The sequence below is a fragment of the Myxococcales bacterium genome (assembly GCA_022563535.1).
GTDB lineage: Bacteria > Myxococcota_A > UBA9160 > UBA9160 > UBA4427 > DUBZ01.
Map to the genome: position 1 here is coordinate 23,964 of JADFNE010000001.1, position 57,671 is coordinate 81,634.

General features: G+C 60.6%; 42 protein-coding genes (1 of these 42 only partly in view). 17 read left to right on the forward strand and 25 right to left on the reverse strand.

Features of this window, described 5'->3' with window-relative positions:
- The 6 genes from IH881_00085 to IH881_00110 all read right to left on the reverse strand — a co-directional run.
- Positions 1-4,188, reverse strand: a 4,188-nt coding sequence (locus IH881_00085) for a DUF4347 domain-containing protein (GenBank protein MCH7866063.1), incomplete at its 3' end; no start/stop codon positions are given.
- 154 nt (positions 4,189-4,342) lie between these two features.
- A complete protein-coding gene (locus tag IH881_00090; GenBank protein MCH7866064.1) occupies positions 4,343-5,803 on the reverse strand; it encodes a diguanylate cyclase in 1,461 nt (486 codons plus the stop codon).
- Positions 5,804-5,854: 51 nt separating this feature from the next.
- Positions 5,855-6,907, reverse strand: coding sequence for an efflux RND transporter periplasmic adaptor subunit (locus IH881_00095; GenBank protein ID MCH7866065.1), 1,053 nt, complete (start codon positions 6,905-6,907; stop codon positions 5,855-5,857).
- 42 nt (positions 6,908-6,949) lie between these two features.
- On the reverse strand, positions 6,950-8,938 hold the full coding sequence (locus tag IH881_00100) for a preprotein translocase subunit SecA (GenBank protein ID MCH7866066.1): 1,989 nt from the start codon (positions 8,936-8,938) through the stop codon (positions 6,950-6,952).
- The gene (locus IH881_00105; GenBank protein MCH7866067.1) at positions 8,931-11,078 is read right to left on the reverse strand and encodes a peptidase M50; all 2,148 of its coding nucleotides are present in this window, start codon (positions 11,076-11,078) and stop codon (positions 8,931-8,933) included. Before IH881_00105 ends, IH881_00100 begins: the two co-directional genes overlap by 8 nt.
- 10 nt (positions 11,079-11,088) lie before the next feature.
- Positions 11,089-12,840 carry an HlyD family efflux transporter periplasmic adaptor subunit gene (locus IH881_00110; protein ID MCH7866068.1) on the reverse strand — a complete coding sequence of 584 codons (1,752 nt, stop codon included), beginning with the start codon at positions 12,838-12,840 and terminating at the stop codon, positions 11,089-11,091.
- A gap of 241 nt (positions 12,841-13,081) precedes the next feature.
- Here IH881_00110 and IH881_00115 point away from each other — a divergent pair, with 241 nt between their 5' ends.
- The 3 genes from IH881_00115 to IH881_00125 are packed head-to-tail and all read left to right on the forward strand — an operon-like array spanning position 13,082 to position 19,735.
- Positions 13,082-15,988, forward strand: a complete 2,907-nt coding sequence (locus tag IH881_00115) for a response regulator (GenBank protein MCH7866069.1) — start codon at positions 13,082-13,084, stop codon at positions 15,986-15,988.
- Entirely contained in the window at positions 15,981-18,143 is a 2,163-nt protein-coding gene (locus tag IH881_00120; protein ID MCH7866070.1) for an EAL domain-containing protein, read from the forward strand. The genes IH881_00115 and IH881_00120 overlap by 8 nt, the downstream gene beginning before the upstream one ends.
- 20 nt (positions 18,144-18,163) lie before the next feature.
- Positions 18,164-19,735, forward strand: a complete 1,572-nt coding sequence (locus IH881_00125; protein MCH7866071.1) for a BamA/TamA family outer membrane protein — start codon at positions 18,164-18,166, stop codon at positions 19,733-19,735.
- An 18-nt stretch (positions 19,736-19,753) separates the two neighbouring features.
- Here IH881_00125 and IH881_00130 read toward each other — a convergent pair whose 3' ends face one another.
- A complete protein-coding gene (locus IH881_00130) occupies positions 19,754-20,944 on the reverse strand; it encodes an amidohydrolase (protein ID MCH7866072.1) in 1,191 nt (396 codons plus the stop codon).
- 78 nt (positions 20,945-21,022) lie between these two features.
- On the opposite strand from IH881_00130, the gene IH881_00135 reads away from it, so the two are divergent.
- The 6 genes from IH881_00135 to IH881_00160 all read left to right on the forward strand — a co-directional run bounded on the left by IH881_00135 (position 21,023) and on the right by IH881_00160 (position 30,393).
- Positions 21,023-21,166, forward strand: a complete 144-nt coding sequence (locus tag IH881_00135; GenBank protein ID MCH7866073.1) for a hypothetical protein — start codon at positions 21,023-21,025, stop codon at positions 21,164-21,166.
- A gap of 35 nt (positions 21,167-21,201) precedes the next feature.
- On the forward strand, positions 21,202-24,018 hold the full coding sequence (locus IH881_00140; protein ID MCH7866074.1) for a HEAT repeat domain-containing protein: 2,817 nt from the start codon (positions 21,202-21,204) through the stop codon (positions 24,016-24,018).
- Entirely contained in the window at positions 24,011-24,940 is a 930-nt protein-coding gene (locus tag IH881_00145) for a cyclic nucleotide-binding domain-containing protein (protein ID MCH7866075.1), read from the forward strand. The genes IH881_00140 and IH881_00145 overlap by 8 nt, the downstream gene beginning before the upstream one ends.
- 150 nt (positions 24,941-25,090) lie before the next feature.
- Positions 25,091-26,467 (forward strand): hypothetical protein, encoded by a 1,377-nt coding sequence (locus IH881_00150; GenBank protein MCH7866076.1) that lies wholly within the window; start codon positions 25,091-25,093, stop codon positions 26,465-26,467.
- Positions 26,468-26,504: 37 nt separating this feature from the next.
- Complete coding sequence (locus tag IH881_00155; protein ID MCH7866077.1) at positions 26,505-29,168, forward strand: hypothetical protein; 2,664 nt, start codon at positions 26,505-26,507, stop codon at positions 29,166-29,168.
- Positions 29,169-29,199: 31 nt separating this feature from the next.
- Positions 29,200-30,393 carry an NADH:flavin oxidoreductase gene (locus IH881_00160; GenBank protein ID MCH7866078.1) on the forward strand — a complete coding sequence of 398 codons (1,194 nt, stop codon included), beginning with the start codon at positions 29,200-29,202 and terminating at the stop codon, positions 30,391-30,393.
- A gap of 251 nt (positions 30,394-30,644) precedes the next feature.
- Here the strand turns inward: IH881_00160 and IH881_00165 are convergent, their stop codons facing one another.
- From IH881_00165 to IH881_00215, 11 genes are all read right to left on the reverse strand, one after another.
- A complete protein-coding gene (locus IH881_00165; GenBank protein ID MCH7866079.1) occupies positions 30,645-30,980 on the reverse strand; it encodes a hypothetical protein in 336 nt (111 codons plus the stop codon).
- 89 nt (positions 30,981-31,069) lie between these two features.
- A complete protein-coding gene (locus IH881_00170; protein MCH7866080.1) occupies positions 31,070-31,948 on the reverse strand; it encodes a transporter in 879 nt (292 codons plus the stop codon).
- Entirely contained in the window at positions 31,941-32,504 is a 564-nt protein-coding gene (locus IH881_00175; GenBank protein ID MCH7866081.1) for a heavy-metal-associated domain-containing protein, read from the reverse strand. The genes IH881_00170 and IH881_00175 overlap by 8 nt, the downstream gene beginning before the upstream one ends.
- A 19-nt stretch (positions 32,505-32,523) precedes the next feature.
- Entirely contained in the window at positions 32,524-33,774 is a 1,251-nt protein-coding gene (locus IH881_00180) for a copper oxidase (GenBank protein ID MCH7866082.1), read from the reverse strand.
- Between the two features lie 33 nt (positions 33,775-33,807).
- Positions 33,808-35,313 (reverse strand): TolC family protein, encoded by a 1,506-nt coding sequence (locus IH881_00185; protein ID MCH7866083.1) that lies wholly within the window; start codon positions 35,311-35,313, stop codon positions 33,808-33,810.
- Positions 35,303-36,019, reverse strand: coding sequence for a hypothetical protein (locus tag IH881_00190; protein ID MCH7866084.1), 717 nt, complete (start codon positions 36,017-36,019; stop codon positions 35,303-35,305). Before IH881_00190 ends, IH881_00185 begins: the two co-directional genes overlap by 11 nt.
- 150 nt (positions 36,020-36,169) lie before the next feature.
- Positions 36,170-36,547, reverse strand: a complete 378-nt coding sequence (locus tag IH881_00195) for a hypothetical protein (GenBank protein MCH7866085.1) — start codon at positions 36,545-36,547, stop codon at positions 36,170-36,172.
- 181 nt (positions 36,548-36,728) lie between these two features.
- A complete protein-coding gene (locus tag IH881_00200; GenBank protein ID MCH7866086.1) occupies positions 36,729-37,652 on the reverse strand; it encodes a DUF3445 domain-containing protein in 924 nt (307 codons plus the stop codon).
- A complete protein-coding gene (locus IH881_00205; GenBank protein MCH7866087.1) occupies positions 37,649-39,073 on the reverse strand; it encodes a carotenoid oxygenase family protein in 1,425 nt (474 codons plus the stop codon). The genes IH881_00200 and IH881_00205 overlap by 4 nt, the downstream gene beginning before the upstream one ends.
- A gap of 97 nt (positions 39,074-39,170) precedes the next feature.
- The gene (bioA, locus tag IH881_00210) at positions 39,171-40,463 is read right to left on the reverse strand and encodes an adenosylmethionine--8-amino-7-oxononanoate transaminase (protein ID MCH7866088.1); all 1,293 of its coding nucleotides are present in this window, start codon (positions 40,461-40,463) and stop codon (positions 39,171-39,173) included.
- 11 nt (positions 40,464-40,474) lie between these two features.
- Complete coding sequence (locus tag IH881_00215) at positions 40,475-40,861, reverse strand: carboxymuconolactone decarboxylase family protein (protein ID MCH7866089.1); 387 nt, start codon at positions 40,859-40,861, stop codon at positions 40,475-40,477.
- Positions 40,862-41,117: 256 nt separating this feature from the next.
- On the opposite strand from IH881_00215, the gene IH881_00220 reads away from it, so the two are divergent.
- Positions 41,118-42,410: an FAD-binding oxidoreductase gene (locus IH881_00220; protein ID MCH7866090.1), complete on the forward strand. Its 1,293-nt coding sequence runs from the start codon at positions 41,118-41,120 to the stop codon at positions 42,408-42,410.
- 14 nt (positions 42,411-42,424) lie between these two features.
- Here the strand turns inward: IH881_00220 and IH881_00225 are convergent, their stop codons facing one another.
- A complete protein-coding gene (locus tag IH881_00225; GenBank protein MCH7866091.1) occupies positions 42,425-43,069 on the reverse strand; it encodes a TetR/AcrR family transcriptional regulator in 645 nt (214 codons plus the stop codon).
- Between the two features lie 137 nt (positions 43,070-43,206).
- On the opposite strand from IH881_00225, the gene IH881_00230 reads away from it, so the two are divergent.
- The 7 genes from IH881_00230 (at position 43,207) to IH881_00260 (ending at position 52,115) form a co-directional block, all read left to right on the forward strand.
- Positions 43,207-44,517: an aromatic ring-hydroxylating dioxygenase subunit alpha gene (locus IH881_00230; GenBank protein ID MCH7866092.1), complete on the forward strand. Its 1,311-nt coding sequence runs from the start codon at positions 43,207-43,209 to the stop codon at positions 44,515-44,517.
- A gap of 54 nt (positions 44,518-44,571) precedes the next feature.
- Positions 44,572-45,786, forward strand: a complete 1,215-nt coding sequence (locus tag IH881_00235; protein ID MCH7866093.1) for an aminomethyl transferase family protein — start codon at positions 44,572-44,574, stop codon at positions 45,784-45,786.
- Complete coding sequence (locus IH881_00240) at positions 45,783-47,381, forward strand: NAD(P)/FAD-dependent oxidoreductase (GenBank protein ID MCH7866094.1); 1,599 nt, start codon at positions 45,783-45,785, stop codon at positions 47,379-47,381. The genes IH881_00235 and IH881_00240 overlap by 4 nt, the downstream gene beginning before the upstream one ends.
- A 58-nt stretch (positions 47,382-47,439) precedes the next feature.
- Positions 47,440-49,029, forward strand: coding sequence for an NAD(P)/FAD-dependent oxidoreductase (locus IH881_00245; protein MCH7866095.1), 1,590 nt, complete (start codon positions 47,440-47,442; stop codon positions 49,027-49,029).
- 258 nt (positions 49,030-49,287) lie between these two features.
- On the forward strand, positions 49,288-50,046 hold the full coding sequence (locus IH881_00250) for a hypothetical protein (protein MCH7866096.1): 759 nt from the start codon (positions 49,288-49,290) through the stop codon (positions 50,044-50,046).
- A 175-nt stretch (positions 50,047-50,221) separates the two neighbouring features.
- Positions 50,222-51,646 carry an amidase gene (locus tag IH881_00255; protein ID MCH7866097.1) on the forward strand — a complete coding sequence of 475 codons (1,425 nt, stop codon included), beginning with the start codon at positions 50,222-50,224 and terminating at the stop codon, positions 51,644-51,646.
- A 13-nt stretch (positions 51,647-51,659) separates the two neighbouring features.
- The gene (locus tag IH881_00260) at positions 51,660-52,115 is read left to right on the forward strand and encodes a pyridoxamine 5'-phosphate oxidase family protein (protein ID MCH7866098.1); all 456 of its coding nucleotides are present in this window, start codon (positions 51,660-51,662) and stop codon (positions 52,113-52,115) included.
- A gap of 47 nt (positions 52,116-52,162) precedes the next feature.
- Here the strand turns inward: IH881_00260 and IH881_00265 are convergent, their stop codons facing one another.
- The 6 genes from IH881_00265 to IH881_00290 all read right to left on the reverse strand — a co-directional run.
- The gene (locus tag IH881_00265; GenBank protein MCH7866099.1) at positions 52,163-52,804 is read right to left on the reverse strand and encodes a glutathione S-transferase family protein; all 642 of its coding nucleotides are present in this window, start codon (positions 52,802-52,804) and stop codon (positions 52,163-52,165) included.
- A 111-nt stretch (positions 52,805-52,915) separates the two neighbouring features.
- Positions 52,916-54,622, reverse strand: a complete 1,707-nt coding sequence (locus tag IH881_00270; protein MCH7866100.1) for a DUF3556 domain-containing protein — start codon at positions 54,620-54,622, stop codon at positions 52,916-52,918.
- A gap of 1 nt (position 54,623) precedes the next feature.
- Positions 54,624-55,769: a DUF1214 domain-containing protein gene (locus tag IH881_00275; protein ID MCH7866101.1), complete on the reverse strand. Its 1,146-nt coding sequence runs from the start codon at positions 55,767-55,769 to the stop codon at positions 54,624-54,626.
- A gap of 32 nt (positions 55,770-55,801) precedes the next feature.
- The gene (locus tag IH881_00280) at positions 55,802-56,236 is read right to left on the reverse strand and encodes a nuclear transport factor 2 family protein (protein ID MCH7866102.1); all 435 of its coding nucleotides are present in this window, start codon (positions 56,234-56,236) and stop codon (positions 55,802-55,804) included.
- A 74-nt stretch (positions 56,237-56,310) separates the two neighbouring features.
- Positions 56,311-57,570, reverse strand: coding sequence for a sulfotransferase (locus IH881_00285; GenBank protein MCH7866103.1), 1,260 nt, complete (start codon positions 57,568-57,570; stop codon positions 56,311-56,313).
- An 18-nt stretch (positions 57,571-57,588) separates the two neighbouring features.
- Positions 57,589-57,671 carry the final stretch of an alpha/beta hydrolase gene (locus tag IH881_00290; protein MCH7866104.1) on the reverse strand. It continues 835 nt past the right edge of the window, so 83 of the gene's 918 nt are visible here — the last part of the coding sequence; its start codon lies beyond the right edge, outside the window; the stop codon is at positions 57,589-57,591.

The window sequence follows — 57,671 nt, forward strand, 5'->3', positions numbered from 1 at the left end:
GAACTGGCCGCCGGTGATGCCGGAGACCGTGAACTGGAGCAAACCGGCGGCCGTCTCGACATCCGTGGCCGAGAAGTTGGCGCCGCCGAGGATGACGCTGCCACCCTCGCTGATGATGAGTGCGTTGGCGCCCAATACCGGCGCCTCATTGACGTTATTGACGTCGATCGTGATCGTCGCCGTGTCGGAGAGCGTGGGGGCCCCGCTGTCCGTCACCTCTACGGTCAAGACATATTGAGTGGTGATCTCGAAATTCAGCTGGGAACCGTCGGCAACGGTAATTTCACCAGTCGTCGCATTGATCGCGAACGCGCCGCTCGCGTTGCCCGTTGTAATCGCATAGGAAAGTGTCTGCGCCGTGTCGGCATCGCTGGCCGCGACCGTGCCCACACTGGTGCTGTTGGCGGAATTCTCATCGATGTTGAAGGTGGCATCCGTAGCCACCGGCGCGAACTCGTTCACGTCGGTGACCGTGATGACCAGCGTCTGGTCGAAGCTGAGTGCCGTGTCGTCGGTGGTACGCACGATGACCGAGTAGCTTGCCTGGGTCTCGTAATCCAAAATCCCGTCGGTGAGAATCAGCTCGTCGGAGCCCGCCCCGCCGATGCTGAACACAGCGGCATCGGCGCCGCCCACGATCGTGTAGGTGAACGGCGCAGCGGAATCGATGTCCGTCGTGGTGAGTGCGCCCAGATTGTAGCCACTGGTGGTATCGGTATTCTCGCTGACCAGGCTGCTGGCGATGCTGACAGCTGTCGGGGCATCAGGGGCGGCGATCAGATTGATGGTTTGCGTCGCCGAATTACTGACGTTGCCATCCGGATCGGTGAGCGCGAACTGGACGATCCGGCTTGTGGTATCCGGAGCGTCGGAAGTGTTTGAATAGGCGATCTGTCGCATGACCTGCTGAATGGCTGCCGGGTCCGACTTGTTATTCCACGTGATCACGTAGGGGTTTGTCCCGCTGCCACCTGAGTAGTTGCCGACTTTCGTGACACCGACCTTGGCTGCGCCGCCCACGAACGTGACGCCACCACCGCTCAGCCCGCTAATGCTGTCGTTGCTCGTATTGCCGCTGATGATCGAAACCGTCAGTGTGCCGCCATTGTAATTGGAGTTGTCCGTGTCGGAGACCGTCGCACCGCCGTCGATGATCGTGGCTGGGTCATTCTCGGTATAGGTAATCGCGGCTCCCGGCAAGGTGACGACCGCTCGGGATTGAACATTGATGGTGATCGTGGCTGTATCACTCAGGTTGCCGGTCCCGTCATCGGTCACCTGCACGGTGAGTATGTAAGCCGGTGTAGCCACGGCATCGAGCTGGGTGGCATCATTGACGCTGAGCTTGCCGGTAGCGGGATCGATGACGAAGGCGTTGTTGGTATTGCCGCCGGTGATGCTGTACGTCAGGGTATCGCTGGCATCGATATCCGAGGCCACCACGAACCCCAGCACTGAACCATTGCTGAGATCATCGGTAATGTTGTATCCATCGTCGCCGGCTATCGGAGAATCGTTTGTGGCGTTGACGTTGACCGTCTGGGTGGCGAGGTTGGAGGTGCCTCCGTCGCCATCGGTGAGCAGGAACTCGACGCTGCGCGCTGTAGTAGACGGATCTTCCGAGGGGTTGGCGTAACCGATCTGGCGCATCACGGTCTGCACGTCGGCGGCGGTGGCGCTCAGGCCGAATGTGATCACGAGCGGTGAACCCGCGCTGCCGCCGGTGTAGGAGCCAACAATAGAACCAGCAACCTTCACGTTGGTGACAGTGAGGGTGACCCCGTTGGCTTCGATGATCGAGAGCACATCGCCCGTGTCGGCACCCGTAGTGATGCTGACGGTGAGCTGCCCGTCTTTAAAGTTTGCGGAGTCGGGATCGCTCACCGTCGCGGTGGCATCGATCACCGTGGCCGGGTCGTTCTCGGTGTAGCTGAGGGCCGCACCCGGGGTGCTGATGACCGAGTCGAGGTTACTCGGGTTGGCCACGGTGAGGCTCACGCTGGCCGTGTCGCTGCCGCCGTTACCGTCCACGATCGTGTAGCTGAAGCTGTCGGCGCCGAAATAGTTGAAGTCGGGCGTGTAGGTCCAGGTGCCGTCGAGGTTATCCACCAGCGTGCCGTTGAGAGGCTGGGTGAAGCTGGACACCGTCAGCGTATCGCCCTCAAGATCGCTGTCGCTGGCCAGCAGGTCACTGGCCAGCGTGATCAGCAGGGGCACGTTGGCGTCGGTCGTCAGGCTGTCGTCCCCGGCCACCGGCGGATCGTTGATGGCGGTGACGTTGACGGTCTGGATGGCGAGGTTGGAGGTGCCGCCGTCGCCATCGGTGAGCAGGAACTCGACGCTGCGCGCTGTAGTAGACGGATCTTCCGAGGTGCTGGCGTATCCGATCTGGCGCATCACGGTCTGCACGTCGGCGGCGCTGGCGCTCTGAGTGAATGTGATCACCAGCGGTGAACCCGCGCTGCCGCCGGTGTAGGAGCCAGCCGTACTCCCAGCAACCTTCAAGACGCCGTTCGTAAGGGTGACCCCGTTGGCTTCGATGATGCTCAGCACATCGCCCGTGTCGGCGCCCGTGGTGAGGCTGACCGTGAGCTGCCCGTTGTTAAAGTCTGCGGAGTCCGGATCGCTCACCGTCGCCGTGGCATCAATCACCGTGGCCGGGTCGTTCTCGGTGTAGCTGAGGGCCGCACCCGGGGTGCTGATGACCGAGTCGAGGTTGCCCGGGTTGGCCACCGTGAGGCTCACGCTGGCCGTGTCAATGCCACCGTTGCCGTCATCGATGGTGTAGCTGAAGCTCTCGACGCCGAAGTAGTTAAAGTCCGGCGTGTAGGTCCAGGTGCCGTCCAGGTTGTCCACCAGCGTGCCGTTGAGCGGTTGGGTGAAGCTGGTCACAGTCAGCGTATCGCTCTCGGCGTCCATGTCGTTGCCCAGCAGGTCGCTGGCCAGTGTGATCAGCAGGGGCACGTTGGCGTCGGTGGAAAGGCTGTCGTCGCCGGCCACCGGCACATCGTTAATGGCGGTGACGTTGACGGTCTGGATGGCGAGGTTGGAGGTGCCGCCGTCGCCATCGGTGAGCAGGAACTCGACGCTGCGCGCTGTAGTAGACGGATCTTCCGAGGTGCTGGCGTATCCGATCTGGCGCATCACGGTCTGCACGTCGGTGGTGGTGGCGCTCTGGCTGAATGTGATCACCAGCGGTGAACCCGCGCTGCCGCCGGTGTAGGAGCCAACCGTACCGCCAGTCACTTTCACGTTGGAATTGGTGAGGGTGACCCCGTTGGCTTCGATGATCGAGAGCACATCGTTCGCGTCGGCACCTGTAGTGAGGCTGACCGTGAGCTGCCCGCCGTTAAAGTCTGCGGAGTCGGGATCGCTCACCGTCGCGGTGGCATCGATCACCGTGGCCGGGTCGTTCTCGGTGTAGCTGATGGCCGCGCCCGGGGTGCTCAGTGTCGGCGCGATGTTTACCGGAAGCATCCCTTCCCAGCTCTGCTGTGCCTGCGCGCTAAACGCGACCGAAGTCTCGATGTCGCCCGTAACCGATTCGAGTTCCCAGTCCCCACCGAGTACTGCCGCCCCGGTAGCGTCGATGCTCGCCGCGACATCGGCACCAGTGAGTTCGGCGAGGGAGTCGACAAAGGCCGCTCCATCCGCGCCCCCGGCCAGGTCGCAGCCGTAGAGTAGAAGGTCCGCGTCGGCGCTGAGGGCGTTGCTCCAGGAAGCCAGTGCGTTGGTGTAGAGATCGAGTGTGTCGGAAGAAAGCGAGACGTTGCCGAGCTGCAGCGCACCCTCGCTGCCGTGGGAGACGATGTGGATGGCGTCGAGTTCCTGGTAGCGGGCCAGGGTCTCGGTGATCTGGGCGACGCCGTCGCGGTCGGAATCGAGCAGTACGATTTCGAGCTTTCGGCCCTCGGTTGCCCCGGCCTCAAGGTCGTTCACCAAGTGTTCGTAGCCCTCGACACCCCGATCGACAAAGACGAGTTCGCTGCGAACGATCGCAGCAACCTCGCCCGCGTCCGCTTCGCTCTGCAGCAGGTCCAGCTGCGCAGCGGGATCCTCGAGACGCTGCTCGAGCGCTTGGTTGGGATCCACCAGCACCGCCTCCACGTCCGCGGACATGAGGACGCGCTGCTCCATCTCCTCGATGATCGGGCGTAGTGACAGGCGACCGGGCGAACGTGTTTTCATCCGAACTTCCTGTGTAGAGGTATAACCCCTACACTTATCGTCCAAATCGCCATCGGACTGAAGCATGCGAGTGTTTGAAGACGCTGATTTTTTGACTGATTTGGCGGAAATTGAGAGTTACGCCGCCAGAGATAGAGTTGCCGGTTTGTGACGCTCAGCCGGAGATGTCTTCCCAGGCCGTCACACGGTCACGGCCTGCGTCCTTCGAGGCGTAGAGGGCCCGGTCGGCCTGCTCGAGCAACTCCGCGACCGAATCGGCGCCGGTGCGAATCGAGGCCGTGCCAAAGCTCACCGAAATGGGAACCCGCGCGAACCCAGGCGAGCGCGCGTTGCGGCACAACCGATCCGCTACATCGAACGCCGTCTTCTTGGAGGCCCCCGGCAGCACGATGCAAAACTCTTCACCGCCGTAGCGGCAAACGGCGTCCGAATTCCGAACCGCAGTCGACAGCAGTTCCGACACCCGGCGGATCACCTCGTCTCCGGCCGCGTGGCCGTGGTTGTCGTTGACGAGTTTGAAGTGGTCGATGTCGCACATGATGCACTGGAGATCCAGCCCCTCGCGGCGCGAGTGTTCGAACTGCAACTCGAACCACTCCATGAACGACCGCCGATTCGCGAGGCCGGTCAACGGATCCTTTTTCGCCAGCATCTCGAGTTCCTGGTTCTGGAGACGGATCTCGTCTTGCGTCTTTTCCAGTTCAGCCATGGCCTTCTCGAGCGCGGCCTTCTGCTGTTCGAGCTCGGTGACGTCGTCAAAGGTCGCGATTGCTCCCTTTGGTTTTTCCCAGCCATCGAGGACGGGGGAGACGTTCACGACGAAAATGCGGACGTCTCCGGGCGTCGGCTCGATGCATAGGGTGGTTCCGGTCGTTGTGAGTCCATCGCGGATGGCCTCCCACCAAGGGAGATCAGGTTCCCGAGTGGAGGAGGTCGTCGACCGCCAGCCCAGTGTCGACAGCTGAACGCCCAGCAGGGATTCTGCGGTCCGGTCCAAGTGCGCCGCGAAGGCAGCATTGGCGAGCACGATGCGCCCGCTCGGATCGAGCAGCAGCACGCCTTCGGACATCACATCGAGCGCCGCCTGGACCCGGGTCGGAATGACCGCCGAGGGGTCGAGATGACGGAGCGTCCGTTTCATGTAGATCCAGTAGCTGATGAACCCCAGCGCGCCAACGAGCACCAGCAGACGAATTAGCGTCCTCTCCCAAAGGGACTTCAACAACCCGGTGGGCCCTGCGTCCGCCGCTCCTATGAACCGAACTTCCAAGGTCGCCCATCGCCTACCGTCCCGGTTGATCGGAACCTGTACTTGGGTGGCTTGCGACAGAGCTTCGGCGTCGGGATTCCACAGCTGACGGTGCTCGGGGGTCGAGATCAACAGATGGCCGCGGGAGGCCCGGAGCCCTGCGGACAACACGTTGTCGTTGCGGCGCATGGCGACGGACAGCGCCTCGCGAATTGATCCGAAGTCGTCCCTCTCGACCGCGGGAATCGTCTGCATGGCCAGGCTCTCGACAATCTGGATACGCGACTCGAGTTCCTCGTTCCGGGGTTCGGGCAGTACGCCCATAAAATCCAGGAACACGAGGATTGAGCAGGTAAGCACCGCCAAGCCCAAGCTTATTCGAAACACCGGTGTCATACGTCCCACAAAATTGCCTCGCTATTCGGTGAGGAATCGCACCTGGCAATGGAGCCCAACCGGGATGTTGTGCTCGGGATTCGGGAGTTCCAGCCGCACGCCGAAGGTTCCACTGGCCGCGTCGATCACGCGGTCCACGATCGTCACCGGTGCCACGTGCACGGTGTCACTGGGAAACTCCGGCACTACGGCCGCGCGCATCCCGACCGTGATGTTGCCGAAGGCCGAGGCGGGAAGGATGACCTCGACCCGCAGCGGGTCGATCTGGGCGACCGTGAGAATGGGCTTGTTTTCGACGCGCTCTCCGGGGGACATCATGCGCTTGACCACGACGCCGTTAAGGGGGCTGCGAATGGTTCGCCGCGTCAAGTGTGCGACTGCCTGCTCGAGTTGGAGCGCCGCGAGTTTCTTGTCCGCGTATGCTTGCGCGAGCTGAATCTGTGCAACCTTGGCCTCGGTCTCGGCTTCTTCGCGCAGGTCGAGCGACAACGTGTCCTGCTCGTAGAGTTCATTAAGACGGGCGCGCCGGCGTTCGATGAGAGACGCTCTCGCCTCTCGGGACTCGATCTCGTTGTTCATCTCGGCCTGGGCACGGGCCAGTCGTACCGCGGCACGTTCGGCTCCCGACTCCAGTTCCACCAGCACCTGGCCGGCCTCGACGAAGTCGCTCCACTCGACGTGGATCTTCTCGATCAGTCCGGTCACGGGGCTACCGATCTCGACGCTGTGGAACGGCTCGATGATGCAAGCCAGTTCCTCTACTTCGATCTGGTTCCGGTGCACGCGTTCGCCCGACGACCATGTGTCACCGATGGCGCGGACGCTTCCGCCGCCGCTGGCTTCGGGTGCCGCGTATCCGGCAGCACCACCGAGTTCTGCGCCAACGAATTCGGAGTCGCCGGGGTTCGCTTCGTCGGCGGCATCCCACGACGGATCGACCGCGGCAACCACCGTTGGGGTCGCGCCGCCGTCCGCCAGCTGAATGATTCCCGGCAGCAATAGCACCAGGCACAGTCCCGCAAGTACGGAAGCCGCTCCCGCTATGAGTGCGCCTCGCACCCGCGGACTATTCAATAGTTTTCCCAGTCGCATGGGCTTCCTGTCGCCCTTCAGAGTCTACTCGCCAGCTCCCGAGAACGCGAGGAGTTGTCCCAGGTACTCCTCCATCGCCATCAGACTCTGCCGAACTCTTGCGTGCCTCTTCTCTTCGGCCCGCTGGGGCATCCGGGAGAGGAGTTTTACCCAGTGGGCCGACGCAGTTGAGGCGGTACAGCGGTTCACCAAAATGTGTTGCAGCCCCGCGGGAAAGAATCCGGCCAACGAATCGTCTTCGAGCGAGAGGATCTCCTCGTAACTCCCCGGATCCCCCTGGCGTCCGCAACGGCCAAAGAGCTGCCGGTCGATGCGTCGCGCCTCGCTGCGCTGGGTGGCAATCACGTGGAGACCGCCGCTCTCGACCACGCCCGGGCCCAGCTGGATGTCGGTTCCCCGGCCCGCCATGTTCGTCGCCACCGTGATGCGACCGCGCCGGCCAGCCTCGGCCACGATCACAGCCTCCTGATCGTCCTGGCGAGCGTTGAGAATCCGGTGGGGCAGGCCCCGTTCGGCCAGCAGAGAGCCCAGGTGTTCGGAGGCCTCAACCGAACAGGTGCCGATCAAAACCGGCCGACCGACCTCTTGGAATTCTCGCACCCGCTCGGCCACGGCATTCCACCTGGCGTCGGAGCTGGCGAAGATTCGCGTTCCAAGTGAGCGCCGCTGTATCGGAAGCCGAGTCGGGATGGTCATGAGATTGAGCCGGTAGACCGACCAGAGTTCGCTCGCGACTTCCCGGCCAGTTCCCGTCATGCCCGACAGCCGGAGATAGCGGCGGAAGAACTGCTGATAGCTGATGCGCGCCAACGTCTCGCGTTCCGGTGACAGTTCGCAACCTTCCTTGATCTCGATCATCTGGTGGAGACCTCGCTCCCAGGAACGGTCCGGCGCCGCTCGGCCTGTCGGTTGATCGATAATTTCCACTCTGCCACGACGAACCAGGTAGTGGCGGTCGCGCAGGAACAAGTGCACCGCCCGCAGCGCCTTCTCGACCCATTCTTCGCGTCGGTTGGGTCCGCTCCAGAGACCTCCGAGGGGTGCAGCGAGTTCTTCCAGACGCTGCCGCCCGTGATCCGTGAACTCGAGCGCCTGCATACGCTTCTGCAGTCGGAAGTCTCGGCCCTCTTCAAGTTTGCTGGCGAGATCCATGGCCTGCTGGTAAGTCTCGCCCCAATCGCTGGGGCCCGCGGGACCGGAGAGGATCAGCGGCGTCCGGGCTTCGTCGATCAACACGCTGTCCGCCTCGTCGACCACCGCGAAGCAGAGCCCGCGCAGCAGCAGTTGTCGCCGCGGGGGTTCGCCCTGCAAGCGGGCGATGTGTCCTGCCATGCGGCTCTTTTGCTGCCGCCGTTGCATACCATCTTTCAAGTAGTCAAAAGCAACCTGCTTTCCCGTCACGTAAGTGATGTCGCAGGCGTAGGCGGCCCGCCGCTCTGCGGGTTGTGTCATCTTCTCGGTCACTGTTCCGACGGAGAGCCCGAGCGCCTGGTAGAGGGGCCGCATGGCGTCCGCGTCGCGCTTCACGAGATAATCGTTGACGGAAATTACGTGGACGGGAATGCCAGCCAGCGCGGCAGTCGCTGCGGGCAGGGTGGCGGAGAGGGTTTTTCCTTCGCCCGTTTCCATCTCGGCAAGTCTTCCGTTGATCATGGCCCAGCCGGCCTGGAGTTGGACGTCATAGTGGGCGACGCCGAGAGTTCGCCGGGAAATTTCGCGGATCGCGGCGAAGGTCGGGGCCACGACCTTGTCGACAAGACCGTCGCGAGCCAGTGCGCGGCACAGCAGTTGGATTCGCTGGTTGAGCTCTGCTTCCGACATGCCCTCGAGCTTGGGGCCATACGCGTGCACGGTGTTGGTAAAGCGTTGCCGGCGACTTCGAAAGCGCAGCCGGAAGCGGGCAAGGGCGCCCAACTGGCGATCCACGGCGCGATCCAACCAGCCTTCCATCTGCTCGGCCCGCTCCGGATAGAAGCCCTGGGCGATTCCCGGACGCAGCGAAGCGCTAGACACCGAGCTGTCTCAAGAAGAGCCGTCGAAGACCCCGGTAAGCCTGCGCGGCCAACGGTTCCGTGCCGTGATCGAGCCGCACGTGGGCTCGGCCTCCGATCTCTCGAATGGACCGGCTCTCGACGAGGGTCAGATCGAGCTGAAACACCGGCTCCAGGGTCTCGAGGCCTTCGGGATCCGCGGGATTGACCGCAATCCGACCCCCGCCTCCGCTGCCGAGTGCGCGACTCGGGAGACGGTTCGTCGCCCCGGGAATCTCCCGGCGGATGCGCGCGGCAAGTACCTCGTCGACGCGGCTCTGAAGACGTACCTCGACATTTTCTGTGCGGCCTCGAACCAGCGCCGCGTCCGCCTGCGGCAGCACGACCCGCACCGAGTCGATCTTCTCCCCCAGTACATATCCGATCAGCTCTCCCTTGCGCACGAAGCGTCCGGGTAGATCGATGGGTTGGGAAATCACGAAGACACCGGCAGCCGGACTTCTTACGACCATCTCGCCGACACGCTCCCGGGCGTACTCGAGTTCCGCGGCAATCGTTTCGACTTCCTCGGCCGTGATCCGAGCCTTGACGCGTTCGCGACCGCGCTCCGATTGATGGCGGGCCCGAACCTCCCGCAGCTTCGCCTCGAGCACGGCGACGTGCGCCTCGAGCGATGGATCCCGGGTGAGGATCAGCGGCTGGCCCGGCTCCAGCAGTTCGTCGGGTTCGGCGAGAACCCGGAGCACGAACCCGTCCGCGCGGGCGCGAACCTCGGCTCCTTCCGGTGGCCAGACGACGCCCTCGGCTCGCGTTCGGGAGGGAAGCGGCAGCAACAGAGCCAGCACCGCCAGTACCAGCGCGATGCCTCCGGTGATGGCCAGCGCCTGGGGTCGCTTTTCTCCCAGCCGCGGATTCGTCAACAGGAAGGCGATCTGTCGCAGCAGCGGCACCACGATCTGCATCGTGACGGCGAACAACGCGAGGACGACCCCCACGACGAAGAATCGGCCCGCTACAAAAATGGCAATTCCAAAAAGGATCACGAACCGGTAGATGAAGGACGCTACCCCGTAACAGAGGAACCATGCAGTCTCTCCGCGCGCCGTCACAGGGCTTCGCACCCTTTCCATCCGGCACACGTAGCGCAGCGCCAGGCTCGACAAATACTGGCGTGAGCGGGTGGCGAGGTTGGGGATCTCGATCAGGTCCGAGAGGACGTAGTAGCCATCGAAGCGCAGCAGGGGGTTTCCGTTGAAGAGGAGAGTGGAGACGCCTGCGATCCAGATCACGTGCCATGCGATCGACCGAACCAGCCCCGGCTCGACATTCGCCCAGACCAAAAGTGCCACCGCGGTCACGAAGAGCTCGACCAGGATGCCCGCCGCGCCCACGAGCGCACGCCGCCATTTGCTGGGGAAGACGGACGCGGAAGACGCATCGACATAGGGGATGGGCATGAGTACGAGGACCATGATTCCGGTCTCGCGGACCTCACCGCCCCAAAGTTTGGTCGCGTAGGCGTGGCCGAGTTCGTGCACGATTTTCACGGCCGGATAGAGAATGGCAAAGAGCATCACGCTGCGCGGATCGAGCATCTCGCTGTTGATGCCCTCGGTCAGTTCACTCCAGCGGGAGCCGGCGACCGCGATCGCCCATCCTACGAGCAGTAGCCAGATGGTTGCCGCCGGCCAGCTGAATAGAGGTCTCACCAGGTGAAGGGTGCGGGCCAGGAATTCGTCGGGATCGAAGAGTGGGAACTTCAAGGAGAGGGGGTTCGTAAACCGGCGCCACCACTCGCCCTCGGAGCGGCGCTGCTGGCGGCGAAACAGCTCGACGGTGTCGGGCGGCACATCGCAGCGAAGCACGTCCGCGAAGTGCAGCAGACCGAGGAGGCGGATGGCCTCATCCTGTGTGGGACCGTCTTCGCCCAGGCGCTCGTAGCTGAGTTCCCAGATTTCCTGGATCGTCCGTTCCCCGTCCATCAGGCCAACGAGCTGGTAGGCGGATGGCGTCAGCCGGTGGCATCGCCCGTTGGATCGATCCTGGAGCACGTACCACAGGTCGCCCCGATAGAGGTGCCGATGGAAGTGCGCATGCTCCCGAATTTGCGGCTTGAGGATGGCGACCCGGTACCACGAAACACTGAAAAGGTTTTCGCTCATCGCAGATGTCTCATGGCATCCATGTCCAGAGCCACAAACGCAGCCAATCGAACAGGCTGTGGGTCCAGATCCAAAATAGACTCCGTTCTCCGACCTGGATCTTGGCCACACCTTCCATTCCCGGGCGCAGGCCGCGAGTCGGTTTTTCGAGTCGGGCGTCGACCCTGAAGAAGTTGCGGCCGTCTTCGGCAGTCGCCACGGGCGTGATGCGCTCGACGAGCATCGACAGTGGCTTGCCGGGCAGCGCGGATAGCGTGAGCTGACCGCTCTGGCCTACCGAGACGTAAGCGATGTCTCGCTCGTCGACTTCGAGGATGATGCGGAACCCTTCGACTGGCGCGAGTTCAAAGAGCACATCTCCCCGCTCGACCGGTGATCCCATCGATTGGCTGAGATCTCCCCGGACAATGATGCCACCGAAGGGAGCGACGAGGCGGGTGCGAAGCAGGTTTTCCTCCAAGAGCTCGAGTTGGGCCCCGGCCTGGGAAATTTTGGCGCTGATGATGTTCACCTGTGCCCGGTCGCGCACCGCCAACGCCTCGCGATACTCTTTTTTGAGTTGGTCCTTCCTTCCCGTCCACTTCCTGCGCTCCAGCAGCAGATCGCGGTCGTCGAGTCTTGCCAACACTTGCCCCTCTCTCACCACGTCGCCGGCGCGGACATTGGCCTCCGCGATGTATCCGTCCAGGCCCGCCACAATGGCGCGCTGAACCCGGCCTTCCAGTGTCGCCTCGGCGGTCAACCGGTAGTCTCCGCGCGCAAAGACGAGGAACCCCAGCGCGATTAACAGCAAAGCGCCAGCTAGCTTCGGCGTCGCGCGTCCGGGCTGCGAGAGTTCGGCTCGGCGCTCGGCGAAGAAGATCCTGCACCGCTCGAGTGCACTCGCGCCCGCTTTCTGCTGGAGCACGAGCGCCGGCCCGAGGAGTGCTGCAACGTCCTCGCAAAGCTGGAACGTGGACGCATTGAACGGCTGTCCGGTCGAACTGCGCTCGAAGGTAATCGCTCCAATGATCTTGCCATCGCTGGCCATCGGTACCGTGATCACGGTGCTCGTGCCGTGCTGTTGCATGAGCGCTACGTGCTCGCGGGTGATGCGTGTCGCTGCTTCGGGCAATGGCGGGCAGACGATTGCGGTGTCCTGGTCCGCAGCTTCGTCCATCGCGGCAGCCAGACTCTGGGCGAGTTGCATTCGCGCATCGAAGTCTGCACTGTGGGACAGCGCCTCGACGCGGATGCCAGCCCTGCGCATCATGCCGATGCTTACTCGTTCACAGTCGAGTCGTGTTGCGAGCTCGGTCGCGACCGCGGTGGCGCCAGCTTGAAAACGTCCCTGCTCGAGGGCGATTTCGACCAGTTCGAGCGCCGTCACCAACTGCGTCGATGCAGCTTCGCGCTCCAACAGCGCCTCGAGCCAGCACGTCCCCAGTCGCAGCAGATCGGCTACGGGCTCGAGCTCGGACGCCTTCGCGTCTTCGACCTCGACCGCAATGGCACCGGTTCGCGTGCGGAGCGAGATCGGAATCGCAATCTGGCAGCGCCCGTTGGGGAAACCCTTGCTGGGGGGACGGACCTCGGTGACGACCTCTCGCCCGGTCAAGGCGGAGTTGGCCGTCGCATCGAGTGCCGCGGAGTCGATATCGCCAGTAGGCCATCGCGCTAGCGAGGCGGCCCCTGATTGCTCGGCGAGAACCAGGACACCCTGGGTTACGCCTCGGATCAGTTGACACTGCCGTTTCAGCCAGGTCTGGGCCGCCGATTCCATGATCAACCGAATCCTTGAATGTCCTACGAATCTTCGGGGGCATTTCCGCGCCCCAGAAGGGAAATTTGGCGTCCGTCGCCAGCTCACCTTCGGCGTTTCGGCGACTTCTCATGAGAGGTCGTGGGGCATCGCTTTCTTAAAGTTTGAAGCTGCGGATCTCCGATAAGCGGAGCAATGAAGCTCCTGCGGCTCCGGGGCGACCGGTGCGGCCAGATGGCTTCGGCCCATGGATATACGACCAATGCAACTCAGTCTTGCAAGCAAGATCAACATGGCGATCGGAGCGCTCACAGCGCTCACGACAATCGTCCTGGGCGTCCTGTTGTTCAACGTAATGAGCGAGGACAAAGAGCGCGCGCTGGTAAACCGCGGCGCCGAGATCGCGGAGATCATCGGCGATTCCAGCCGTCGCGCGTCCTACACCGGGAACCGTGAAGAGGCACAGAGCATTCTCACTGGGCTCGCTGTCCGCCCGGACGTCGCCTACGCGCGGATTCTCGCGGCGGACGGATCGACCCTCGCCGCCCGGGTCATTCAGAGCGAGATGGCTCTTCCCGAAGCCTATTCCCCGGAAATGCTCCGGGAAGGGAAGCCTCAATTTACGGAGTTCTCGGATCGCATCAGCGACGCCCGCTATCTCGATCTGCTCGTGCCGATTCGCAGTGACACACCCCGCGGTCGGGCCAGCTTGTTGGCCGAGCTGGCACCTGGCACTCAACTTCCCCGCGTCGTCGGTTTTGTCCAGCTGGGTATCAGCAAACAAAACATCGAGCAGGAGCTTACTACGCTGCAGTACACCGTCGCGTCGATGGGTCTTCTCCTCGCCGTCGCCGTGTCGGCACTGGGCATGCTGATTTCGCAGCGCCTCACTCAACCGATCCGACGTTTGGCGGTCATTACCCGGGATATTGCGGGCGGTAATTTCGAACAGGAAGTCGACGTCGAGGCCAGCGACGAGGTCGGCGAACTGGCGGGTGCTCTCGATCACATGCTTTCCCGGCTCCGGGACTACCGCAACCAGGTGCGGGATCATCAACTGATCTTGGAAGGTCAGGTCCGCGAACGGACGATCGAACTGGAGCAGCGGACCGAGGAAGCTGTCGAGTTGGCTACCCAGGCCAATATCGCCAACCGCACCAAGTCGGAATTCCTGGCCAACATGAGTCACGAGATCCGCACGCCGATGAATGGCGTGCTCGGGATGACGGAGTTGCTGCTCGACACCGAGCTGAACACGCGCCAGCGGCGATTCGCCGACACCATTCAGCACTCCGCGAGAATTCTGCTCGGGCTGATCAATGACATCCTCGACTTCTCCCGTGCCGAAGCCGGAAAGCTGCAGCTAGAGCTCACCGCCTTTGACGTGCGCGACGCCATCGATGACGTGGGCGATCTACTGGCCGACCAGGCCCAGGGCAAAGGGCTGGAACTCGCGATCTTTGTCGGGGATGACGTCCCCCGCTTGATTCGCGGTGACATGGTCCGGGTGCGTCAGATCTTGATGAATCTCGTCGGGAACGCGATCAAGTTCACCGAGCGAGGCGAAGTGATCGTACGCGCGTCCCTGATCGCGGGAAACTCCGGAGCAGGGGAGGCCGAACCGCACTGCAAGTTGAGATTCACGGTGACCGATACGGGGATCGGAATCCCCGAATCCGATCGAAGCCGCATCTTCGAGTCCTTCACCCAGGCGGACGGCTCGATGGCGCGTCGGTACGGTGGGACCGGCCTTGGGCTCGCGATTTGTCAACAACTCGTCGAACTGATGGAGGGACAGATCGGGATCGAGAGCGAAGTGGGGAAGGGCTCACAAGCCTGGTTCCAGATCGACGTGGGGATTGCGAACGAGTCCGAGATCGAAGGCGATCCGGAGCACGGAGTGCTGAACGGCGCCCGGGTACTCATCGTGGACGACAACGCTACGAATCGCAACATCCTACGGCATCACCTCGACGCCTGGCGCGCCTCGTCCAGCGAGAGCGAGGACGGACCCTCGGCTCTGGAGGCCGTGCGATCGGCCGCAGCCCGGAACGCTGCCTTCGACCTGGTAGTCCTGGACATGATGATGCCCGGTATGACCGGGCTCGACGTGGCACGTGCAATTCGCCTGGAACCGAACATCCCGCAGCCGCGCCTGGTAATCCTCACCTCCATGGGCTTCTCCCCCGATCCCGCGGAGGAGTTGCGACTCGAAATTTCGGGACGGCTGACCAAGCCGGTGCGCAAGAACGAACTTCGTCGGGCGTTGTCGAGTGCGCTCGACCGCTCCACTTCGAAGTCCGCACAACACAGCTCCCCAACGCAGCCCAAATCAAGCGTCGTCCGTTTTCAAGGGCGCATTCTCATTGCCGAGGACAACGAGGTGAACGCGGAGGTTACGACCGCGATGCTCGAGGCGATTGGTTGCGAGGTGCAGACGGCCGAGAATGGTCAGCTTGCCATCGAGAGACTCGAAACCGAATCCTTCGATCTCGTATTGATGGATTGCCAGATGCCCATCGTCGATGGCTTCGAGGCAACTCGCCGAATCCGCGAACTCGAAGCGTCGGCCCAGGCCGCCGGCCAGGAGGTCAAACGCCTGCCGATCGTTGCACTCACGGCTCACGCCATGCAAGGCGATCGCGAGAAGTGCTTGGCGGCTGGGATGGACGAGTACCTCACCAAGCCTTTCACGAGGAGCGAGATGAGCCGAATTCTGAAGCAATGGTTGAGGGAGGACGTTGTTGCCGCAGTGATTAAACCCAGCGAAGAACCCACTGCTCCCACCGCTCCCGCCGTTGCCGAATCGTTGAGCATCGACCCGACCGCGCTCGAGAACCTGTTGGAACTCCAACAGCGCGGGAACACGGGTCTGCTCGAACGGGTTGTGACCACGTACCTTGCATCTTCCAGCCGGCTTTCGGCCCAGCTCCGCGACGCGGTCGAGGCCGGCAATGCGACGGGAATGGCCAAGGCCGCCCACACCCTGAAATCCAGCAGTGCCCAGGTTGGTGCGATGAAACTCTCTGCCCTCGCAAAGGAGATGGAATCGCGCGGCCGCGCGGGATCACTCGATGGAGCGAGCGGGCATTTGGACGAACTCTTGCTGGAACTCGAGTCGGTCCAGGAAGAGTTGGCTGCATCGCGATTCGGCGCGAGTGATGAGTAGCGGGCATGGGGTCAACCCGGTGATCCGGGTGCTGGTGGTGGACGACGATCCAGTGATCCGGCTGCTCGCCTGTCAGTCTCTTTCCGCGATGGGCATGACACCCGCAGAGGCCGAAAACGGTCAGGATGCGTTGGCGATCCTCGAGAACACTCCGCTGAGCCTGGTGATCCTGGACGTGGAACTCCCGGGGCGGAACGGTCTGGAAATTTGCGCGGAAATGCGAGCGCTTGCGGCCGGTCGCGAAATTCCGATTTTGATCATCACCGGTCGCGAGGACTCCGAGGTGATCGAACGGGCCTTTGAGGTGGGCGCCACGGATTTCATCGGAAAGCCGATCGACTGGCAGCTGCTCCAGCACCGTGTCCGTTTTTTGATGCGAGCTCAGGGAGCCATCTCAGAGCTTCGGTCCATGCACACGGAGCTTCGCGAAAGTGAAGCGCGGCTGGCCAACGCGCAGCGGTTGGCGCGAATCGGAAACTGGGAATGGGTACCAGGCGATGAAGAGATGCTGTGGTCCGATCAGATCCACCGCATTTTTGAAATCCCGCAAGGCCCAGGAGTATCCACCCTCGAGAACTTCCTGGGTGTTGCCCATCCAGATGACCGCGAAGGTCTCGAAAAGGCGATCAACCGGGCGGCTGCTGAATCCGCGTCGTGGAGCCTCGACCACCGCATCGTGTTGCCCGAAGGCGAGGAGCGGGTCGTACGGCAACAGGCGGAGGTGGTCACGGGGCCTTCGGGAGAGGCGTATCGCATTTCTGGGACGATGCAGGATATTACCGACCGGTTCCGCGCCGAGGAACAACTCCGCTATCTCGCCTACTACGACGACCTCACCGCACTCCCGAACCGCAAGATGATGTTGGAGCAGATCGACCGGGCCATGCGCAGAGCCGAGATCAGCAAAGAGATGGTGGGCCTGCTATTCCTCGACCTCGACCGGTTCAAGCGGATCAACGACATGTTTGGTCCCCAGTTGGGCGACTCGGTGCTCAAGGCGGTTGCGGATCGGTTGTTTGAATGCGTCCGCTATACGGACTACATCAGCCGCGCACAGCCGGCCGATGCCACCTCCCTCTCGAGAGTGGGTGGCGACGAGTTTGCGATTCTGCTGAACGGACTGAGTTCCTCGGAAGACGCTGCCCATGTGTCCCAGCGCATCATGGACGAGCTTCGAGTTCCCTTCACGGTGGACGGGCAGCGACTCGACCTGACCGTGACCCTGGGGATCGCTCTCTATCCAGCCGACGGTTCGGATGCTGAGACCCTGCTCCGCAACGCTGGCGTTGCGCTAGACCAGGCCAAGGCGCTGTCTCACAACAGCTGCCAGTTCTTCGACGAGTCGATGAACAAGAGAGTGATTCGAAACATGCAGCTCGAAACGGGGCTGCGATCGGCCATCGAGCGCGACGAACTGAGGGTCCACTATCAGCCGCAGATCGATGCGCACTCGGGCGAGATCGTTTCCGTGGAGGCTCTGGTTCGCTGGACCTCCTCGGAACTCGGCATCATCAACCCCGTCGAATTCATTCCGGTGGCGGAGGAGTCCGGCCTGATCTTTACCCTGGGCGAATGGGTGTTGAGAACGGCTTGCACCCAGATTCGAGCCTGGCACGACGCGGGACTTCCCGAAATCGGGGTTGCGGTCAACGTCTCGAGCCATCAGCTGAAGCAGGGTGGTTTTGAGGAGGTCGTCGAGCGGGCGCTGCGGGATGCGAACCTCGATACAAAGTTTCTCGAGCTCGAGATCACGGAGAGCGCCGTAATTGGGACGGAACCCGCTGTCGTCGCAACACTGAAGCGGTTGCGTGGAATGGGTATCCGTCTGGCCCTCGACGACTTTGGCACGGGTTGTTCGTCACTCAGCGACTTGGTCGAGTTTCCGATCACCAACCTGAAGATCGACCAGTCCTTCGTACGGCAGATCGGCGAAAACCAACATGCGAACGCGATCACCGCCGCCGTGCTGGCGATGGGACACAACCTGTCGCTCAGCGTCACCGCGGAAGGGGTCGAAACCGAGCCGCAGCTGGAGTTTCTGCGCGCCAGGCGATGCGACATCTATCAGGGCTACCTGTTCAGCAGACCCCTGGCGGCGGAAAAACTGGAGAACCTTCTGCGCACGCCAGGGGGGATTCGGCCGTTGCCGGTCTAGACTGCGGTCAACCGAGAAGCATGCAGATCGTCACGCTTCTGTCGATCAGCCTCTCGATCGTCAGTCTTCTCGCCGTTGCGGGAGTGGGCTCGGCCGAAGAGGGCGCGGCTGCAGTTAGATGGATTCGCGAGATCCGGATTGTTCGCGGCAATGTATTCGAGCGCGCCGAAGTCGAGCGCTACGCCGTCTTTCAGCTTGCAAATTCGCTGCACGTTACGACCCGTGAGCACATCGTGAGTCGCGAGTTGCTGTTCACCGAAGGTGATCTCGTCGATTTCGATCTACTCGACGCGAGCGAGCGCGCGCTTCGAGCGTACGAGTTCATCAACGAGGCGCGCGTTGTCGCGGTACCGGTGGACGAAGCGACGGTCGATATCGAGATCTACACCCACGACTCCTGGACAATCATTCCGGGCCTCTTTTTCGAAACGGGTGGGGGAGTCAGCGAGATCGGCGCGGCCGTAAACGAAATCAATTTGGGCGGGTTTGGCAAGGAAGTTCTGCTCGAAGGCGTTCATACGACCGACGTGGGGACGTCCTTTGCGGCGAGCTACAACGATCCCCAGGTCTTTGGGTCGCGCTGGATTGCAAACTCGAACTTCAGAACGGGTCCTCTGAAGGACTCTACCGGTCTCTCGCTACTACATCCCTTCTACTCGCCCGACACTCGATGGGCCTACGGAGGTTATGGGAACTGGCGGGACGAAACGATCCGGCTGTTCGATTCGGGCTCCGAGGTGAGTCGCATCCGAGAATCGGAAAGCGGCGCGCAGATGTTCATTTCGCGCGCATTCGGACGCAGGTTCAACAAGCTCACTGCGGAGCTTCAGTACAATTATAAAGATCAGCGCTTCCGGGCCATCGAAGGGACCGGAACTACGCTTCCAGACGATGCGTTCAGCTTGACGACTTCGCTCGGCCTCTTCAGGCGTGGAGAATCCTTCGTCAAGGACAAGCATATTCGCAAGATGACGCTCACCGAGGACATCCAGCTCGGATTCAATATTGGAGCTCGCCTCGGTCGTGCAGGATTTCCGATCCCCGAAGGTGAAAAGTACTGGACGGTCGAAGGTATCTATCGCCACGCGTTCTCGCTGGGAAAACGCCAGTATCTATTCTTTGCCAGTCGGGTGTCTACCCAGGACAAACCGAGCACGGAGCTCTCTGTGAATGGCGAGTACTACTACAAATGGCTTCCTTGGCAGACCCTTGCGCTCAACGTTGAGGTCAAGCGCGCCTGGAACCTGGACTCATCCAAACAATTCACCCTCGGCGGCGATTCGGGTCTGCGGGGCTTCACTGCCCGACGATTCAACGGTGATAAGTCGCTGTTGGTGAACGCCGAGAGTCGACTCTTCTCTCCGATCGAAATTCTGACCGTGGCAGTTGGCGCGGTTGTCTTCATCGACGCCGGGCGCGCCTGGAACAGAGGGTCGAATATCGATCTCGAGGAACTGAAGTACAGCGCCGGGTTCGGCCTGCGACTTGGCTTCACACGAGCGCCGAACGAGCCCATGACCCGCATTGACATCGGCTGGCCCCCGAACCACGGTGGCTTCGCCGTGACAGTGGGTTCGGAGCACCAATTCTGAATTACCGAAATCCGGCGACTATGCGAGCCCATATAGACGCGCCGCAGTGTCGTGCAACACCTTCTGGAGCGTTTCTTCTGGCAGGTGCCCCATCACTCGATCCACGTAGTCGCGGGGATGTTCGGACCTGGTGTTGGCCGGCCCCGGATACTGGCAGGTCGGATGGGGGTAGTCGGTTTCCCAGCAGAGGTTGTCGGCCATGGTTTCGATCGCCGGGCCCAGGACCTTGTCCTCGAACCAGAAGCAGGCGTAAATCTGGCGCTTGAAATATTCACTCGGGAGCAGGTCGTATTCCGGATGCTCCTTGCGAACCTGGCCATTGGTAAACTGCCAGTCCGCCATTTCCAAAAACGACGGCAGCCAGCCGACGCCACTCTCGACGGAGACCATGTTCAGCTTCGGATAGCGATGGCAGACGCCTCCAAAGATCACGTCGGCGATGCAATTCATGTTCTGCATGAAAATGGTGGACGAGGTCCGTGAAAAATTGGCCCTTGTACCCATGTCACAGGTATCGTTGATGATGTCGGAGATGTCACCGGCTCCGATGTGGAAGCTAATCGGAAGGCCGGTGTCGTTTACCGCGGCCCAGAAGGGGTCCCAATGTTTGTGGGCCAGCCGCGGTTCGCCGAAGGCCGCCGGATCCGAGGACGCGAGAATTGATTTGTGTCCGATCGAAGCGGCGCGTTCCACTTCTTTGACGCATTCCGCGACGTCCCAGAATGGCATTGCGGCCACGGGCACGAGGCGATTGGGATCTTCGCTGCACCATTCGACCAGGAAATCGTTGTAGGCCCTGACGCATTCAAGCATCAGTTGGGGATCCTTGAGTTTCAGGAAGCCCCCCGAGCCAAAGCCGCCAACGTTGGGATATAGGACGGCGGCCCAGATACCCTCTTCGTCCATGTACTCGAGGCGCGCCTTGGCGTCAAAGGAAGCCTTCGGGATGTCGTCATAGCCCGCAGGACATTCGGGGTACGAGCCGTCGAAGCCCGCCATGGTCGTAAAGCCGGGGCCGCCGACCATCTCGTCGCCAATCAGCCAGATGTCCCGGCCGTGATGACGCTCGACGTGGGGCACGACATCACCCCACTTCTTCGAGACGCGAGAAGTCCAGACGTCGGAGGGCTCGGTGATATGCGTATCGACATCGATCGCCTTGATGCGATCGAAGACACTCGAGGAGCCGGATTTGGGGGCTGCGGACATGGTGTTTCTCCGGTGGGAACTGAGGGCACTGGGGTCGGGGCGAATACTAGCTCTCCCGACAGATAGCTGGCAATCGGTTTGGTCGAATCGTCCGCGGGTGGTCGAGCGGTATCCTTCAATAGCTACACCTACCTGACCTACGTGCGACACATGGGGTCGCAGCTCTCGGCGCGAGCGCAGCGTTACCGCTGGGAAATGAGCAAGATCGCGAATCTCGAGTAAGCTCGACGCGATGGTGAAAAGGGCATCGATCTCGGATGGACGATCAATACCACGCTAGTCAGCGAGAAGAGAGCCGCCTGAAACAGGCTGCGTTCATGACGCTGTTCGGCCTGATGGGTGGCCATGCGCTGCTCGAGACCGCCCGAGACGCCCTGTTTCTCACGAATGTTTCCGTCGAGCGGTTGCCCTGGGTCTACCTGTTGATTGCCGTGTCCGCGGTGTTCGTCGCGCGATTGCAAATGAGATCGCAGCAAGTCGCAGATCACCGTCAGCAGTTGATTGTCCTTCAGGGAACGGCCGCGGTCATTACTCTCGGGTTCTGGTTTTTGCTGCCAAGCGCTGACGCGTGGCTCTACTACGCGCTCTATGTCTGGTCGGGATTGATCGGCAGCATTCTGGTCGTAACGTTCTGGTTGGTGCTCGGGGAGCTGTTTACGATCACTCAGGGCAAGCGGATTTACGCCTCGATTGGTACGGGGGGAGCTGCGGGGGCGATTGCGGGTTTCGGTCTCGCCGCGGCGTTTACATCGCGCCTCCCGGCCGAGTTTCTGCTTCCGGCGAGCGCGCTCCTGTTCGCATCGAGTGCGCTTGGTCCCTTGGCGTCGCTCCGCCGACCGATGGAGGATCTGGCGGATGAAATCGTGGCATCCCCCGGCCCCGAGATCGAGCAGGGTGGTACCGGCTTGCTCTCGAGTCTGACTGACATCGTCGGTCACCCGTATGCGCGTCGAGTTGCACTGCTCGTGGTTCTGTCGGCGATCACGCTCACCTTGGGCGACTACCTGTTCAAGAGCGTCCTCACCGAGGCTGTGTCCGCGGACAAGCTTGCGGCCTGGTTTGCGAGGATCTACCTCGTGCTCAACCTGGGCTCGCTGCTGGTGTTGATGTTTGGTGTTACCCGAATCATTCGTCGCGTGAGCGTTCATCGAGCCATGGCGATCTTGCCCGGGCTCGTTTGTCTGGCGGCAGTGGGGATCTTGCTGGGCGGTGCGCTGCTCCCAGTCTTGTTTCTCAAGTTTGCGGACGGAACCCTGCGCTACTCGGTTCAGAAGACTGCGAGCGAACTGCTCTATCTCCCCATGCCGGCGGAGTTGCGCCGAAGAATCAAGGGAACCATCGACATCATGGGACTGCGGGGTGCGAGTGCCATCTCGTCTGGGCTGATCTTGCTCGCGCTCGCGATCGGTCCGCCCACCTCGCTGATTGCCGGTATGGTGCTGTTGCTCGGGGTTGCGTGGATCGCGCTCGCGCTGGAACTGCGCGGGGCATACCTCGATGTGTTTCGTGAGGCTCTGCGGGAAGGGACGATCGAGACCCGGATCGACGTCCCCGAACTCGATCTGGCTTCGCTCGAAACCCTGATTCGCGCACTCAATCATTCCGACGATCGACACGTCCTGGCTGCCCTCGACCTGCTCGAAGCCAAGGGCAGGGTGGAGTTGATTCCGAGCCTGATTCTCTACCACCCGTCGTCGGAGGTCGTGGCCCGGGCCCTCGATCTGTTCGCGAGTTCGGGTCGGCGAGACTTCATCATGCTCGCCGACCGATTGCTGGCGAGTGAAGACGCCGAGATTCGCGCAGCGATGGTGCGCGCCATGTGGGCCGCGGAGCCCGACCGTGAAAAGCTCGAAGCACTCATGGACAACGAATGCCTGTGCGTCCGAACCAGCGCCGCAATCGGTTTGTTGGTGAACGACTGGATCGAGCCCGAGGTTGTACGTGAGCTCATTGAAGCATCAATCCAGTATCCCGATCCAGCGGCCCGGCTGGCCCTCGCCAACGCGATCAAGCTGCGTCACATCCCTGAGTTCCGCGAACCCGTTCATCTGCTGGCGCGGGACCCCGATCGAGCAGTTCGCCGAGAAGCGCTGCGGGCCATTAGCGCAAGTGGAGACGAGAGCTATACACCATTGCTCGTTCAACTCCTCGACGATCGCGATATCCGAGAAGATGTACGTGAAGCACTGGGCGACCGAGGTGATGCTGCCCTCGAAGAGCTGTGGCGAGCACTCACAAGCGAAGATTCTTCGCCAGCATTGCTCCGACACATTCCCCGATCAATCTCCAGATTCCAAAACGTTCGCGCTGCAGAAATATTGCTCGGAGAACTGGTTGCCGAACACGGCCCCGATGGCGAACCGAAAGATCGGCATTCGGGAATGGTTCGCTACAAAATTTTACGCGGCCTCGTGCCATTGCTCCAGGGCTCGATGACAGACCAGGTCGACAAGAGCCCCCTCCACACCTCTGTTGCGCGCACAATCAGGCGGGTCATTCAGATGCTCCACTGGCAAATCTGGCTCGAAGACGGAAGAGCCCGGGACGAAGCGCGCCAGACCTGTGGCAGTTACCTGTTGCTTCAGTTGCTCGAAGACAAAGAGCGACTGGCGATGCAGCGGATCTTCAGGATGCTTTATCTGATTCAGCCGGAAGAGAATTTTATCCACATCTGGTCGGGACTGCAGAGCATGAGCCGCCGGGATCGCGCGAGCAGCCTGGAGCTTCTCGAGAACGTGCTCGGGGCGGAGCAACGTCGCGTGGTCGTGGCCTTGGTCGAATCGGGGCCCAAGCGCGAACGTCTGAGGCGAACCGGCAACCGATTGTCCGAAGCCCCGCTCGAGTATTCCGAACTCCTCTCCCAGATAGGGCGCGACGACAGCCGCACACTCCATGGGCTGGCGATGTATCACGCTGATGAGATGGGGTTGGATATTGATTTCGGGCAAATTGTCTTCGAACCTCAGGTGGAAGGTTCTCGCATGTCCGTTCGCGAGCAAGCGTTGGCGCTGATCGAGCGACTTCCGGACGGGCCGGCCTTCCCACTGGGCGCCGCGGTGGCTGCTGATGTCTGACTTGCCCCTGGTTTCTCCCCTCGATCGAGTGTTGTTTCTCCGCACCCAGCCACATTTTGCGCGGCTCGAACCCGCGGCCCTCGTGATCATCGCGAACCACACCGTGGAGCGAAGCTTTCGCAAGGGGGACGTCATATTCGAAGAGTCTAAGCCGCGACGATTTTTCCACTTTCTGGTTGAAGGGACGGTGCGCACGACCCTGGACGGGGAGACGCTGTTCGATGTCTCGGCTCCGGGCGGGGTAGGGTTGGCCCACGTATTTGCCAGAAGTGACCAGCCGAGTGGCGCGGTTGCGCTTACGGATGTCGTTTCTCTTCAAATCGAAGTCGAAGTCTTCATGCAAATCATGGAGGACTGCTTTCCAATCGTCTTTGAATTTGGACAGATACTCGCCAAGATGATCGGGAATGCGGAAGAGACGCTCAGCATTGCTCCCGGCGCCGATGAGTGCGTCGCTTGTCGGGTTCCCGCGTCCGATGAGACTCTCGACCTGGTGCAGCGGCTGACACGCACACGGAGAGCGTCGCTATTCAGCAAGGCCAGCCTGACCATGCTGACCGAACTGCTGCGCGGAACTCCCGAACACTACGTAGAGCAAGATGAGTGGCTGTTTCGACCGGGACAGCTCCCCAAGTCACTTTTCGTGATCTTCGAAGGAACCGTGCGGATCGAAGATCAGCTGGGCAAACGGGTCGCATTTGCAGGGCCCGGCGAAGTGGTCTCCCTGGCAGACTGCTGCCGGAATGAACCGCACAGTTTTGGCGCGATTACCGACTCGCCAGTCCAACTTTTACGCATAGACAAGTCGCACTACATCGACGTGCTCGAGGACCATTTCGAGCACGCGCTCGATTTGTTGGCCGAGCTGGCGCAGAGGTATCTCGAACTCAGCGTACGGATCCACCAAAGTCCTGTTTCGTGAAACGCATTTAAACTCAGTTGTGTGACGGGTCCATTCTGAGGATCATTCGCTAGGCTCTTTGCCTCACCGGATGCGCGATACGCGCAAATGGTGTGGCGGAATCAAGTTTCACGTAAATCGCTGCGGCAATTATTTTCTGGGACAAATCAATTGGCAAAGTCCGGGGTTTTGCGGTCTCTGTTCGATGTGCGACCGGATGAACGGCGCATCGCTGCGTTGATGTCCAGCTTCTTCTTTCTGGTGATTACTTCCTTCTGGATCTTGAAGCCGCTAAAGAAGATGCTCTTCATCGGCTACTACGCCGAGCCGGGTTTCGACCTCTTCGGTTCTCACTTTGTGGCTTCAGAAGCGGAGCAGCTGGCAAAGGTGCTGAACATGTTCGTCGCGGCCGTGGCGGCGGCCGTCTTTTCGATTTTGTCTCGCCGCTTGCGACGCGAGCGGCTCACCTACGTGTTCGCGATCTTCTTCATCGTCGCGTACGGGATCTTCGCGATGGGTCTGAGAACGCTCACCGGTCCTGGGGTCTGGAGCTTCTATCTATTCGGCGATCTGTTCAGCACGCTGATGGTCGCGACGTTTTTCTCTTTTCTGAACGACAGCGTTTCTTCGGGGGCAGCCAAACGTCTCTACGGGGTGATCGGATTTGGTGGCGTTGCCGGTGGGGCATTCGGCTCGAGCGTGGTCGCACTGTGGATTAGTTCGCTTTCGCTCGCAGGCTGGCTCGTCGTCACAGCGGCGATTGGTGGCGCGATCCTGCTGGTCGCCCGGGCGGCGGCCAATTCAATACCCGACGACGGATCGGCAAGCAACGCCCCGAGCAAGGCTAAAGCAGCGCCTGCCTCAGACGTCTCGGCCTCTGCATCTGCGGGCAATGCGGCTCTCGCGGGAGCGCGACTCGTCTTCGGTTCGAGTTACCTGCTCTCGATCGTCGCGATGGTGGCTTTCTACGAAGTGGTGTCCACGGTGGTCGACTTCCAGTTCACCAGGGCGATCATTTCGTTCTCTGCGGACGATGCCGCGCGCAATCAGAATTTCGCCACGGTCTATGCCGCGACCAACTGGCTTTCGATGTTCGTGCAACTTTTCTTGACGAGCTTCGTCATGCGTCGCTTCGGGCTCGCCACGGCACTGATGGTCCTGCCGTGCACGATTGCACTCGCGTCACTGGGTTTCCTTTTAGTTCCGACGCTTGTGATGGGAGGTCTGCTCAGTGTCGCCGACAACGGTTTCAGCTACTCGATCAACCAGTCGTCGAAGGAAGCTCTCTATGTACCGACTACAGTCGAAGAAAAGTACCAGGCGAAGGCTTTCATCGATATGTTCGTTCAGCGCTTCGCAAAGGCGTGCGGTGTGGGCTTGAATCTCGTGGTGGCGAACCTGGTGCACGGGGTGCCAGGGATACGGGCGCTTACCTTGTTAGTACTTCCGGTTGTCGGGCTCTGGGCCTTCTTTGCACTCAGAGCGGGCAGAGGCTTCAACGAACTCGAGAAGAAAAGGCGTCAAATCCAGAAGATTAAGGTCGGCTGATTCAGCACAATGGACTCCCGAATATAAAGGACATCGGATGTTTCCTCTGCGCGTCGCTCGAGGCGCTGTTTCCGTTTGCATCGTTGCGTTTGTATCCCTCGTTGCGAACGCAGCAGCGGACATTGACCCTGCGGAACGCGTGAGCGTTGCGGCGAGCGAACGCTACGAAGCGGGCCGTGTCTACCGCTTTGCCATGGGCGGGGGCTATCGCGATCTTTGGGAAGTCGAAGTTCCGTTGCCGCTCCTCGATCTGGCGAAAGAGGGCGGGGGTCTGGTTCCCACCCGTCGTTTCGGCGGTTTGCAGACATCCGTACTGGGTTTCAAGGGTGCCGATGGTCGGATCTACAGTTTCCGCGGGACGGACAAGGATCCTTCTGCGGTGCTTGACTCACTGCTCCACGACACTGTCATCCAGACCATCGTGCAGGACCAGATGGCAGCGCAACATCCGGCGGGCCCGCCGGTGGCCGGTGTGTTGACGGAAGCGGCCGGCGTTCTCACCATTCGCGAGCGCATGGTGGTGATGCCCGACGATCCGAGGCTCGGAAAGTTTCGCAAAGAGTTTGCGGGCATGGTGGGGACGTTCTTCGAGTATCCCATGCCCGGATCCGGAGGCCGCGAGGGTTTCCACGGCGCCACCGAGATCATCGATCACGACGAACTCTACACCCGACTTTCGCGGGACAACAAAGACGAAGTGGACGTAGAGGCGTTCTTGCGGGCACGACTGCTGGACATTTTTCTCGGAGACTTCGATCGACATCGCAAGCAGTGGCGCTGGGCAAAACTTCCCGGAAACCCGCGCTGGCAGCCGATCCCGGAAGATCGGGACATGGCCTTCGTGCGCTACGACGGTGTGGGCCCGAGGCTCGCAAAAATCTACATTCCGATCCTTCAGCGCTATACGGCGGAGTATCCGTTCATCAAGGGGTTGACCCTGCACGGTTGGGAGCAGGATCGCTGGTTGTTGCCGCGGTTGTCCTGGCAGGACTGGGAGCCGATCATTGCCGACATCGGGGCGCGCATCACCGACGAGACGATCGATCGGGCGATCGCAAATCTGCCGCCCGAATATGCCGCCATCGATGGAGCTCGACTGCGCAGCGATATCGTGGGCCGTCGCGACAACCTCCCCGAGGTCGCGAGACGTTTCTACGAACATCTGGCCGGAAAGGTCGACATCCAGACATCGGACGCGGCTGATCATGTGAGCGTGCAGCGACGTAAAGATGGACGCATGCTGGTAGAAATTCGCGAGCAAACGGAAGGCGGCGCCCTCGGACGGGTTCACTTTCGGCGGGAGTTCATACCGGCCGAGACGAACGATGTGCGTCTCTATCTACGCGGCGGCGACGATACCGTTCGAATTACCGGGGGCACGGGTTCGATCCGCTTCCGGGTGATTGCAGGGGACGGCAAAAAGCGAGTCGACGACAGCGAGGGGGGTAGGACGCGAGTCTATGCCTCCGATGGCCGTTTGGATGGCCATGCCGATGGCAACATCGAGGTTGCAGCCGGAGGTGGTACAAAGGTCATCCGCGACGACTATGTATTGCCACCGTCCGATTCCGGATTCGTGGACGTGGAGAACGTGCCCCCCCGCGACTGGGGGACCGACACGATTCCGCTGCCCCAGTTGGGCTACGAAAAAGACGTCGGCTTCTTCCTCGGCATGGCAGCGGCCCACACCCGCTATGGCTTCCGAAAGCACCCTTGGAGCAGCAAGCACAGCTTGAGCGCGGGCTATGCGACCGAGGCCGCGAAGGCCCGGGTTCGTTACCGCGGAAGGTTTCGCCCCGAAAATTCGCAGCTACTGGCGGAGCTCGACCTACAATACTCGGGAATCGAAGTGGTGCGCTTCTACGGCTTCGGGAACAAGACCAGCGACAAGGGCGAAGACAAGTCCTTTCGCGTTCGCAACGAGCAACTCCGCGTGTTCCCGAGCATTAACGTTCCGATGTTCGATGACAAGCTCAAACTCTCAACGGGTCCGGTCCTGCAGTATTCGAACACCTCGAGTGGAGATCGTAAGATCGACGAACTCGCGCCCTACGGAGACGGTCACTTCGGTCTGGTAGGGGTCAGGGCCAATCTGCAGTACGACACGCGCAAATCGATCGCGACCGAGCATGAAAAGTTGGAGATGCCCTTTCGGGACAACCCGGCGGCGGGCTATCCCACATCGGGTTTCTTCGTGGATGTGGGCGGGAGCTTCAGCCCGCCGGTCTGGGACGTGGAAAAAAGCTATGGGACGATCCACGGGTCGATCTCGGGATACCTGAGTGTGGGTAAAGAGGCGAAGGCCACTCTCGGTGTTCGCTTGGGCGGCCAGGAAACGTGGGGGCGACTTCCGTATTTCGATTACGCCTATATCGGCGGAGGCCGTTTCTTCAGCGGCACCGCGACCAATCGCGGTTATCGATCGCGGCGATTCGCCGGCAACTCCTCGCTCTATATGAATACCGATTTGCGGGTCGTTCTCGGCCGGGTGAAGCTGATCGTTCCCGGAGACGTTGGGGTCCACGGTTACTTCGATGTCGGGCGGGTCTTCCTCGATGGCGAGTCTTCCGATAAATGGCACACGAGCGGTGGTGCTGGGGTCTGGTTCTCACCGCTCGTACGGACGAACACAATCAGCCTCTCGCTGGCCAACAGCAACGAAGAGACGCTCATTTACATGCGCGTCGGGTTTCACTACTAATTCGGGAAGTAGGGAAAGAAAGGTCGAATTAATGTCTGTCTCCCTAGACAAGTGTTTTTCCCCGGGAACTCTTGCGGGTTTGCAACTCTCGAATCGTGTCATCAAGGCGGCGACGTTCGAGGGGATGTGCCCGGGTGGTGTTCCGAGCGAGCGCCTGTTCGCTCATCATCGCGGTGTGGCGGAGGGTGGGGTGGCGATGACGACCCTTGCCTACTGCGCCGTGGAACCCGATGGCCGGGTCAAGCGCGAAATGATGTACATGCACGAAGGCATCCGACCGCAGCTCGAACGTCTGGCGCGGGAAGTACACGAAGCGGGTTCGCTGCTGTCGGGCCAAATGGGTCATTGCGGCAATTTTTCGCAAAACGCGGACTTTCAGGGCAAGCGTCCTCTGGGTCCTTCTCCCATGCTGAATATGGGTGGCCTTCCCTTCGGCATCCCGTTCGCCGGAGCGATGCGTCACAGTGACATCGACCGGCTTGTCGGTCTGTTTCGCGAAGCGGCGCTGTTCATGAAATCCGTGGGCTTTGACGCGGTGGAAATTCACTTTGGTCACGGTTATGGCCTGAGTCAGTTCATCAGCCCCAAGACGAACAAACGCAGCGACGAATACGGCGGCAGTCTGATCAATCGGATGCGCCTGCCCCTGCGCGTGCTCGAGACCGTGCGCGAAGCCGTGGGAGACGCGTTTCCGATCCTCGGAAAAATGGGTCTGACCGACGGTGTGAAGGGTGGTTTGAAGGAAGATGAGGCCATCGAAGTCGCTGCACTTCTCGACGAAGCGGGGATTGACGCCCTGATCCCGAGCGGGGGTACGAGCAGCATGAATCCCATGCTCTTGTTTCGCGGGGACAGTTTAAAAGATGGTCTGCTCGAGCAAGAGACGAACCCGTTCATGCGATTGGGCCTCAAGTTGGTGGGTTCGAAACTGTTCAAGGAATATCCGTACAGAGAACTCTACTTCCTGGAGGGCGCAAAGCGCGTTCGCGATCGGATCAAGCGCGCAAAGGTCGTCTACGTCGGCGGCGTGAGCACCCTCGAGAGCATCGAGATCGCCATGCAAGAATTTGAATTCATTCAGATGGGCCGCTCGCTCTGGAAAGACCCCGCATTTGTGAACCACGCCAAGGCCAACCCCTACTACGTCAATCACTGCAATCATTGCAATCGCTGTGCGACCCTGATTGGTCATCCGGACGGCGTCCGCTGCGTACTGAACGATTGAGCTTCTCGTTGTAAGCGAAGTCACAACGTTCGAGAAGGACGTTTCCGCTCCCCTCATCCAGTGAGAGATCCCCGCCTGGGCGCGACGGGCATGGGCGGTTTGCCGTGTAGCTCGTCAGCAAGATTCGGAGATTTGAACGGTCTAATCTAAGAGTCACTTCCTCGGGGTGTTACACCTCAAGGAAAGTCTCAAGATGAGCAAAGAACGAAAGCAATCTACCGAAGCCGCAGTGCGGGAGATCCACGCACTCGCTATCCGGCGTTGTCCATCCACATCACGAGGGGCAGGAGCCCGTACGCCGCGAACAGCGAGAATGCGAAAATGGCGGTTGCCCCGCGGAGTATCCAATTTTGAACGCGCAGCCGCTTGGCGTCCAGGATGCTGCACGAGCTGGCGTTGCGGAGACGTCGCACCTGCCACCACGAGTATCCGAGCGCTGCGGCGGTGAAGCCGAAGGTCGCCAGCTTGTACTCCGAGAGCGCCACCAACCATGGGAGCGCCGATGCCATGGAAGCCACAGCGCCACCCGCACCCAAGGCCACCAGGGTGATAGGGAGCGCGCAGCAGGTGGTACCGAGCAGCGTCATGCCGACGGCAGAAAACACACTTGCCCCGGCGCCCTGGGCGGTCTCTTCCAGCTCTTCTTCCAGCTCATTCTTCCTCAATTCGCTTTCCATCAGAACGCCACTCCCAGTCCCACATTGACTTCGGTTCCGTAGCTTACTTGCGTACCCCGGGCGTATTGATAGACCGGGATCTTCACGTCCGCGCGTATCATCAGGTTGTTCCAGTAGCCCACTAGAACCGGACCGAGGGAAATGCGGCTTCCCCCGGTCGTACCTCCCGTGTCGCGACCGCTGCCTTCGTGCCGCACAGACAAATCTCCCATCAAGAAAATTCCCAGGTTGCGATAGTTGTCGTGGTAGGGATGGATGCCAATGTTCACGTCCAGGCCAACTTCATCGCCGCGGTTCATGCCCCGATCTCCCTTTGCATTGTGCCAGTAGAAGAGGTCGTAGAATTGGTAGAGCTGGCTCGTCTCCCTGCTGAACGAAGTGCTGACCCCAACATCCCAGCTGCCGTCGCCCACCGGATAGCCGGCATTCGTCGATCCCGTGGGCACACGAATGCTCGGGGTCACCCCGATGTTCCCGGTGCTCTCTGCGCGGTTGAAGTAGTGCTTGAGCTGAAGACCGAGTATCGAATCTCCGATCCCACTCCCGGTCTGGGTCGTGGGAGCACCGCCCGAGCTGGAAACGCGTCGCTGATCGACCCATGGAAGCTTCGCGGTCAGCCTCAGTTCTCGTTTGAAGGTGTAGACCCCTTCGAGCCAGGTGGTATTCACGGTCCGCTTGCGACCTTGGGTATTGGCGACTTTTTTGTCCCCGCGCAAAAGCGAGTTTGAAAAACGGTGCTCGTTGCGAAGCTGGATACCCCATCCCCCCTGCCAGCGAGGGGCCATGTCCATCACGGGCTGGTGCGCCTGGCCCGTCGTTGCCCCGCCCGCTGCGATCAGCAGCGCGAGGGTAAAAGTTTTCAACCAGCGACTATCCATTCGTACCCTCTGTGCGCACGGGGTTCGACTTGGAGATCACTCGGTCAATCGTCACCTTCACCGGTTCGGTCTCGTCCAACTCCAGAATCTGGCTCGCTTCGAAATGGGCTTGTACCACGACGTTGGCCTGGTCGGTGATTCCCGACAGGTCGGTATCGCTGATCGCAAAGACCTGACCGCTATTGGCATCTCGCAAGAAAAGCGCATCGCCCGCTTTTTCCAGTTTCCCTTCGGGTCGCACATGGATGGTGATCGGGTCGTAGCCCGCCTTTTTGATTCGCCGATAAATCTCGTGAAACGGAATCTTCTCACCCGGTTGCAGGGCAATGGTGATCCGGTGCGTCTCGACGTCAACCAGCACACCATTGCCAAACTCGGTCTTGTTCAGACCGTCGAGCTTGGACAACGCCTTCTCTGCGCCATATGCACAGAAGGAACAAACCACCCCGTTGACCTGGATGATGGTCTGGTCCCGCTCGAGGACGACGGGGCTTGCGTCGGCGAACGCCATCTTCGTCGTGAGTAGTAGTGCTGCGATAAAAATGATTTGCTTCATTGGTTTCCTCTGTTTAGTTCTATTTCTTGATGCGGTACGCGACCGTGTTCTTCGGGTGGTCATACCAGCCCGGGTCTTCGTAACTCGAGATGTCATCTCGTACCTTGACGGTGGTGAACATCCCGCCCATTTCGATGTTTCCGAATGGACCACGACCCATCATCATGGGGAGCGTGTTGCGGGGCCCCGGCATGTGCATCGAGTGATCCTGGTGCTCCGCCATGCCTTTCTCGCCCATCGCCATGTAACCGGGCAGGAGTTGCTGAATTTTGCTCTCGAGGCCGCGCTGATCGACCCCGAGGTTGTTCGGGATCTCGTGACCCATCGCGTTCATGGTGTGATGCGATTTGTGGCAGTGAAACGCCCAGTCTCCCGGCACGTCGGCGACGAACTCGACATCTCGGGTGGTTCCAACCGGCACGGCCACGGTGGTTTGCGGCCACTGGCCGGCTTCGGGAATTGAGCCGCCGTCTGTACCGGTTATCTTGAACGCGTAGCCGTGTATGTGAATTGGGTGCTGATCCATGCTCAGGTTCCCGATCCGGATGCGGACACGATCTCCGGTCTTGATCACGAGCGGGTGGGTTGCTGGAAACACCTTGCTGTTGAAGGTGAAGATGTTGAAGTCGAGCATGACCGAAGGATCGGGGCGGTAAGTGCCGGGGTGCACCGCCCATTCGTGGGTCATGAAGGCAAAGTCGCGGTCTACCCTCGCTGGCGTCTTTGGGTGAATGATGAACATCCCCATCATGCCCACCGCCATCTGCACCATCTCGTCCGCATGGGGGTGGTACATGAACGTTCCGTGTTGGCGGAGCGTGTATTCGTAGACGAAGGTTTCGCCCGGGGCGATATGGGGTTGGTTGAGTCCCCCGACTCCGTCCATCCCGTTGGGCAGGAAGAGTCCGTGCCAGTGAATGGTGGTGTGCTCAGGGAGTTTATTGGTGACGAAGATCCGAACCCGATCTCCTTCGACAGCCTCGATCACGGGGCCCGGTGTCATGCCGTTATAGCCCCAGGCCTTGACCGTCATGCCCGGAGCAAACTCGTGATCGATCGGCTCGGCGGTCAGGCGGAACTCTTTGACACCCCCATTCATCTTCCAGGGCAGTGTCTTGCCATTGGGCACGATCACCGGCTTGTAGCCTTTGGGTTGCGCAGAAACCCCTGGCAAGCTCGGTGTGTCGACAGCCGCAGCGCGCCGCGACGACAACAAGCCAGCGCTTCCCGCGAGAAGCAGTGAAGATAGAAATTCGCGTCTACTTGCCATGTTCTACTCCGTCTTTCAGTCGTTCGAGGTACGTCAATGGTTGTGGTGTTGATGCGGCGCGGGGGGATTGGGTTTCGAGTCTGGCATCGCATGCCCCATGTGTTCGTGCATCGGCGCTTGCATTTCCTGTGGAGTCGCCGGCTCCGAGTCAATTTCGTCCGTTGTTGTGACAGGCAACGGCCCGCCGAGCGCGCTTGTCAACATTGCGCGTGATGTCCAGTAGTCCTTCAGTGCTTCGACATAATCTCGGTACGCAGCGATTTCGTCTCGCTTGGCGCTCAAGAGTTCAAAGGCACCGACGAGCATGAAGTTGAATTCTTGCTGGGTCAGTTGAACGATTCGCTCTCGCAGGGGAATGACCGTGTCGAGGTAGCTTTCGCTCAAGGCTCTGGCTGCCCGCAGCGCTTCGCGCTGAACGCGAACGTCGTGTCGAATATCGAGCAAAAGCGCTTCGTGTGCCCGCTTGCGCTCGCGCAGCATGGATTCGAAGCGAGCCACCTGCACTTGCCCCTGGTCGAAGATCGGGATCTCGAGTGCAAGTACCGGCCCCACGACCCAGCCGCCTTCAGTCTCCCTCTCCGCACTGACGCCCACTTCAACGAAGGGAATCCAGCGATACAAGCGCGCCGCGGAAAGCGCCCGCTCGAAGGCGTCAATCTCCAACTCGAGCGCTCGCAGGTCGAACCGATTGCCGATCGCATGAGCTTCGAGTCCTTCGACTACGAGCGTCTCGCGAGGTACTCCGGGGAGCGTCTCCGGAGTCTCGAGCGATGTGTTGTCGCTGAGCCCGAGCAGGCGAATCAATCGCTCACGAGGTGCCGCGCTGTTTGCCTCTGCAATGTCCCGGGCCACTCGGGTTTCTTCATAGAGTGCGCGTTCCCGAGCAAGTTCGAGGTCACTGATATTGCCAGCCGCGTGGAGCCGAGCGGCGTATTCACTGGAGGCAGCGGCGGCTCGCTGGGTGGTGCGGAGCACCGAGAGGAGATGCCGCGCCGCGACGTACTCGTAGTAGGCTTCTCGCACCTCGGAGGCGACATCGAGCACCCGATGTGAGACGCGAAGCCGCGCCTCGTGAAATTGCATGCTCGCGATTTCTTTTTTGGAGCGCAGCGTCAGAAGTTGAAGCAGGTTCTGGGCGATGTCGAACTCGAGGTTCGTCCCCGAGAGCGAGCCGATGCCAAAGCGAGGTGCTGCGACGAGCACCGGGTTCTGCAAAAGCCCGGCAGCAATGAGATCGGCTTGTGCGACGCCGAGCGATTCGTAACTGGCCTGCAGGTCGGGATTCTGAAGCAGCGCAATCTGCACGGCGGTGTCGGGCAGCAGAACATCTTTCAATAATTCGGCCACCCGCGCGCGAATCGCCGCGTCCTCTGCGGCATCTTGTTGCCAACTCAACTCGTAGCCAGTGCGCTCGGCGACGTCCTGTTCGATCTCTGAAAAGCCGCCGCGCGGTGGAACACTCACGCACCCGAGGGCAGCTGCTACGAGCAGGCCCAAGCTGAGAATGGAAGCGACGGACGACGCGTGTCTACCAGGCATAATGGTCAATTCCGTATAGAAGCGATCCGCCGAGGAACCCGGTGATGGTGACGAGGGCCGCGCCGGCGAAGAGCACCGAGCGAAAGCGACCACGCAATTCGTCGGACCGGGTCAATTGCGTCGAAACGAAAAGCAGGACGCCGGCCCACAGCGCGGTCGCGGTTCCGAACCAGCGATGGGCGGTCATGACCCACTCGTCGTCGACGAACTGGAAACCGGCAAAGAACCAACCGAGCGGCGCGGTGGCCAACGCGGCGCCAGCGCCAAGCCAGACCGAGAAACGCGCGGCGTGGTCATATTGCACTTTTCCGGTTCGCATGAAGAGCAGTTCTGCGAGTGCAGCTGCAGCCAAAAGAGCGATCGGGAAGTGCGTGAGCGGTGGATGAAACTTACCCAACCAGGCGAGCAGCTTGGGTACGTTGCTCTCGCGTGCGCCAGCTTCTGTTGGCTCGACATCATTCTCTTCAACTTCATTCCCCACAGTCAAAGCGTGATTGGAATGGTCATGCTGCTTTGTTGCCGGGTTCTCAGCGATCTCTCTGGGAGCAGGGGCCACTGGCGCATGCGTCTCATGCAGCGAAGCAGACTTGGCAGCTTCTTTTGCCGCATCCTCGTGCGCCTTGTGGGCTGATGCTGACGCTGGAGCGAAAAGCAGCAGGCTCAACGCTGCCCCCATGGCCATCGTACGAATCGCTATGTCTGTCACAACCGATCTCCCTGAAACACAAATTCCCCGCGCGCGGCAAAAGCGCAACGCAGACATCCCCGGCGAACTGGGCAGCGAGCGTTTGGACTGAAGAACAGTCCCATGCGCGCAACTAGCCGCATCGCCGTGGGGCTTGGAAGTTTCGGAAGATCAGATGATGAGGATTGCGTTGAGCAGAAGAATGTCGGGCGGTGGAAGGTTCGCCGACGCGGTGACTGCGCGCACAAAGCTCGCTCGCGTGGCGGTCAGCCAATGCGCAGCGAGGGGAGTTACATCGAGGGACACAATGTTGAGTGAAGTACCCGCGTCAATAATGATCGCGTCGTACGCGAACTCGCAACAACTTGCCTCCGAATTGGGCACTTCTGATGGCACCGAATCGGAGCTGTGTTCGTGACAGGGGGGCAGCGCCTGGTCGACGGATGCCGCATCGGCTGCGGGGCTCTGTAGACATGCCAGGGCGCAAATCGGGACTTGAAGCCCGAACAGGGCTGCCACGGTTGCTATGAGCCAGATGCGCTGTTTCATTGATCCCGCCATTTGCAAAAGCTTACCGAGTCATCTCCCATCGGCCAGTCGCCAGGTTCAATGATGCTCAAATTGGGCAAATGGTTCCCGAATTCATTGCTCGGCCTTGCAGAGCTGAATTCTTGGGTGGATTCGCCCCGGCAGATCAGGGTTCCAGCTTGCTCGCGAAACCGTTGTTCGTTCAGATTGTCGATCGAGAAGCAGCGGCTGTCAGATACTCGACCGTAGCCCCGCGGACGGATTCAAGTGCTTTGTAGTGCTGCATGGCGGGGTTCATGGTCTCGATCGCTCGAATGAGTGAGTCGGCCACATCGGGGTTTTGGGCCACCGCGTCGAGTCGGGTGCGGTGAACGCGAATGCTGAACAGGATCGCCCCCGTCGCGGGAAGCCGCTGCAGGGTTTGATGCTCGACCCGCAACCACACCTTTTCTCCCGCGTTGTCCGCAGTCAGATCTGCGCTGGGCTCGCGTTTGAGTCTGCCGCTGGGTTGGAACAGCGCCGGGTCATCCAGTAGCGACCAGTTCCCTCGCCGAAAGACAGCGGATTGCTTCTTCATACCGTCAAAGAACCGCGTCGACGGCGAATCGAGCTTCTCCTTATAACCCGGAACTACGTCGTGGATCGCGTCCATTGGGCGCCCGAGTTTGCTGGGGAGATCCCATCGGGTTGGAAAGCAAACCGCGGCGGCGGTCAGGCACCAGCCTTCTTTTTTTTGTTGCATGATGATCAGGTCTTCCTGAACGCAACGGGATGCGATCTCGAGGGCTGGCCGCGCGGGATGCGCGAGATCGAATTCTTCGCCGGTCGCATGAACGTGAAATGTATCTCCAGATCTCGTATAGAGGTCTGGATGATGCTCGAGCAGCGACTGCGTCACGACTGAAAGCACTTCTGTTTGGGCGGCATTGGATTCGGGAAGTTCGACGAATACCTGATCGCGTTGATCGCGCAGCAGATCACACTTGATCCGCAGATCGCACGCGAGGTCTTCGTCGAGTTCGAGCCACGGTTCGTCCGGGCCCAGGGCCCGCAGCCCCAGGTTGAGGCGATGAGGAACCGCGACGGTATCCCAGACGGGATTCCGAGGGGGGAGCGGTTGGGTCACTGATTGTCCCGTTGCTCCAGCCAGCTTCCGTGGAAGCCGAAGGGCACGCGCTCTTCGAGCCACAAGCGCGCCAGCGGTTCGGCGTCGATCGCCCGGGCGTCGAGAATTTCGATCGCAGAGCGATCCGCCACGGCATCAAAGATCTGGTTGAGGACGAACCCGTCGTCTTCCTCCGCATCGGGGTGGCGCGGCACGAAAACCGGTTCGCCAACCCACCGCCCCTCGACGATTGGTCGATGGACCGACGGGCCTCCTTCGCGGTCGAACTTGGTAATCCGGCGAAATATGGCTTCCGCGCCGTCCCCGGGTTCGGCGGTGGCGGCGTAGCCCCAGCGGTTCTTGTAGCCCACCAGCCGATCGTCGATGCGCGGAAACTCCGCAGAGATGTCCGAAAGCTTGGTCTCTTTACAGCTGCCGGATGCGAGATCGAACTCGTAGAGGTAGGGATGCGCAATGAAGCCGTCGGGTCGACCCGCGTTTCGAAGTGAAGAGAGCGAGTCGAGCAGTTTCTGGGGATCTTCGTAGACACAGGCATCCATGAAGATCTTTCCGTCTTCTTCGTAGGCGTTGCCGGGATGGAACATGTACGCCGAAGAGGGGGTTTCGAACCACTTGACTTCACTACCCGCCTCTCGACCGCGGATTCCGAACCGCATGTTGAGATCGGGGCGTCCCTTGAGGGCGTCGCCGTAGCCTCCCCCAGCGGCGACGACCTCGATGTCGAAGTACACGCTACAGAGCGGGAAGATCACGTAGTTCTCGGTGATCGCGAAGTCGTGCATCATCGAGGGCCAGGGGGCGTCGAAGGCTTCGGCCTGGGAGACACTGCCGTCTCGCTCAACCACATAGAGTTGGATGTAGGGTTCGATGGGTTGATAACCGTGGATCCACATTTGGCCCGTCCGGGCGTCGATCTTCGGATGCGCCGTGGTCGCCATGCCGAGCATCTTGCCGCCGAGGTTCCACAGCCCCTTGGATTCGAGGGTGGTGGGATTCATTTCGAAGGGCGGCGCGTTTTCTACCAGGGCGAAGAGCCGTCCAGAGTGCGCTACGACGTTGGTGTTGGGTTGAATGGAGGGTGGTGGGCTTTCCAGGACTTTGTCGGCGCGAACGCTGCCCCCGCCAAAACAATAAACTCCTTCTTCCTGTTCGCGCACGAAGCTCTCCGTCTGTGCGAAACGACTGCGGCAGGTGACGTTGCCGTCATCGAAGCGAAAGGCATGTATCAACGCGTCCCCGTCGAAAAAATGCAGTGCGCGGTTTCCCGCCGCGGGGGCGGTTTTCTGGTTGGGTCCATTGCGGTAGAGGGTCCCGTTGAGTTCGCGTGGGATCTCTCCTTCAATGTTCGTGATCGCGTAGTCGGTTTCGACCGGATGGGGTCGGCTGATCGAGGCGAGCATTTCGTTCATTTCGTTCGACATCGTTACATCCTTTCTAATGCCCCTCTTGTAAAACCTGAGGGGAGGGCGCCAGTGCACTATACGCAGTGCACTATAGATCGAAACCGCGAAATTGAAATCAGTTGAGAACGACAGCGCAGACCGCGCCAGTGAGTGTCTCGATCTGTTCCGGTTTGGTCACAAAGGGAGGCATCAGATAGACGAGTCGGCCAAACGGGCGCACCCAGACGCCGCGATCGACGAAGGCCGGCTGTATCGCGTTCATGTCCACGGGTTCTTCGAGTTCCACCACGCCAATGGCGCCGAGCACCCGCACGTCGGCGACCCCTCGCACGCCACGGCAGGGTTCGAGTCCCGCCCGCAGGCCGGATTCGATGGTCTTGACCCGTTCTCGCCACGGGGTTCGCTCGAGCAGGTCGAGGCTTGCATGGGCCGCCGCACACGCGAGCGGGTTACCCATGTAGGTGGGGCCGTGCATGAGCGCACCGGGTTCACCCGCGGCGATGGCGTCAGACAATTTTTGCGTAACCAGGGTTGCCGCCAGGGTCAGGGTGCCTCCGGTCAGTGATTTCCCCAGGCTCATGATGTCTGGAGATACGCCGGCGTGGTCGGCCCCAAACATTTCTCCGGTGCGTCCAAAGCCGGTGGCAATTTCGTCAAAGATCAACAGCACGTCGTTGGCGTCGCACAGCGTCCGCAACCGCCGCAGGTATTCCGGGGCGTAGAACCACATCCCACCCGCACCCTGGACGATCGGTTCGAGAATGACGGCCGCAATCTCGTCGCGGTGTGCAGTGAGCTTTGCCGCGAGATCGGCGATGTGTCGATCTTCGAAGCGCTCGTCAAAGCGACAACTCGGCCGCTCGGCAAAGTAGTGCGAGGGAAGCACGCCGCTGAAGAAGTCGTGCATTCCATTTACCGGGTCGCAGATCGCCATCGTTGCGAAGGTGTCGCCGTGATAACCGCCGCGCACGGTCAACAGGCGGTTGCGCTCCGGCTTGCCGACGGAAAGCCAATACTGAAAAGCCAGCTTGATTGCGACCTCGACCGCAACCGATCCCGAATCGCAGAGGAAGACCCGTTCGAGGCCCTCGGGAGTGAGGGCGATCAGGCGTTCGCAGAGTCGCACCGCCGGTTCGTGGGTGAGTCCTCCGAACATGACATGGGGCAGGCGTGTCAATTGCTCCTGTACCGCCGCCTCGATGTGGGGATCCCGGTAACCGTGGATTGCGGACCACCAGGAAGACATGCCGTCGATCAGCACCCGACCATCGGTCAGGTGGAGGTGAACGCCATCGGCGCGTTCTACGGCGTAGAGCGGGTCCGTCACCGGCGGGGCATAGGGGTGCCACACGCTCGCTCGATCCCGCGCGATGAGGTCGGCGGCTCGATCGGGATCGCGCTGGCTCATCGCTTGCTCACCTAGCTGGACTTCTCTTCATTCTCTTTGGCCACCTCGGCGATCACCTGTTCTACGACGCCGATCAGCGCTGCCGCGCGGGGGTAGCCAGAGTATTGCGCGATCATCAAAAGCAACTCGCGAAGTTCGGCGGGTTCGAGCTCGCCGTTCTTCAACGCGGCTTTGGCCTGGATTCCGAACGTCATGTTCTCGCCTTTTTCGGCGATGATTCCGAACAACATCAAGCGGCGATCGCGGATCGACAGCACGTCGCGCGACCAAACTTCTGCGAACAATTGTTCGAGCATCACGTCGGTGAATGCGAAGCCTTCGGGCGGTGCGACGACGTCCCCCGCATAGACTTTCTCGAGCATCTCGATACCGCGTTGTCGCCGCTCTGAATCGGCCATGTTTGAAATGCTCTCCTGTTTTGTCTCGCCGGGGGTCACGGGGCCTACAGCAGAACCACGCGCTGGTTTCGAGCATAGAACAAGTCGAGATTGTCAGAACCAGAGCAGCAACCGGCCCGAAGCGGAGCAATCATCCTCCCGCTGCCAACTTTTCCGCTACATTTTTCACTGGCTAGGCGGAATCGCCGCCCGGATGCTGCATGACTCGCCAGTGGTTTCAACGGGGCTCCAGATCCGCTTCCAGGAGTATGCGAGTATGCGAGTGTCCGAACTGCCGAACTCTCTGTGGGCCGCCACAGCGCCTCCCGATCCCGGTGACCCGCGACTCGAAGGCCAACAAACAGCCGATGTCTGCGTCATTGGCGGCGGCTTTACGGGCTTGTCCACTGCGCTCCACATTGCCGAGTCGGGCGCCAACGTGATCCTGATCGAAGCCGCCGAGCCCGGCTTTGGCGCGTCGGGTCGCAACGGCGGGCAGGTGATCCCCGGCTTCAAACTCGACCCGGATGACGTCGTGAGCCGCTTTGGCAGCGAGCGCGGCGAAAAGCTGGTGGAGTTCTCCGGGCAGGCGCCGGATCTGGTCTTCGATTTGATTCGCCGCCATCGTATCGACTGTCACGCCCGTCAGGGTCAATGGATCCACGCGGTGCACAGCAATGCGGCACTGGCCGAGGAAGAGGGGCGAGTGCGGCAATGGCGCGCGCGGGGCGCCGACGTCGAGATGTTGGATCGGGACGAGACCCAGGCGCTAATCGGTTCGAATCGCTACGTCGCGAGCGCGCTCGATCGTCGCGGTGGATGGGTGCAACCGCTCGCGTACGCGCGCGGGCTCGCGCGTGCAGCGCGTGCTGCGGGCGCCAACTTGTACGCGGCGTCGCCGGCGACGGGCATCGTGCAGAACAGCGTGGGTTGGCGTGTGACGACAGCGTCGGGATCGGTCGATGCCGCGCAGGTCTTCCTCTGCACCAACGCCTACACGGAGGGGTTGTGGCCGCGTCTCGCACGCAGCCTCATTCCCGTCGTGAGCTACCAGGTCGCCACCGAGCCGCTGTCCGACGAACTGAGGCAAGTGATCATGCCCAAAGGGCACTGCGGCTCGGATACCCATCGTATTCTCAAGTACTTCTGCATCGATCCCGAGGGTCGGCTCGTCATGGGAGGCCGTGGTCGCTTTGTCGCCAACCCGGGCCCCGACTCATTCCGCCACATCGTCAAATCGATCGAACGCTTCTTTCCCCAGGCTTCCAAGGTCAAGCTTCAGTACTACTGGAGCGGGCGCGTCGCCGTCACCATGGGACACTTTCCGCACATCTTCGATCTCGGTCCCGGTCTCTATGCCGGAGGCGGATATATGGGACGAGGCGTTGCGATGGCGACTGCAATGGGAGGCGTGCTGGCGCGCTGCGCGGGCGGTGCTGACGTTGCAAGTCTTCCCTTTCAACCGGTCGAGCCAAAGCCGATTCCCTTCCACGCGCTGCGAAGACCCGGTATCGAAATTGCGGTGGCGTGGAAGCGGATACTCGATGCGTGGGAGACGCGCGGGCAGTAAGCCGGCGCTGAGCGCTACCCGCGTGCGATGGTTTTGATGAGTTCCGAGAAGCTCGTTTTGATCGAGTCGGGCAGTCGGCGGCGAAGCTGCTCCGCACTCAGAAATGTCTCGAGTCCGTCAACGAGTGCGATGAGGAGCGCGGCGCGCGTTCGACGCTCATCCTCAGTGGCCGCCGGGTCGAAGCGTCCAATCACTTCCGCTGTCGATTCCCAGATATTCGAGTACCCCTTCAGGTACTGATCCATCATTGCCGAATCCCGAATGCTCAACGCCCACAACTGCTCGTGAAGGTTGAGCGCGCGTTCGTCTTGATACTCCGCGAACACCCGTTCGATCACCCGAGCGGCGGCTTCATCGGTCGCAGACGAATCGATCACGCCGAGCAGGGACTCCAACAGACCTTGATAGTTTTCGTCCACCGAAACCATCAAGGCCGTGATCAGATCATGCTTGTTGGGGAAGTGATACTGGAGCGACGCCAATTTGATGCCGACCTTTTCGGCGACATTGCGCAGGGTCAGACGGTGATGGCCTTCTTCGATCAAGATGCGCTGGGCCGCTGCGAGAATTTCATCCTTTCGGGCCCGCTGCCGGGCCGTTTCGCCGGCCGGGGCCGGGGAATTGGTTGCTTTTTTGGGCTGTGGATTGGATTTCGCCATCGGTTCTCACTGCAGGGTGGTAAAAATTCGACCTGTCACTTGACAGATGTTTAAGGTTGTTTAGACTGTCAGCCGACAGGCTACAATAGATTCACGACCATTGCACCCGGGAGCCTCAAACCCAAAGAGAGACCACCATGACTCATTCACGCCATTCCATCCAAAACTCCAGCATCGACGCCCTGATCGCCAACCATCGGCTCGGCTACACCCTCGATCAGGCCTTCTACCTCTCGCCCGAGGTCTTCGAGGAAGAATTCACTCACCTGTTTTCCAGGCAATGGCAGTTTACCGACCATATCAGCCGAATTCCCAAGCAGGGCGATTACTTCCTGTTCAAAATTGCAGGAGAAGAAATCATCGTGGTGCGCGGCGAGGGCGATGTCGTCCACGCGCATTTCAATGTCTGTCGCCATCGCGGTTCGCGGGTGTGCCGGGAATCCGCAGGCCACATCAAGCGCCTGACCTGTCCCTATCACGCCTGGTCGTATCGACTCGACGGCAGTCTCGCCCACGCCCGGGGCATGCCGGAGAGCGTCGACCTGTCGAAGCTTTCGCTGCGCTCCTGCCAGGTTCGCGTGTTCGAAGGACTGATCTTCATCAACCTTACGCCGGAAGGGCAGGGCCGCGTTCCCGATTTTGAATCTCTCACCGAGCCACTGCTCCCATGGGTTGCGCAGGCGGATCTGCGCCACACCAAGATCGCGCACGTCGAGAGTTTCCGTTCGCCCGTCAACTGGAAGGTCGCGCTCGAAAATTACTTCGAGTGCTACCACTGCCCTTCCTCTCATCCGGAGTGGTGCAAGGTTCAACTGCACGCCTTGCGGGATGCCGTTGGAACCGAAAAGGCGATCGATACCTTCGCCGAGAGAAATGAAATCTGGGAAGCGAAGGCCAAAGCACTGGGACACATGGCGGGATCCATGTCCGCTGACAACGTTGATCTCCCGGACGACGAGAGTTGCTACAACGCCCAGATCAGCTTCGCCGAGCGCATGCTGGTCAACGAAAACACGGAAAGTCTCTACGCTTCGCTGACCCCCAACGGAGCGGACATGCCCTCGAAGTTGCTTGGAACCTACCAGGCCGACGACGAGGGTCAGGTCGACTGGGGGCTGACCCCGAGTTGTTTCCTCTACACGAGTTGCTCAGTCTCGACAGTCCTGCGCATCACTCCACTCGGAGTGGCCGACACCGATCAGCAGTTGATGTGGCTCGTTCATGAGGACGCGAAGGAAGGGATCGACTACGACATCGAGAGCATGTGCTGGCTTGCCAGCGCCACGATGAACCAGGACCGGCAGATTGTAGAAGACACCCAGGCGGGCATTGCCTCGCGCGCCTATGTGCCGGGCCCGTATGCGGAACTCGAAAGCCAGATCCCGAAGCTCCAGAGCATCTACCTGCGAGCGCTGAAATATGGACGCGAGCTTCGATCGGACGCGTAACGTCGATCAATTTGATATTCTGCTGCTCGCGATCAAGCCCCATTTGGAGAAATCATGCCGAGACCCACGCCATTTCACGCGCGAACCTCCGCCCTCAACCAGGGCAATCACTGGGAAGAGTGGGCGGGCTTCGAGTCGGCGACGCAGTTCGAACTGAGTTTCGATCACGAATACCACGCCGTTCGAAATGGCTGCGGGATGTTCGACGTTTCGCCTCTCTATAAATACGACGTGCGCGGCCCCGATGCCCACGCCCTGCTCAATCGAGTCGTGGTGCGAGACCTTTCGAAGGCGCGGGTCGGGCAGGTGTTTTACACCGTTTGGTGCGACGATCGCGGCAAGGTCGTCGACGACGGCACGATCATGCGCCTGGGTGAGGAACACTTTCGCATGACCGCGGCGATCCCCACTCTCTATTGGCTGGAAGACAACGCCACGGGAATGGACGTCGAGATCGAAGACACTTCAGAGTCGATTGCTGCAGTGGCGCTTCAAGGTCCTACGTCGCGAGACCTGATTCAGCGCTTGACGACTACCAACCTGGATGGCTTGCGCTTCTTCCGTTGCACCGACGCGGAGATCGCCGGCTTTCCCGTTGTCATCTCGCGCGCGGGATTTACAGGTGACCTCGGCTTCGAGATTTTTACAAAATCCGAAAACGCCCTGGCCCTCTGGGATGCGTTGATGGAAATCGGGCCCGACTATCAGATGCGTCCGGCCGGAGCCATCGCCCTCGATGTTGCGCGAGTGGAGGCGGGCCTGATCTTGATCGATCTCGACTTCGTCTCCTCGACACAAACTCTCTACGAGGTACAGAAGACTTCCCCTTATGAGTTGGGCCTGGGCTGGATGGTCAAACTCGACCAATCGTACTTCGTTGGTCGCGACGCTCTGCGAGAAGAGAAGAAGCGGGGAACGACTCGCGTCACGGTTGGCCTCGAACTCGATGTGAAAGCGATCGAGAGATGCTACGCCGAATTCGACATGCCCCTGCATGTGCCCCACGAACCGTGGAAGACGTTCTATCCAATCTACTCCGACGCGGCTCGCCGGAACTTCATCGGCAGGGGCAGCAGCGGGGTCTGGTCGTCGACCCTGAAGAAATACGTGGTCATCGCAAGAGTCGAAGCGAAGTACGAAAAACTCGGCACCGTCATCTATTTCGAAGAATCCATTGAGGCGAAATCATTCGCGATTCCCGCAACCGTCGTCCGCATGCCCTTCTTCGATCCACCGCGCAAGAAAGCGATCATCGGAGGCTCGAAATGAGCGAGAAGTACGGCAATCAGTACGATGCAATCATCGTTGGTGGCGGGCATAACGGTCTCACCTGTGCGGCCTATCTCGCGAAGGCCGGGCGCAAGGTGTTGGTGTTGGAGCAACGCCACGTTCTGGGAGGGGCGGCGGTATCGGAAGAGATCTATCCGGGCTTCACCTACACGGTCTGTTCCTATGTGATCAGCCTCTTGCGCGCCGAAGTCACGCGAGAGCTCGAGCTTCCCAAGCACGGCCTGCAGATTCGGCCCATCGACCACACGTTCCTGCCGATGGACAATGGTGACTGCTTCATCGCCTATGCGGATGCGGCGAAGTACCGCGAAGAGATAAAGCGCCACTCTGTGCGCGACGCGGATCGTGCGGCCGTCTTTGGCGAGATCATGCACAAGATGGCGCTCGCGGTAAAACCCATCCTGGGATACACACCGCCCAACCTGAGCAATCCGAGCCTGCGCGATCTGCGAACCCTGAAGGATTTCGGCCAGCACCTGCACGGCCTGGGCGAAGATACGTTCAAACAGTTCTACAAGATCATGACCATGAGCTGCGACGACTTCCTCGGGGAGTACATCGAAACCGACGTCGTGCGCGCCATGTATGGACTGATCGGCGTGATCGGCACCATGATGGGCCCGAAGTCTCCGGGCACGGCTTACGTGTTGCTACACCACTATATGGGTGAACTCGACGGCGCGTATTCCGCCTGGGGAAGCCAACGCGGAGGTACCGGTGGCGTCAGCGAAGCCATCGCGAGTGCGGCTCGCAGCCTGGGCGCCGAAATCCATGTCAACGCCCCGGTTGCTCAGGTCATCGTCAAGCACGGCAAGGCGGTGGGTGTCGCGATGGAAAACGGCGACGAGATCTACGCCAATACCGTCGTCTCGGGCTGCGACCCGAAGGTGACATTTCGAAAGCTCATCGAGGAAAAGGAGCTGCCCTCCGAACTGGTGGACACGATCGACAAGTTCAAATACCGGGGCTCTTCGGGCAAGGTCAATCTCGCCCTCGATGGCCTGCCGGACTTTACGGCCATGAAAGACAAGATTCTCTTGCGGGGCGCGGTCGATATCTGTCCCAGTGTGGACTACATCGAAAGGGCCTACGACGACGCCAAGTACGATGGTTTTTCGAAGAGACCCGCGATGGAGATTTCCATCCCCAGCGTTACCGACCCGACCATGGCGCCCCCCGGTAAACATGTGATGTCGATCTTCTGTCAATACGTGAACTACGATTTGTCGAAGCACGGCAATCGTGATCAACAGCGCGAAGCCTTCGGGAATACCGTGATCGACACCCTGTCCGACTACTGTCCGAACATCAAGGACATCATGCTCCACAAACAGGTCCTGACGCCTGCGGATATGGAAGACACCTTTGGCCTCACCGAGGGGAACATCTTCCACGGTGAACTGACCCTCGATCAACTCTTCTTCTTCCGTCCCGCAGCGGGGTGGTCCGCCTACCGCACGCCGGTGCGCGGCTATTTCCAGTGCGGTTCCGGAACACATCCCGGAGGCGGAATTACCGCCGGGCCAGGGCGCCTGGCGGCGAAAGAGATCCTGGGCAGAGACTTCCCCTTCTGACATTTCCCCCTTCCAGCTTGATCCTGCTGAGAACGAGTCAACAAAAAGGAATGAAATCGTGGCCACGTCTGACGTCATTGTCATTGGAGCAGGACACAACGGGTTGGTAGCGGCCGCGTACCTCGCCAAAGCGGGGCGCAGCGTGCTCGTGCTCGAGCAGCGCGACAGCGTGGGCGGAGCCGCTGTCACCGAGGAGATCTTTCCGGGCTTTCACGCTTCGACGGTCGCGGACGGCGGCGGCTACTTGTCCCAGCGCGTGCGCGATGAGCTCAAACTCGATTCGCGCGTGGAGACCGTGCACTCGGACGCGGTGGCGTTCTGCCCGCAACCCGACGGAACTCAACTGACGATCTGGCGGGACACCGCCCGAACCGTCGAGGAGATTGCACGGTTTTCCAAGGCCGATGCCGCCGCCTATCCGGCATTCATCGACTTGATGAGCCGGATCGCCGGCGTGTTGCGCGGCATGATGGACATGACGCCTCCCACGCTTCCCAACCTGGGAGTCGCCGACCTGCTCGGTGGGCTGAACCTGTTGGGTCCTCTGTGGCGCCTGGGCCGCAAGAACCTCAAAGAGCTTCTGCGCGCTGTCCCGCTGACGACGGAAGACATGCTCAGGGAGCACTTCGAGTCCCCCGTCGTGAAGGTGGCCATCGGCGCGAGCTGCATCCAGCACGTGACCCTGGGACCGCGGGAAACGGGCTCTGCGTTGGCACTGCTCGGCAGCTGGGCGCTTTCGGGCACCGGCTTGTTTCGCTCGGCCTCCGTCGTGAAAGGCGGGATGGGTGCCCTGACCGGCGCGATCGCCGATGCCGCTCGCGACCTCGGGGTGGAGATTCGAACTGGCGCGGCCGTGGAAAAGGTGATCATCGACGATGGCCAAGCCACCGGCGTAAAACTCGAAAGCGGCGAGACGATCTCGGCGAAGATCGTCGTCTCGAACGCCGATCCGCGCACCACCTTCTTCAAGCTGCTCGAGCCCCGGGAATTCGGCGTCAGCGTTGCGCACGACGTTCGGAACATCAAGTACCGGGGGTCGTCGGCGCGCATCCATCTCGCACTGCGCGATCTCCCCACGTTTACAGCTGCCGAGGGCGACGCGTCCACGGTGAAGGCGCGCTTGTCCGGGCCGATTCAAATCGCACCCTCGCTGGACGACATCGAGCGGGCCTTCGATTGCTCGAAATACGGCGAGTACTCGGACCGCCCGGTGCTGGACGTGCTGATTCCCACTCTCAGCGATCCGGGCCTGGCTCCCGACGGACAACACTTGATGTCGATCACGGCTCGCTATGCACCCTACGCCCTGCGCGCGGGGAGTTGGGATGATCACAAGGAGTTGTTCGCAGACCGCGCGATCGAGACGCTGGCCGAATATGCACCCGGGATCCGGGAGCTCATTCTTCACCGGCGGGTGCTCGCGCCCACCGATCTCGAGAGCGAATTCGGATTGCCCGAGGGCAACCCCAACCACGGCGACATGCTGCTCGATCAGTTCTTCCACATGCGGCCGGTGTCGGGTTTCGCGAACTATCGGACGCCGATCGCAGGGGTCTATATGTGCGGCGTCGGCTGCCACCCCGGCGGCGGCGTGACCGGGATTCCCGGCTACAACGCCGCTCGGGAGATCCTGAAGGACGCGCAATAGCGCGTGGATTGAAGAGTGTGGGGTGCCGCGCAGAATACACGCGGCCCAGGGCCTTGGAGGCAAATCCGGGGCTTATCCCCCCCGGCTTTCCGCTGGTCTCCTCTTCGCGTTTTTCGAAACACCCCATCGGTACAAAGCCGGACTACGGACATAAAGAAGTGTTGAGTACACCCGATGAGATGAGAGCAGAGAAGAACCGGGGTGAATGCCGGCGCCTAATCCAATTGGGCGTGAAATTGAGTGGGAGAGACGCAGCCGATGGAAGAGCTGGTGCCGTGGATAGGCGAACTACTTTCTATGACCTTGTATCTGGCTGTTGGCGTGAAACTCTGGAATCTCAGCAAGCGAACCGGGGAGTCTGCAGAAAGGATTCTGGGGATCGCGATTCTCTGCTGGGGTGGGAGTTACGTCGTCTACAACATCCCCTATCTGTTGCTTGCCGGGGACGAGCGCATCGTGCCCACCATCACACTGCTTTCATTCATCGTCGCAGACTTGGGCAACTTCGCCTTCGCAATGTTCACGTGGGTGGTATTCCGCCGCAACGAATCTTGGGCGCTCGGGTTCATGGTATTCATCGCCACTGCAATCGTCGTCGGCTGGGTCGGATCCGTGGCGATGGGCGATTTTGAATTTCTGGGCGCTAATGGAAGCCCGTTCCACTGGATCAGGCTCGTTGGCGCTTCACTCACCAGTGTATGGATGGCATGCGAGGCCACGCAGCAGTATGCCGCGGCCCGTCGTCGTCGGAAGTTGGGGCTCTGCGACCCGCTAACATGCAACCGTTACCTGCTCTGGGCATCCGCGGCGTCGCTCTGGATCACGATGGACCTGGCGACAACGGCGTACTTGCTTGTCGACGGTGAGGCGGGTATCCGAGTGGTTTTTTCCTCCCTGTTGGAGCTTGAATCCTTCTTTGGCACCGGGGGAGCACTCCTGGTTGGCCTCGCATTCTTTCCACCCGCGAGCTACGAGCGGTGGCTTCGACGCGACCGGACGGCCGAGGCTACTTCGTAGCAGCAGTCGCGGACGCGCCTCTGCGCGCATCGCGGCTCGGCCGATGTACGCCCCGGCCAGATTTCCCAATTCAGTTCGCCGCAAATGAAGCACTGGCCTATCGTAGGCAGCCCTGTCTTGACGAAATGGCAGGCTGAAATCCCGACCCCGCTCATTCGGGAGCAAGGACCCCCCGATGGACGATCTCGAACTCTGTTACCTGCCCGCCGCTAGTGCCCTCCGTCGGTTTCGCAGCAAAGAACTCTCCCCGGTGGAATTGCTGCGGGCCCTGATCCAGCGCGCCGAAACCATCGACCCCCGGATCAACGCCTTTACGGAGTGCTACTTCGAAGAAGCGCTCGAACAAGCTGCCCGCGCCGAACAGCGCTACCTGGCCGGCGAGGCGCGCGCTCTCGAGGGTCTGCCGATCGCCATCAAGGACGAGGCCGAGATTCGCGGCAAGATCACCACCCAGGGCTCGTTGTTGTTCAAGGATCATGTGAGCGAAGAAAGTGCCCACGTGGTCGATCGACTCGAACAAGCCGGTGCGATCTTCCACGCTCGCACGGCCACACCAGAGTTCTGCATTCTCTTTCAAACCTTCTCGCGCCTGTGGGGAGTCACGCGCAATCCCTGGAATCTCGACATCACCCCGGGCGGATCCTCGGGTGGTTCTGCGGCCAGTCTCGCTGCAGGGACTTCGACGCTGGCCAGCGGTTCGGACATCGGGGGTTCGATCCGGCAACCCGCCTCGATGTGTGGGCTGGTCGGCTACAAGCCCCCCTATGGGCGCAACCCCGAAGCCGCGCCCTGGAACCTCGATTCGTGGAACCACCAGGGACCCCTGGCGCGCACAGTGGTCGACTGCGCGTTGTTTCAAAATGTGATGTCGGGCCCCCACCCACGCGACATCGCAAGCGTCCAGCCGAAGGTCGATATCCCCCTCGATCTCGACACGGATTTGCGCGGCTGGCGCATCGCCTACTCGATCGATTTCGACTACGTCGAGGTCGATCCGGAAGTCGCCCGCAATACCCTGGAGACCCTCGAGATCTTTCGCAGCCTCGGAGCCGAAGTCGAACCGGTCAAGCTCGGTTGGACGGACCGCCTGGATCAAGCCGCTCTGCACTACTACGACGCCGTGATGGGAGAAGTCATTGAAGAGGCCGCCGCCGGCCGTGAAGAATTGCTCACCGACTACGCGCACGACTACCTCCTTCGCGGGCGATCGGTTCAGCTCTCGGACTATTTCGCCGCACTGACGGTCTGCGGCGAGATGTACGAAAGCTTTGGACCGCTGATGGAGCGCTACCAGCTCTTCGTGTGCCCGACCACGACCACCACCCGGGTCAAAGCAGATTTCAATTACGTACACGACTCACTGGAGATCAACGGGAAGTCCATCCAGCCCGAACTCGGCATCGCGATGTGCCACCAGTTCAACATGCTCAGCCGTTGCCCAGTGCTTTCGGTGCCTTCCGGGATCTCCGAGAATCGCGTACCCACAGGTGTCCAGTTGGTCGGACGGACCTTCGACGACGAGTCCGTATTCCGCGCCGGTGCCGCCCTGGAAGCCGTCCGCCAACCCTTTTGCAGCGCCGAAGAAAGGCCGAACTGCTGAGAGAGGAGCGAGAATGTCTACCACGATGACGCGAGACGAAGCCGGGGCGTTTCTCTCGGAAGTTCGAGTTGGCGTGTTGAGCCTCCACGAGCCCGGTCGCGGGCCTCTGACCGTGCCCGTCTGGTACGGCTACGAAGTCGGGGGCGAGGTTTCGTTCATTACGGAGCCGGGTTCTCGCAAGGGCAAGCTGATTGCCGAGGGCCAGCGCGTGAGTCTCTGTGTTCAGAACGAAGCGTCGCCGTATCAATACGTCAGCGTAGAAGGCCCCATCCGCTCGATCGCGACTGCGGATCTCGAAAAGCACGTGAGGCCCCTGGCGCACCGCTACCTGGGCGTCGAGGCCGGCAATACGTACGTCGACTTCAATCAGCCAGGGGAGGGCGAAGGCGAAGAACCTCAAATCATCGTTCGCTTTTCGCCCGAGCGCTGGCTCACCGCGGACTACGGCAAGGAATACGTCGGCCTCTAGCAGGCTGCTGGTGCGGCAAGAGCGTCGCGAACCGTGCGTTGATGCGATCAGTCTTCCGCGTGTTCAGCCCACACTCGGGCCACCACCGGCCGAGCCTCGACGAGTTCAGCATGCAGCCGAATGCGATCGTTCGCCTCGAAGAGCTGGGGAATGTCCGGATGCCACTGCGCGAGCATAAAGAGGTAGATGTCCGCCGCGCTGAAAGTTTCGCCGAGTAGATACGGGCCGGGCGATAGTGCTTCGTTCAAGATCGCGAAGTGGCGATCCAAAGCGGAAAGCGCGGCACTCGCGACGTCATCGGCACCTTTGGGATCATTGGTAAAGCGATCCCCGTAGTACAATCGCAAAATGTCCTGATAGATGTTGGCTGACATGAAGACGAACCAGCGCTGGAAGGTCGCGCTTTCCGGGCTGCCCGGCGCAGGCGCGAGCTTGGCTTCGGGATGGCGCTCGCAAATCTGGAGCATGATGGCAGCCGACTCGGTCATGAATGATCCGTCGGGAAGAACGAGGGCGGGAATCTCGCCCATCGGGTTGATGGCCAGGAATTCGGCGGACCGATGTTCTTCGTTTTCGCGATCGATGACGATCTTTTCGTAGCTGGCGCCAATTTCTTCGAGGAGAGCCTGCGGTGCGAAGGCACCGGTCCCTGCTGCCCAGTAAAGCTTGTACATGGCCTTGATCTCCATTTCGTCACTCTCTTGATTTGCATTTTGGATCGGATGGGTCTTGCAACGTCAAGGTAACCTGCTTCGGCTATGGCGGCATCCGGGCAACCCGGCCCTGCCGGGCAAGGTTTTTTACCGATGACTCGATCCGCGCGCGAAGGCCTCCGCGTATGCGCCGGTCGGCCAGGGTTGTTTGTCGCGCATCGGTGCGATCTCCGTTTTGCCTTGTGCCAGGATGCCGGTAACGGCGTCTACAGCCTTCCAGGCCATGTGGCGACCGAACAGGGGTTGGGATTCGACCATCACGACCCGTAACTCTCCCTCTTCGAAACCACATTGTTCCTGGATGGCGTTGAGCAATTGCATCTCGTTCAAGTGCCCGTCGCCAAAATTCCAACCGAGTGCCAGGCCAGCCACGACTTCGCCTTCCATCCACTCATAGTTGTCGATGTCGTCCACGGCCTCGGGAATGGCATCGAAGAGCACCTTGCCCTGGAGGTAGACGAGGCGTTGGGCAGGCATGGACATCATGACTGCATCCACCGCCAATTCATCGTCGAGCACTTCCTCGAGCTGTTCGCGCATGGTGGCTGCGGCCTTCACCAGCTTGTTGAGTTTCTTTGCGCTGTCCCCGCGGAAGAGCCAGATGTTGTAGGCCCAGTTTCCGGCGTAATAACGCATAGCCAACAGGAATGAAACTTTGGACGGCACGAGATTGCCGTAGAGTGGGATGGCGACGAGACTGATGACCAGGAACCCGGCGAGCAGCGGTACATTTCCAACCGCGAGCACACTGACCTCAGGGTTGAATCCGAAGAGAAAGATGCCGCCGTAGATCATCAAGATGTTCCACTCGATCGGCATCCCAGCCGGGTTGTTGGCGGCAATGAAACTGTGAAAGCCGAACATCACGAAGAGAGCACCGCCCGTGACCAGCGCACTTTCGCTCGAGAGCAGGACGACCGGGATCATGTATTCCGTAATCGTTCCAAAATGGGCCATGAAGGCCGCAAACTTCGACGGTCGAAGGTCGTCGGGGTATTGGGCAAACAGTTTCTTCTTCAGAACGGTGGGAAAAAACGGGCCGCAGTTCATCATGACCTGAATGATCGTGGGGAAGTGATGATTGAGCTTGGAGGTCGCTGCCCAGAACCAGATGCAACACCAGAGAATCTGACAGGCGGAGATCCAGACATCACCGGTGCTGGCGGCGGTGATGCAAATCAATGCAACGAAGTAGTGCTCTGAACGGGCGGCCAGGTAGATGGTCTTGTCCGCGATGCCGAGCAGGGGGAGCACGATACAGACGGGGATCAACAACTCGGGGGTGATGTCCGGGGCGATTGCCGCGCGCAATAGAAAGAAAAGAAGCCCTGCGTAGAGAAGGACGTCCAGATAGCTGCGCGTAATGCCGCCCAACAGGGGCAAGCCGGGAAACAACGAAAGCTTGGTCGTGCCCGGACGCAAAAAGTGGAGGAAGCCTCCCATCGGAGGTTTGAAGCGCGCGTTCATCGGGCCAAAGGAACAGCCAAAGCCGGCGACTTCGTAAAACATGGCCCACACGATGGCCTTTTTGAACGCGATGCCGGTAAACGCCCAGTCGCCGATCGAGGTCAAGCCCGTGTAGTTCGTCGAAAAGGAAGAGACGAATATCCATCCCCCCGTAAAGAAGATGAGATACTTGAGCCAGTACATCACAATCACGACGAATGGCGTGGCATGTTGCTGGGAAGCCCACATGCGACAGATGAGACGCATGCGCCGAGGAAAGGGCAGGGCGCGCACGTCTGGGACATCGTCCATTTCGTAGGGCGGAATCGCAGTGTCTGAAATCGTCATTTCAGCTCCCCAGCGATGCCGTTTCCACGACCTCGGCTACGGGAGTTTCGACCTCTCCCTCCGGCATGACGAAACGCCAGTAGACCAGCCCGAAGGGGCGTCCCTCGGTGTCGATCCAGTTCGGCACCCCCGGGTCTTCGTGAGCGATTACGATCCGGAAGCTCCCATCTGCTTCGAGCTGGGTCTGCTTGCGGTTGAGTGAGATGCGCCGGTTGCTGTAGTCATAACTCTGGATATATCGGTTCCATAGGCAGACGTTTGCAAACTTGCACTCGGGAAAGCGGCCGGTGATCAGCAGTGCTTTGTCGGGGCCGAGCAAGTACGGCGCCATGGTGTAGGCGATGTCCATGGCGGAGTACGCCATGTCGCCAGGCTTCTCGGGTTTGTTGAAGACGTTGGGCACGCTCGATACCCAACTCGGCTGATCTTCGGGTTTGCGCGGGGGTTGGTCGAGGGTGTCGCCACGCAAGAAATTCATCACGCGCTGAATGCCGGCGGCCACGTTGCGATCCTGTGCTTCGGGGTCGAAGGCCGGCGGCGGTCCCGGATCCAACGCGGGCTCGATGGTCATCGGCACGTGCCGCGACGGATCGGCGGCGGCGCAAATTTCTTCTTCGAAGTAGTGTCGACTCGTTACCCGCATGGCAGTGGGGGTGAGTTCGAGCCAATTGCGTTCGCGCTTCTCCGCGGACAGCACGATTTCGAAGTTGCCGTCAGGGTCGACGTCGAATTCGCCGTCATGTAGACCCGCGGCGGTGCCCGTGGCGTAGGCGCCTTCCCCCGGTCCCTCCTCGATGGTCAGCGAGACGTATACGGCCCCCGCCATGTTGCCGCGCACGATGTAGTCGCGGTCCGGACGGATCGCGGCGTCAAAGTAGATGGCGTCACCGTTGTCGCCGCGAAACTTGCGGGTCGGCGAAACGATCCGCCGGAACACCGGCCGCTCGGGATCGGCGTCGAAATGCGAGAACAGGCCGCCCTCGAGCAGGTGCATCAAGTTGCGATGACCGTCGGCGATATCGCCCTGGTTCTCGATCCCCCACTCGCTGCCGTAGCGTCGCTCGTCGATTTCGCGAATCAGGTCGAGCAGTTCGTGAAGTTTCTTTCGGCTCTCGGTTGTGGGGGAAGACGTTGTGGAGGAAGGCATAGAGGACCTCTCGAGTTGGCTGTGCGGAGTTTTCAATCGGTGAAGTCGGCCTGGGTGCCCTTCGCCATTTCGATCAGGAACCACTCGGGGAACTGCCCGACGAAAGAGGAGACGTCCCAGTAGTCACTCCATTTGGAGATTTTCCCTCCCTTCATCTCGTGCATGGTTGCAAACTGGTTCGTCGCTTTCTCCCCGCTTTTGAAAGTCCAGACTTCGGTGTGATCCAGGAAGACCACGTCGCCGTCGCCAACCAGATGGTGAATGGTGTGTTGGTGGTCGACCAGATGATCGAACGCGATCGCCAATCGCTTCACTACGTTCTCGGGGCCTCGGGCGCCCGGATCCTCGGTGGGAACGTCCTCGTAGTGAATGTCGTCCGTAAGGCAGTTCTTCATCGTTTCCCAGTTCATGTCACTGAGCGCATTCCACAAGGTTTCCACGGTCTTCTTGTTTTCTTCGATGGACATTCGTTCCTCCGGATCCGGTGCATGTTGTAGGCGCAGTTTGTGCAGTTTTCCGCAAGATCTCAATAGTAGCCGTTTTAGCTCTCGAGCCTTACCGGGAAGCGATCGGTATAGAAGCGAAATCGTTCGCGTAATTCTTTTGCGTTGAGGTTGAAGTCGGCCAGGTTGTAGCGCACTCGTCCGTACCGGCCGCGCGGATGATCGTCGTGATAGCCCACGAGCGCGGCTTTCGAGTCGGAATCGAATGGGACGCCCGCCAGTCGATAAATCTCATCGACCGTTTCGAGTTCTCGCCCCATGTAGTCATGGAACAGAACATCGATGGAGCTGTCGGCGGCGAAGGTGTCTCGATCTTCGACGCAGCGCTGCAGCATTTTCTCGATTCGGTCGGCCCAGTAGTGCCCGAGGCCAACCGGGTCCGCCTTCGCCGCGGACAGTCGCGACGCGTAGGCAATCATCGTCGAAAACGAAGCGACGGTCGCGACCGGGTCGCGGTGGGTGACGACGAGGGTTGCGCCGGGAAAAACTGCGGCGATGGGTTTGAGCTGTTCCAGATGCTGGGGACTCTTGAGCACCCAGCGTGTTCCCCCGCGAAGCCACTGCAGGGTGCGGAGGATCTTGGCCAGGTAGCGGTAGTGCGGCGTCTGGTCGTGCTCCAGGTAGTAGTCGCGAAAACGAGGCGCGCGACCAATGCCGAGGGTTTCCATGATCATGGTCGAGAAGTCGATCGCGAGCAAATGAATTTCTTCGTGAATATGGTCCACGGTCATCTCGTGCATGGCGTTGAAGTGCGGCATCACGGAATCGCGAAATGCAATACCCGCTGCAGCCCGAGCGAACCGCGGATCCTCTTCACCTGGGAGCGGGACCTCGCTTTCTGCGAGCACCGGTTCGAGTGACTCCCACCAGGGAAGCGAGCGAATTTTCGGATCGGCCCCGATCATGCTGTGGAGGTGAGTCGTGCCGCTGCGGGGGAGGCCGGCGATGATGATTGGAGGCTCTTGTTCGACTTGCTCTATCTCTGGATGGCGCTTCCACAAGTCTTCGAGCAACAGGCGATTCTTGAGAAAGCCCACGAGCTGCGCAATGCTGCTCAGCTTGCCGATCGCGGTGAGCGGGCCGTCTTCGCGCAGACCTGTGAGGATGATTTCAAGGCGCTCTTGCCAGTCGAGTTCTCCAAAGTCGGTGAGTCCGGTCTCCCTTGAAGCCTGTTCCATCAGCGCATCCAGTTCGAGTTGCATGGCGTCGGCGATGGGGGCCGCGAGCTTCGACTGATCGATGAAACTTTGGGGCAATTGGGGGTCGGCGAGATCGAGGATACGAATGTCTTCGGCCATGTCTTCTCCGCGTCGGGTTCAGAGTGCGTCGAACACCGCGAAGATCTGATCCCGATAGTCGTCGATCTCCATCAAGAGTTCGTGCTTTGCTCCCTCGATGA

Excerpts from the sequence above, each read along its gene's own strand:
- IH881_00105 (MCH7866067.1), bottom strand. The coding sequence starts at position 11,078 with ATGAGCGAAAACCTTTTCAGTGTTTCGTGGTACCGGGTCGCCATCCTC.
- IH881_00110 (MCH7866068.1), bottom strand. The coding sequence starts at position 12,840 with ATGGAATCGGCGGCCCAGACCTGGCTGAAACGGCAGTGTCAACTGATC.
- IH881_00115 (MCH7866069.1), top strand. The coding sequence starts at position 13,082 with ATGCAACTCAGTCTTGCAAGCAAGATCAACATGGCGATCGGAGCGCTC.
- IH881_00120 (MCH7866070.1), top strand. The coding sequence starts at position 15,981 with ATGAGTAGCGGGCATGGGGTCAACCCGGTGATCCGGGTGCTGGTGGTG.
- IH881_00125 (MCH7866071.1), top strand. The coding sequence starts at position 18,164 with ATGCAGATCGTCACGCTTCTGTCGATCAGCCTCTCGATCGTCAGTCTT.
- IH881_00130 (MCH7866072.1), bottom strand. The coding sequence starts at position 20,944 with ATGTCCGCAGCCCCCAAATCCGGCTCCTCGAGTGTCTTCGATCGCATC.
- IH881_00140 (MCH7866074.1), top strand. The coding sequence starts at position 21,202 with ATGGACGATCAATACCACGCTAGTCAGCGAGAAGAGAGCCGCCTGAAA.
- IH881_00145 (MCH7866075.1), top strand. The coding sequence starts at position 24,011 with ATGTCTGACTTGCCCCTGGTTTCTCCCCTCGATCGAGTGTTGTTTCTC.
- IH881_00155 (MCH7866077.1), top strand. The coding sequence starts at position 26,505 with ATGTTTCCTCTGCGCGTCGCTCGAGGCGCTGTTTCCGTTTGCATCGTT.
- IH881_00160 (MCH7866078.1), top strand. The coding sequence starts at position 29,200 with ATGTCTGTCTCCCTAGACAAGTGTTTTTCCCCGGGAACTCTTGCGGGT.
- IH881_00165 (MCH7866079.1), bottom strand. The coding sequence starts at position 30,980 with ATGACGCTGCTCGGTACCACCTGCTGCGCGCTCCCTATCACCCTGGTG.
- IH881_00170 (MCH7866080.1), bottom strand. The coding sequence starts at position 31,948 with ATGGATAGTCGCTGGTTGAAAACTTTTACCCTCGCGCTGCTGATCGCA.
- IH881_00175 (MCH7866081.1), bottom strand. The coding sequence starts at position 32,504 with ATGAAGCAAATCATTTTTATCGCAGCACTACTACTCACGACGAAGATG.
- IH881_00180 (MCH7866082.1), bottom strand. The coding sequence starts at position 33,774 with ATGGCAAGTAGACGCGAATTTCTATCTTCACTGCTTCTCGCGGGAAGC.
- IH881_00185 (MCH7866083.1), bottom strand. The coding sequence starts at position 35,313 with ATGCCTGGTAGACACGCGTCGTCCGTCGCTTCCATTCTCAGCTTGGGC.
- IH881_00195 (MCH7866085.1), bottom strand. The coding sequence starts at position 36,547 with ATGAAACAGCGCATCTGGCTCATAGCAACCGTGGCAGCCCTGTTCGGG.
- IH881_00205 (MCH7866087.1), bottom strand. The coding sequence starts at position 39,073 with ATGTCGAACGAAATGAACGAAATGCTCGCCTCGATCAGCCGACCCCAT.
- bioA (MCH7866088.1), bottom strand. The coding sequence starts at position 40,463 with ATGAGCCAGCGCGATCCCGATCGAGCCGCCGACCTCATCGCGCGGGAT.
- IH881_00215 (MCH7866089.1), bottom strand. The coding sequence starts at position 40,861 with ATGGCCGATTCAGAGCGGCGACAACGCGGTATCGAGATGCTCGAGAAA.
- IH881_00220 (MCH7866090.1), top strand. The coding sequence starts at position 41,118 with ATGCGAGTGTCCGAACTGCCGAACTCTCTGTGGGCCGCCACAGCGCCT.
- IH881_00225 (MCH7866091.1), bottom strand. The coding sequence starts at position 43,069 with ATGGCGAAATCCAATCCACAGCCCAAAAAAGCAACCAATTCCCCGGCC.
- IH881_00230 (MCH7866092.1), top strand. The coding sequence starts at position 43,207 with ATGACTCATTCACGCCATTCCATCCAAAACTCCAGCATCGACGCCCTG.
- IH881_00235 (MCH7866093.1), top strand. The coding sequence starts at position 44,572 with ATGCCGAGACCCACGCCATTTCACGCGCGAACCTCCGCCCTCAACCAG.
- IH881_00240 (MCH7866094.1), top strand. The coding sequence starts at position 45,783 with ATGAGCGAGAAGTACGGCAATCAGTACGATGCAATCATCGTTGGTGGC.
- IH881_00250 (MCH7866096.1), top strand. The coding sequence starts at position 49,288 with ATGGAAGAGCTGGTGCCGTGGATAGGCGAACTACTTTCTATGACCTTG.
- IH881_00255 (MCH7866097.1), top strand. The coding sequence starts at position 50,222 with ATGGACGATCTCGAACTCTGTTACCTGCCCGCCGCTAGTGCCCTCCGT.
- IH881_00260 (MCH7866098.1), top strand. The coding sequence starts at position 51,660 with ATGTCTACCACGATGACGCGAGACGAAGCCGGGGCGTTTCTCTCGGAA.
- IH881_00265 (MCH7866099.1), bottom strand. The coding sequence starts at position 52,804 with ATGGAGATCAAGGCCATGTACAAGCTTTACTGGGCAGCAGGGACCGGT.
- IH881_00270 (MCH7866100.1), bottom strand. The coding sequence starts at position 54,622 with ATGACGATTTCAGACACTGCGATTCCGCCCTACGAAATGGACGATGTC.
- IH881_00275 (MCH7866101.1), bottom strand. The coding sequence starts at position 55,769 with ATGCCTTCCTCCACAACGTCTTCCCCCACAACCGAGAGCCGAAAGAAA.
- IH881_00280 (MCH7866102.1), bottom strand. The coding sequence starts at position 56,236 with ATGTCCATCGAAGAAAACAAGAAGACCGTGGAAACCTTGTGGAATGCG.
- IH881_00285 (MCH7866103.1), bottom strand. The coding sequence starts at position 57,570 with ATGGCCGAAGACATTCGTATCCTCGATCTCGCCGACCCCCAATTGCCC.